This is a genomic window from Campylobacter sp. CNRCH_2015_0814 (genome assembly GCF_025772765.1).
Lineage (GTDB): Bacteria > Campylobacterota > Campylobacteria > Campylobacterales > Campylobacteraceae > Campylobacter_D.
In genome coordinates this window covers 57,672-115,342 of record NZ_JAKMSR010000001.1, presented here as the reverse complement: position 1 = coordinate 115,342, position 57,671 = coordinate 57,672, and the positions used below count along the sequence as shown (strand labels likewise).

Annotated in this window: 60 protein-coding genes and 1 riboswitch (2 of these 61 cut by a window edge); of the genes, 16 read left to right on the top strand and 44 right to left on the bottom strand. The window is 29.7% G+C overall.

All coding sequences use genetic code 11. The features are described from left to right. The 6 genes in view from L8X24_RS00585 to glmU are tightly spaced (at most 1 nt apart) and all read right to left on the bottom strand, a layout consistent with a single transcriptional unit that may run on beyond the window. Positions 1-927: the 5' portion of an LptF/LptG family permease gene (locus tag L8X24_RS00585; RefSeq protein ID WP_115645724.1), read on the bottom strand. 99 nt of this gene lie to the left of the window's left edge; the window shows 927 of its 1,026 coding nt (coding positions 1-927); the start codon lies at positions 925-927; its stop codon lies beyond the left edge, outside the window. Then, positions 924-1,673 (bottom strand): prepilin peptidase, encoded by a 750-nt coding sequence (locus L8X24_RS00580; RefSeq protein ID WP_263663150.1) that lies wholly within the window; start codon positions 1,671-1,673, stop codon positions 924-926. Before L8X24_RS00580 ends, L8X24_RS00585 begins: the two co-directional genes overlap by 4 nt. Then, positions 1,670-2,338, bottom strand: a complete 669-nt coding sequence (gene uppS, locus L8X24_RS00575) for a polyprenyl diphosphate synthase (protein ID WP_039668518.1) — start codon at positions 2,336-2,338, stop codon at positions 1,670-1,672. Before uppS ends, L8X24_RS00580 begins: the two co-directional genes overlap by 4 nt. A gap of 1 nt (position 2,339) precedes the next feature. Further along, positions 2,340-2,960, bottom strand: a complete 621-nt coding sequence (locus L8X24_RS00570) for a hypothetical protein (protein ID WP_039626453.1) — start codon at positions 2,958-2,960, stop codon at positions 2,340-2,342. Further along, positions 2,957-4,120 (bottom strand): bifunctional phosphopantothenoylcysteine decarboxylase/phosphopantothenate--cysteine ligase CoaBC, encoded by a 1,164-nt coding sequence (coaBC, locus tag L8X24_RS00565; protein ID WP_263663149.1) that lies wholly within the window; start codon positions 4,118-4,120, stop codon positions 2,957-2,959. Before coaBC ends, L8X24_RS00570 begins: the two co-directional genes overlap by 4 nt. Continuing rightward, positions 4,117-5,409 (bottom strand): bifunctional UDP-N-acetylglucosamine diphosphorylase/glucosamine-1-phosphate N-acetyltransferase GlmU, encoded by a 1,293-nt coding sequence (gene glmU, locus L8X24_RS00560; RefSeq protein WP_257938473.1) that lies wholly within the window; start codon positions 5,407-5,409, stop codon positions 4,117-4,119. Before glmU ends, coaBC begins: the two co-directional genes overlap by 4 nt. Before the next feature lie 164 nt (positions 5,410-5,573). Here glmU and L8X24_RS00555 point away from each other — a divergent pair, with 164 nt between their 5' ends. The 8 genes from L8X24_RS00555 (at position 5,574) to L8X24_RS00520 (ending at position 17,096) form a co-directional block, all read left to right on the top strand. Then, a complete protein-coding gene (locus L8X24_RS00555) occupies positions 5,574-7,928 on the top strand; it encodes an autotransporter outer membrane beta-barrel domain-containing protein (RefSeq protein ID WP_263663148.1) in 2,355 nt (784 codons plus the stop codon). Positions 7,929-8,068: 140 nt separating this feature from the next. Then, positions 8,069-8,803 carry a flagellar type III secretion system pore protein FliP gene (gene fliP, locus L8X24_RS00550; protein ID WP_263663147.1) on the top strand — a complete coding sequence of 245 codons (735 nt, stop codon included), beginning with the start codon at positions 8,069-8,071 and terminating at the stop codon, positions 8,801-8,803. 9 nt (positions 8,804-8,812) lie between these two features. Then, on the top strand, positions 8,813-9,724 hold the full coding sequence (locus L8X24_RS00545) for an AEC family transporter (RefSeq protein WP_263663146.1): 912 nt from the start codon (positions 8,813-8,815) through the stop codon (positions 9,722-9,724). Between the two features lie 8 nt (positions 9,725-9,732). Further along, positions 9,733-11,481 (top strand): bifunctional chorismate-binding protein/class IV aminotransferase, encoded by a 1,749-nt coding sequence (locus L8X24_RS00540; protein ID WP_263663145.1) that lies wholly within the window; start codon positions 9,733-9,735, stop codon positions 11,479-11,481. Then, positions 11,478-12,041 carry an anthranilate synthase component II gene (locus L8X24_RS00535; RefSeq protein ID WP_263663144.1) on the top strand — a complete coding sequence of 188 codons (564 nt, stop codon included), beginning with the start codon at positions 11,478-11,480 and terminating at the stop codon, positions 12,039-12,041. Before L8X24_RS00540 ends, L8X24_RS00535 begins: the two co-directional genes overlap by 4 nt. Before the next feature lie 44 nt (positions 12,042-12,085). Next, positions 12,086-13,342, top strand: coding sequence for a TolC family protein (locus L8X24_RS00530; RefSeq protein ID WP_263663143.1), 1,257 nt, complete (start codon positions 12,086-12,088; stop codon positions 13,340-13,342). Further along, entirely contained in the window at positions 13,339-14,079 is a 741-nt protein-coding gene (locus tag L8X24_RS00525; RefSeq protein WP_263663142.1) for an efflux RND transporter periplasmic adaptor subunit, read from the top strand. The genes L8X24_RS00530 and L8X24_RS00525 overlap by 4 nt, the downstream gene beginning before the upstream one ends. A gap of 2 nt (positions 14,080-14,081) precedes the next feature. Then, the gene (locus tag L8X24_RS00520; protein WP_263663141.1) at positions 14,082-17,096 is read left to right on the top strand and encodes an efflux RND transporter permease subunit; all 3,015 of its coding nucleotides are present in this window, start codon (positions 14,082-14,084) and stop codon (positions 17,094-17,096) included. On the opposite strand, the gene L8X24_RS00515 is transcribed toward L8X24_RS00520, so the two are convergent. The 18 genes from L8X24_RS00515 to L8X24_RS00430 form a co-directional block, all read right to left on the bottom strand. Next, positions 17,097-17,426 carry a Spx/MgsR family RNA polymerase-binding regulatory protein gene (locus tag L8X24_RS00515; protein WP_263663140.1) on the bottom strand — a complete coding sequence of 110 codons (330 nt, stop codon included), beginning with the start codon at positions 17,424-17,426 and terminating at the stop codon, positions 17,097-17,099. After that, positions 17,420-18,760 carry a class II 3-deoxy-7-phosphoheptulonate synthase gene (locus L8X24_RS00510; protein WP_263663139.1) on the bottom strand — a complete coding sequence of 447 codons (1,341 nt, stop codon included), beginning with the start codon at positions 18,758-18,760 and terminating at the stop codon, positions 17,420-17,422. Before L8X24_RS00510 ends, L8X24_RS00515 begins: the two co-directional genes overlap by 7 nt. 52 nt (positions 18,761-18,812) lie before the next feature. Continuing rightward, the gene (locus L8X24_RS00505; protein WP_263663138.1) at positions 18,813-19,166 is read right to left on the bottom strand and encodes a cupin domain-containing protein; all 354 of its coding nucleotides are present in this window, start codon (positions 19,164-19,166) and stop codon (positions 18,813-18,815) included. A 2-nt stretch (positions 19,167-19,168) separates the two neighbouring features. Beyond that, complete coding sequence (gene rplS / locus L8X24_RS00500; protein ID WP_012661698.1) at positions 19,169-19,525, bottom strand: 50S ribosomal protein L19; 357 nt, start codon at positions 19,523-19,525, stop codon at positions 19,169-19,171. Between the two features lie 11 nt (positions 19,526-19,536). Continuing rightward, positions 19,537-20,241 (bottom strand): tRNA (guanosine(37)-N1)-methyltransferase TrmD, encoded by a 705-nt coding sequence (gene trmD, locus L8X24_RS00495; protein WP_263663137.1) that lies wholly within the window; start codon positions 20,239-20,241, stop codon positions 19,537-19,539. Next, a complete protein-coding gene (gene rimM, locus L8X24_RS00490) occupies positions 20,238-20,762 on the bottom strand; it encodes a ribosome maturation factor RimM (RefSeq protein ID WP_263663136.1) in 525 nt (174 codons plus the stop codon). Before rimM ends, trmD begins: the two co-directional genes overlap by 4 nt. Further along, positions 20,752-20,997 (bottom strand): KH domain-containing protein, encoded by a 246-nt coding sequence (locus L8X24_RS00485; RefSeq protein ID WP_012661701.1) that lies wholly within the window; start codon positions 20,995-20,997, stop codon positions 20,752-20,754. Before L8X24_RS00485 ends, rimM begins: the two co-directional genes overlap by 11 nt. A 2-nt stretch (positions 20,998-20,999) precedes the next feature. Continuing rightward, complete coding sequence (gene rpsP / locus L8X24_RS00480) at positions 21,000-21,227, bottom strand: 30S ribosomal protein S16 (protein WP_012661702.1); 228 nt, start codon at positions 21,225-21,227, stop codon at positions 21,000-21,002. 71 nt (positions 21,228-21,298) lie between these two features. Further along, entirely contained in the window at positions 21,299-22,636 is a 1,338-nt protein-coding gene (ffh, locus tag L8X24_RS00475; RefSeq protein ID WP_263663135.1) for a signal recognition particle protein, read from the bottom strand. A 64-nt stretch (positions 22,637-22,700) separates the two neighbouring features. Then, positions 22,701-23,453, bottom strand: a complete 753-nt coding sequence (locus L8X24_RS00470; RefSeq protein ID WP_263663134.1) for a pseudouridine synthase family protein — start codon at positions 23,451-23,453, stop codon at positions 22,701-22,703. Continuing rightward, on the bottom strand, positions 23,434-24,618 hold the full coding sequence (gene waaA / locus L8X24_RS00465; RefSeq protein ID WP_263663133.1) for a lipid IV(A) 3-deoxy-D-manno-octulosonic acid transferase: 1,185 nt from the start codon (positions 24,616-24,618) through the stop codon (positions 23,434-23,436). Before waaA ends, L8X24_RS00470 begins: the two co-directional genes overlap by 20 nt. Next, positions 24,615-25,334 carry a zinc ribbon domain-containing protein gene (locus L8X24_RS00460; protein ID WP_149062431.1) on the bottom strand — a complete coding sequence of 240 codons (720 nt, stop codon included), beginning with the start codon at positions 25,332-25,334 and terminating at the stop codon, positions 24,615-24,617. Before L8X24_RS00460 ends, waaA begins: the two co-directional genes overlap by 4 nt. A gap of 11 nt (positions 25,335-25,345) precedes the next feature. Next, a complete protein-coding gene (locus L8X24_RS00455) occupies positions 25,346-26,071 on the bottom strand; it encodes a Nif3-like dinuclear metal center hexameric protein (RefSeq protein WP_263663132.1) in 726 nt (241 codons plus the stop codon). Further along, a complete protein-coding gene (gene glyQ / locus L8X24_RS00450) occupies positions 26,061-26,921 on the bottom strand; it encodes a glycine--tRNA ligase subunit alpha (protein WP_263663131.1) in 861 nt (286 codons plus the stop codon). Before glyQ ends, L8X24_RS00455 begins: the two co-directional genes overlap by 11 nt. Further along, positions 26,918-27,424, bottom strand: coding sequence for a DUF3972 domain-containing protein (locus L8X24_RS00445; protein ID WP_039668539.1), 507 nt, complete (start codon positions 27,422-27,424; stop codon positions 26,918-26,920). The genes glyQ and L8X24_RS00445 overlap by 4 nt, the downstream gene beginning before the upstream one ends. 9 nt (positions 27,425-27,433) lie before the next feature. Beyond that, entirely contained in the window at positions 27,434-27,928 is a 495-nt protein-coding gene (gene purE, locus L8X24_RS00440) for a 5-(carboxyamino)imidazole ribonucleotide mutase (protein WP_263663130.1), read from the bottom strand. Continuing rightward, positions 27,925-29,181 carry a peptidase U32 family protein gene (locus L8X24_RS00435; protein WP_257396754.1) on the bottom strand — a complete coding sequence of 419 codons (1,257 nt, stop codon included), beginning with the start codon at positions 29,179-29,181 and terminating at the stop codon, positions 27,925-27,927. Before L8X24_RS00435 ends, purE begins: the two co-directional genes overlap by 4 nt. Next, the gene (locus tag L8X24_RS00430; protein ID WP_240379224.1) at positions 29,178-29,885 is read right to left on the bottom strand and encodes a protein phosphatase CheZ; all 708 of its coding nucleotides are present in this window, start codon (positions 29,883-29,885) and stop codon (positions 29,178-29,180) included. Before L8X24_RS00430 ends, L8X24_RS00435 begins: the two co-directional genes overlap by 4 nt. Positions 29,886-30,086: 201 nt before the next feature. Here L8X24_RS00430 and glnA point away from each other — a divergent pair, with 201 nt between their 5' ends. Next, on the top strand, positions 30,087-31,517 hold the full coding sequence (gene glnA / locus L8X24_RS00425; protein WP_263663129.1) for a type I glutamate--ammonia ligase: 1,431 nt from the start codon (positions 30,087-30,089) through the stop codon (positions 31,515-31,517). A gap of 28 nt (positions 31,518-31,545) precedes the next feature. On the opposite strand, the gene purU is transcribed toward glnA, so the two are convergent. The 14 genes from purU to L8X24_RS00355 form a co-directional block, all read right to left on the bottom strand. Continuing rightward, the gene (purU, locus tag L8X24_RS00420; RefSeq protein WP_263663128.1) at positions 31,546-32,373 is read right to left on the bottom strand and encodes a formyltetrahydrofolate deformylase; all 828 of its coding nucleotides are present in this window, start codon (positions 32,371-32,373) and stop codon (positions 31,546-31,548) included. Positions 32,374-32,375: 2 nt separating this feature from the next. Further along, positions 32,376-33,479: a CCA tRNA nucleotidyltransferase gene (locus tag L8X24_RS00415; protein WP_263663127.1), complete on the bottom strand. Its 1,104-nt coding sequence runs from the start codon at positions 33,477-33,479 to the stop codon at positions 32,376-32,378. Then, entirely contained in the window at positions 33,448-33,885 is a 438-nt protein-coding gene (ciaD, locus tag L8X24_RS00410; RefSeq protein WP_263663126.1) for an effector protein CiaD, read from the bottom strand. The genes L8X24_RS00415 and ciaD overlap by 32 nt, the downstream gene beginning before the upstream one ends. Next, on the bottom strand, positions 33,882-34,130 hold the full coding sequence (locus tag L8X24_RS00405; protein ID WP_087699331.1) for a hypothetical protein: 249 nt from the start codon (positions 34,128-34,130) through the stop codon (positions 33,882-33,884). The genes ciaD and L8X24_RS00405 overlap by 4 nt, the downstream gene beginning before the upstream one ends. Positions 34,131-34,191: 61 nt before the next feature. Beyond that, on the bottom strand, positions 34,192-35,364 hold the full coding sequence (locus tag L8X24_RS00400; protein ID WP_263663125.1) for an MFS transporter: 1,173 nt from the start codon (positions 35,362-35,364) through the stop codon (positions 34,192-34,194). Positions 35,365-35,366: 2 nt separating this feature from the next. Continuing rightward, on the bottom strand, positions 35,367-35,534 hold the full coding sequence (locus tag L8X24_RS00395) for a hypothetical protein (RefSeq protein ID WP_257396760.1): 168 nt from the start codon (positions 35,532-35,534) through the stop codon (positions 35,367-35,369). A gap of 2 nt (positions 35,535-35,536) precedes the next feature. Then, positions 35,537-35,872 carry a chaperone NapD gene (locus L8X24_RS00390; protein WP_263663124.1) on the bottom strand — a complete coding sequence of 112 codons (336 nt, stop codon included), beginning with the start codon at positions 35,870-35,872 and terminating at the stop codon, positions 35,537-35,539. Further along, on the bottom strand, positions 35,859-36,785 hold the full coding sequence (locus tag L8X24_RS00385; RefSeq protein ID WP_263663123.1) for a WD40 repeat domain-containing protein: 927 nt from the start codon (positions 36,783-36,785) through the stop codon (positions 35,859-35,861). The genes L8X24_RS00390 and L8X24_RS00385 overlap by 14 nt, the downstream gene beginning before the upstream one ends. A 4-nt stretch (positions 36,786-36,789) precedes the next feature. Further along, positions 36,790-37,308, bottom strand: a complete 519-nt coding sequence (locus tag L8X24_RS00380; protein ID WP_263663122.1) for a nitrate reductase cytochrome c-type subunit — start codon at positions 37,306-37,308, stop codon at positions 36,790-36,792. After that, positions 37,298-38,089 (bottom strand): quinol dehydrogenase ferredoxin subunit NapH, encoded by a 792-nt coding sequence (gene napH, locus L8X24_RS00375; RefSeq protein WP_263663121.1) that lies wholly within the window; start codon positions 38,087-38,089, stop codon positions 37,298-37,300. The genes L8X24_RS00380 and napH overlap by 11 nt, the downstream gene beginning before the upstream one ends. Next, on the bottom strand, positions 38,086-38,835 hold the full coding sequence (gene napG, locus L8X24_RS00370; protein WP_263663120.1) for a ferredoxin-type protein NapG: 750 nt from the start codon (positions 38,833-38,835) through the stop codon (positions 38,086-38,088). Before napG ends, napH begins: the two co-directional genes overlap by 4 nt. Positions 38,836-38,837: 2 nt before the next feature. Next, on the bottom strand, positions 38,838-41,612 hold the full coding sequence (gene napA, locus L8X24_RS00365) for a periplasmic nitrate reductase subunit alpha (RefSeq protein ID WP_263663119.1): 2,775 nt from the start codon (positions 41,610-41,612) through the stop codon (positions 38,838-38,840). Between the two features lie 170 nt (positions 41,613-41,782). Beyond that, positions 41,783-42,577, bottom strand: coding sequence for a flagellar basal-body rod protein FlgG (flgG, locus tag L8X24_RS00360; protein WP_039626513.1), 795 nt, complete (start codon positions 42,575-42,577; stop codon positions 41,783-41,785). A gap of 17 nt (positions 42,578-42,594) precedes the next feature. Continuing rightward, positions 42,595-43,407 (bottom strand): flagellar hook-basal body protein, encoded by an 813-nt coding sequence (locus L8X24_RS00355; RefSeq protein WP_039668554.1) that lies wholly within the window; start codon positions 43,405-43,407, stop codon positions 42,595-42,597. Between the two features lie 135 nt (positions 43,408-43,542). On the opposite strand from L8X24_RS00355, the gene rpoD reads away from it, so the two are divergent. Further along, positions 43,543-45,420 carry an RNA polymerase sigma factor RpoD gene (gene rpoD / locus L8X24_RS00350; protein WP_263663118.1) on the top strand — a complete coding sequence of 626 codons (1,878 nt, stop codon included), beginning with the start codon at positions 43,543-43,545 and terminating at the stop codon, positions 45,418-45,420. 21 nt (positions 45,421-45,441) lie between these two features. On the opposite strand, the gene L8X24_RS00345 is transcribed toward rpoD, so the two are convergent. Next, the gene (locus L8X24_RS00345; RefSeq protein ID WP_263663117.1) at positions 45,442-47,535 is read right to left on the bottom strand and encodes an RNA degradosome polyphosphate kinase; all 2,094 of its coding nucleotides are present in this window, start codon (positions 47,533-47,535) and stop codon (positions 45,442-45,444) included. Between the two features lie 227 nt (positions 47,536-47,762). Between L8X24_RS00345 and nrfH the strand changes: the two genes are divergently transcribed. After that, positions 47,763-48,257 (top strand): cytochrome c nitrite reductase small subunit, encoded by a 495-nt coding sequence (gene nrfH / locus L8X24_RS00340; protein WP_263663116.1) that lies wholly within the window; start codon positions 47,763-47,765, stop codon positions 48,255-48,257. A 16-nt stretch (positions 48,258-48,273) separates the two neighbouring features. Continuing rightward, positions 48,274-50,091 carry an ammonia-forming cytochrome c nitrite reductase subunit c552 gene (locus L8X24_RS00335; RefSeq protein WP_263663115.1) on the top strand — a complete coding sequence of 606 codons (1,818 nt, stop codon included), beginning with the start codon at positions 48,274-48,276 and terminating at the stop codon, positions 50,089-50,091. 27 nt (positions 50,092-50,118) lie between these two features. Here L8X24_RS00335 and thiC read toward each other — a convergent pair whose 3' ends face one another. The 3 genes from thiC to rpe all read right to left on the bottom strand — a co-directional run bounded on the left by thiC (position 50,119) and on the right by rpe (position 53,007). Next, a complete protein-coding gene (gene thiC / locus L8X24_RS00330) occupies positions 50,119-51,417 on the bottom strand; it encodes a phosphomethylpyrimidine synthase ThiC (RefSeq protein ID WP_258107586.1) in 1,299 nt (432 codons plus the stop codon). Positions 51,418-51,461: 44 nt separating this feature from the next. Next, positions 51,462-51,566, bottom strand: a riboswitch (TPP riboswitch). 32 nt (positions 51,567-51,598) lie between these two features. Then, complete coding sequence (locus tag L8X24_RS00325; protein ID WP_263663114.1) at positions 51,599-52,363, bottom strand: 3'-5' exonuclease; 765 nt, start codon at positions 52,361-52,363, stop codon at positions 51,599-51,601. Continuing rightward, entirely contained in the window at positions 52,360-53,007 is a 648-nt protein-coding gene (gene rpe / locus L8X24_RS00320) for a ribulose-phosphate 3-epimerase (RefSeq protein ID WP_263663113.1), read from the bottom strand. The genes L8X24_RS00325 and rpe overlap by 4 nt, the downstream gene beginning before the upstream one ends. 142 nt (positions 53,008-53,149) lie before the next feature. Here rpe and rpmB point away from each other — a divergent pair, with 142 nt between their 5' ends. From rpmB to L8X24_RS00300, 4 genes are read left to right on the top strand one after another with little or no spacing between them, the layout of a single operon-like run. Continuing rightward, entirely contained in the window at positions 53,150-53,344 is a 195-nt protein-coding gene (gene rpmB, locus L8X24_RS00315) for a 50S ribosomal protein L28 (RefSeq protein WP_012661734.1), read from the top strand. A 25-nt stretch (positions 53,345-53,369) separates the two neighbouring features. Next, entirely contained in the window at positions 53,370-54,497 is a 1,128-nt protein-coding gene (locus L8X24_RS00310) for a potassium channel family protein (RefSeq protein ID WP_263663112.1), read from the top strand. A 47-nt stretch (positions 54,498-54,544) separates the two neighbouring features. Then, positions 54,545-54,760 carry a YdcH family protein gene (locus L8X24_RS00305; RefSeq protein ID WP_263663111.1) on the top strand — a complete coding sequence of 72 codons (216 nt, stop codon included), beginning with the start codon at positions 54,545-54,547 and terminating at the stop codon, positions 54,758-54,760. Between the two features lie 33 nt (positions 54,761-54,793). Further along, complete coding sequence (locus L8X24_RS00300) at positions 54,794-55,921, top strand: methyl-accepting chemotaxis protein (RefSeq protein ID WP_263663110.1); 1,128 nt, start codon at positions 54,794-54,796, stop codon at positions 55,919-55,921. Positions 55,922-55,930: 9 nt separating this feature from the next. On the opposite strand, the gene L8X24_RS00295 is transcribed toward L8X24_RS00300, so the two are convergent. Continuing rightward, a complete protein-coding gene (locus L8X24_RS00295) occupies positions 55,931-56,500 on the bottom strand; it encodes an NUDIX domain-containing protein (RefSeq protein WP_263663109.1) in 570 nt (189 codons plus the stop codon). 117 nt (positions 56,501-56,617) lie between these two features. Beyond that, positions 56,618-57,671: the 3' portion of a chaperonin GroEL gene (gene groL / locus L8X24_RS00290; RefSeq protein WP_070256698.1), read on the bottom strand. The gene runs 584 nt beyond the window's last position; 1,054 of the gene's 1,638 nt are visible here — the last part of the coding sequence; its start codon lies beyond the right edge, outside the window; the stop codon is at positions 56,618-56,620.

Genomic DNA, 57,671 nt, shown 5'->3' with positions numbered 1-57,671 from the left:
ACTAATCAAAAGCGTAAAATAAGCAAAAATAATCACAAAAATTCCAAAATAAGCAAAACCTTTTTCATAACGATAAGTTACTATACCAAAAGAGAGTGCAAAAAGCACGCTAGCTAAAGGAAATAAAGCTATAAGAATATAAATAACAAATTCTTTTGCTTTTTCTTTATTGCTTGTTACATCAGACCAATACCCATAAAAACTTTGAGTATTTAATTCTTTAGAAGAAAGCTTGCTTTTAATTAATAAATTTTTAAAACTAGAAATATGCCAATCTTCTTCTTTAATCTCATAAGCCTTTCCCTCATCTAGCTTAAAAGTAATAACCCCATCATTTGTTTCTAACTTTCCTTCTTTGGCTAAAATCACTTGTTCTTTATCTTGTAGATTTTTCTTTGGATGATACATTATGATATTTTTATAAGTTTCATCAGAATTTTTAGCATCAATAAAAACAAGCCATTCCCCATATCTTTGTCCAAATTCTCCTGTTTTTATGCTTACTTTAGCGCTAATTTTTTTATAATCTACAAAATTATCAAAAAGTTCAAAAGATATAGGTATAAAAACCAAAACCACCACAAGCATAAAAGCACTTACCAAAGCTGCAATTTTTGCAAAAAAACTTGCTATCATGCTTGGAGCTATACTCAAAGCAAACAACACCGTGCTTTCATTTTCCCTAGAAAGCCTATAAAAGGCCAAAGTCAAAGCTATGAAAAAAGATATGGGTAAAGTAAAAATCAATATCTTTGGTAAAAGAAAAATATATAATTTGATTAATTCAAAAAAAGTAATTTCAATATAAGCAGTAATTTTAGCAAGTTGTATAAAAAATATAATCGAAACAATAATAAATAAGGTGAAAAATAAAGACAACATTGTGCTTAAAAACTGATTAAGCAAATACTTATAAACTAGTTTCATAATATACTTTCTACACTTAGATTAATCAAAATTCCGCAAAATAAAAAAGGAATCATAGGCATTTGATAATCTTTCTTGGCTATTTTTATAAACATCAAAAGACTTAAAAAACTTGCAATAAATAAAATCAAAAAGCCTTTTTCATAGCCAAAAATTCCAAAAATCAAAGCTATTATTATAACATCACCTTCCCCTAAACTTTCTAAAATTTCATCTCTTTTTTTAAAATTTTTAATAAAATTAATCACACTTTTTAGTATGAAAATTAACCCCGTCCCAAAACACACTCTAAATAAAAAGCTATCTTGAAAATCCTCTAAATTTAAGCCATTTTGTAAAAAATCAAAACAAAAAGCTAAAATAAATAAAATCCAAAGCCAAAGCTCACTCACTGCTTTTAAATAATAATCCATCCAAGAAAGCGCTAATAATATAGCTAGCATACAAGCAAAAATTAAAATTTGAAAAAGATCTTCGATTAAATAAAAAGCAAAGACAAACAAACACGCACAAATAAATTCATTAAAAGGATAAATCAAAGAAATTCTTTCTTTGCAAAAAGCACATTTGCCTTTTAAAAATACAAAAGATAACAAAGGAAAAAGATGATAAAATTTCAAAGTTTTAAGACACTTAGGACATTTTGATCTTGGACTTATTATACTTTCTTTATTAATCGTCCTTAAAATCAAAGCATTGACAAAAGAACCCATACAAAGCCCTAGTAATAAAAAGAAAAATATCATTTACCAAAGGTTCTTTTGCGTTTTTTAAACTCAGTAATAATATTTGCGATTTCTTTTTTAGTAAGTGCAGGAAATAAGGTTTGACTAAAATAAATTTCTGCATAACTTGATTGCCATAATAAAAAATTTGAAATTCTTTTAGCACTCCCTACCCTTAAAAACAAATCCACATCCTCGCTTAAGTCAAGATTTGCTTGTATATTTGCTTCGTTAATTTCAAGATTTTTTTCAATCACCTTTTTAACCGCTCTAACTATTTCATCCTTACCTCCGTAAGAAATAGCTAAATTTACGCATAATTTTGTGTAATTTTTAGTTTGTTCTTGAAAATTTTGTATTTTTTTTAAGGTTAATTCATCTAAAAGATTTAAATTTCCTATGGCTTTAAAACGCACTTCATTGGCTACAAATTTATTTAAAGACTCATCAAGATATTTATTTAATAGTTTAAAAAGAAACTCCACTTCTTCTTTTGGTCTTTGCCAATTTTCTGTACTAAAAGCATAAAGGGTTAAATTTTGAATTTTTTCATCTATACATACTTCTATGATTTTTTCAACAACCTTAGCACCTTGACTATAGCCAATTTTTTCTAAAAGTCCATTTTTTCTAGCCCATCTTCTATTGCCATCCATTACTACAGCAAGATGTTTTAACTCATTCATTCTATCCCTTTATATCCATCAATCTTTTAAAAACAAACATAGGATTAAGCGTATTAACTACTTCAAATTTAAAATACTCATTTAAAAAATGCGCTACTTTGGCAAAAGGTGTTTGTATGCGTGTGATTTTACCATTATCAATTATAATTTTTAAAGCACCAAAAATTTCAAAATACAAATACACTTCTAAAATATTTCCATTTTTCTTAGCTTCAAACAAAGCCCTATTTCCCTCATAAACAAAAGGTATATGATAAATTCCTTCAAAAAATGCAAAAAACATTTCCTTATAAATTTCAAACTCATATGCGCTTTTGCTTTCCATAAGTCTTTGGATAATGAATTTTTTATACCAAGCTTTTTCATCACCTTCTTGCAAAAGCTTTTCTATAAGTTCGGCTCCTTCTTCAAAAAGTCTAATTTTAGGCTTTTTCAAAAGATTTTTAAAAGAAATCACGCCTTTATCTTCATAAACTTCAGCTAAATATTCCTCCCCTACTTCAAGCTCTATCATACTTTTTGTTTCAAGCTTTTTAGTGTTTAAAAGCAATACATAGCGATTATATGCGCGTTTTTCTAAAATTTGCATTCTTACAGGTAAGGTTGAATTGATAATATTCACCAAAGTTTCCTTAATTCTTGCGCTAAAATAAAACCAAGTTTTTCTTTGCTTTGTTTAGAACTTTGAGAGATACCATCTTTAGTGATAAAACAAATGCTATTTTCATCACTTCCAAAGTTCATTTGCTCATTTAAGACATTTAAACACACCATATCTAAATTTTTACTAACTAAAGATTTTTTAGCATTTTCTAAAGCATTTTGCGCGTCAAATTCCATTTTAAAGCCTATTTTTTTGCCTTTAAAATCTAAATTTTTTAAGATGTCTTCATTCAGTTTTAATTTTAAATCAAGTCCGTTTAAATGCTCATTTTTCTTAATCTTACCCTTATAAGCCTCAAGAGTAAAATCACTCACAGCAGCAGCCATAATTAAAGCATCAAAATCTTTGTATTTTTGCAATTTTTCTTTTAGTTCTAAAGAAGATTTAAATTTTTCTAATTTATAAGGTGTTTTAAACTCTACTGAGCTAACTAGCACCACCTTAGCACCTAAAAAATATAAAGCATCAGCAACCGCCTTTGCCATTTTTCCACTTGAAAAATTACTAATACATCTTACATTATCAATTTTTTCTTTAGTTCCACCGCCACTTATAACAAAACTTTTATCTTTAAAAAAATCTTCTTGCATTAGACTTTTTTTTAAAGCATTTATAATGCTATCAAGCTCAGCCAAAGCCCCCAAACCCTCATCTTTGCAAGCTAGAGTTTTAACTATAGGATCAATGATAATATAACCTTGTTCTTTTAAATTTTTTAAAGAATTTTGAGTACTAAAATGTAAATACATGTTTGTATTTGCAGCGGGTGCGATTAAAAATGGTTTATTTTTATCTACTGCTATTAAAGTTTGAATGAATAAATTATCTGCTATACCATAATTTAGCTTATTAATAGAATTTATACTAGCAGGCGCAAAAAGCACACAATCACAAGTCTTGCTAAAGGCTATATGATTATTAGTATTTTGCCAACTTTCATTATCTTCACATAAAATTTCATCTGCTAAAGCTTCAAAGCTAAGCTTAGTTCCAAATTTTAAAACTCCCTGACTTAGCAAAACTTTAACCCTAAAACCTTCTTTTTTTAATAAAGAAATCAACTCATAAGCTTTATAAAAGGCTATGCTTCCACTTACTGCTAGTAAGATTGTTTTCATTTTTTACCTAGTTTTTTATAGTAAAAATCTTCTATGATTTGCACTTTTGCTCTATTAATATGTAAAGAACCTTTTTCTACATCCTTACACACAGTGCTTCCTGCTGCGATGATTACCTCATCTTTTATCTCTACTGGAGCGATAAATTGTGTATCTGAACCCACAAAAACATTTTTACCTATTTTAGTTTTATGTTTTTTAACCCCATCATAATTACAAGTGATAGTACCACAACCTATATTAGTTCCCTCATCTATCTCACAATCTCCTAAATAACTCAAATGCCCTGCTTTAACTCCATTCAATAAAGCATTTTTACATTCTACGAAATTTCCTATATGGGTATTTTTAAGCTGACATTTTGGACGCAAATGCGCTAAAGGACCTACATCACTATTTTCTACTATACTATCTTCAATCACACTTGAACTTTTAATGATAGAATTAATGATTTTTGATTTTCCTTCTATGCGCACATTTTCATACACTTCACACTCGCCTACAAACTCAACTTCATCTGAAATAAAAGTCGTCGCAGGCATATGAAAAATCACTCCTTGCTTCATCCATTCTTTTTTAATCGCTTCTTGCATAAGATCTTGAGCTAGGCAAAGCTCTACTTTATCATTTACCCCCATAAAATCTTGCTCATTTACAAACACCGCATCGATTTCATAGCCCTTTTCTTTTGCTAAATAAACCGCATCGGTTAAATAATACTCTTTAGCCTTATTATCATTTTTTATCAAAGGCAATACTTCTTTTAAAATTTGTGCTTTTATAGCATAAACACCGCTATTGCAGGTGTTTATAGCAAGTTCTTCTTTGCTTGCATCTTTTGTTTCTACTATTTTTTGAATTTTATTTTCTTTTAATACTATTCTTCCATAACTTTTTGGATCTTTTGCCTCAAAAACTGCCACATTAAAATCACTCTCATTTAAAGCTATTTTTTCTAAATCATCTGCTTTAACCAAAGGCATATCGCCACATAAAATCAAAACTTTTTCATGCTTACTCTCATAACCCCTTAAAGCCCCTGCAGTACCTGGAAAATTTTGCAAGTCTTGTTCTAAAAAACGTGTATTTGGAAAATGCTCTAAAACAACTTGTTCAACCTTTTCTTTTTGATGAGAAAGCACCACACATACATCATCACTAATTTTATATGCTTGTTTTAAAATATGTAAAATCATTGCTTTTGAGCAAATTTTTTGAAGTACTTTTGGATTTTGTGATTTCATACGCGTGCCAAGTCCAGCAGCCAAAATAAGCACAGAAATTTTCATAATTTACCTTTGTTTTAAAAATTATTGCTTATTTTAACAAGCTAAAGTAAAAATTCTTACTAGTTGCTATTTGTTTTTTACAGATTTTCATTTACTTTAAACTTAAATTTATGGGGGGGGGTATAATGCTTTTTTCAAAGTTAAATTTATTAAGGAGTAATCAAATGAAACTTTCTTATCACACAAGTAAAGTTTTAATGGGAGTTAGTATTAGTGCTTTATTAAGTAGCACTGCTTTAGCCCAAGAGGTAAATTCTGGAAATTTATCTGATTTTTTTAACTATAAAGATGGAATTTGGAGTTTAGATTCTAAAGAAAATATAGAATTAAAAATAAGTCCGAATATACTCCAACTATATCCTATCCAAGAAGGTATAAATGGGGCTGGAAAAACAATAAAAGAAATTAATATCAAAACAAGTGGTATTTTAACCATAGGATCCGATTCAGATTGGGTAGATCTAGGCGAAACTCCAACTAATGAAGCACGATATGATTTATATAGCGTTAATTTAGAAGCAAAAGAAATTATTTTAAATAAAGATCAAACTTCTTTAAAAGCAAATAAGGCTTTTAATATAAAAGGAAATCTTACACTTAATGGAAGCTCACCTATAACAAATGATAATATAAACAACGAAGAACTTGATAGACCTAGTTTAGATGTATGGAGTGGATATGGCGAAAAAGATGGCTATATGAGCATACAAGGAAATTTAAATGTAAATAATTCTTTTGTTGGTATATATGATGCAAATAAAAAAGGTGGTTTAATCTCTGTAGATGGAGATGTAAATATAAAAGACTCAGCTATAGGCATAAGCACAAATAGTGTTTCAAATTTAGGTATAAACAACTATGTAGCTATAAAAACTACAGGTAATTTCAACCAAGATATTGACAAAAACATAGTAACAGCACTATACACTAAAGATATAACAAGCATGCTTGAAACAAGTAATTTACTTCCAAAAAATGTATTTTTTGAAGATACTGATTTAGCTCAATTTACAGATTATAAACTTAGTGTTTCTAATGATGGCAAAAGTCTTTTAATCAACGGTGGTGCTAATGGTAATGTAAGAAATTTAGCAATGATATTAGAATCTGAAATTGATATTAGAAAAGAAGCTTTAGATAGCTTTAATAATATAAAAGAAGATATCAAAAGAAATGAAAATTTAGAAAATTCTGGATTTGGAACTTATCAAAAACCAGGATATATTGGCGATGATGCTATGCTTGAAGCCATAGCACAAGCAGAAAAAGAACTACAAGAACAAATTAAAAAATTAGAACAGCAGATCCAGGATATACAAGCTAATGGTGGAAAATTTGATGGTGGTGATTTGGTTGAAAATATGAAAGATATTAGCTTAGAAAATAAAAATTTAGCTGTAAATATGCTAAATAGTATTTTAGATTCTAAACTTAGTAATGATGCTGTTGCAGCACTCACTCTAGATACCACAGGAAAAAACCTAAACACACTTACAACAAATACAAAAGCAAGTGCAAAAGCTATAGTAAATAATGCTCAAAATTCTTCTGTTAATTCATCGATAGGTGTAGCAAATGACCTAGCCATTGGAACAAGAATAGCAAAACTTTCAAATCCTTATCAAGATAAAGCTTTGGTGGAAAAATTTGCTACAACCCATATAGCAGCACTAGCAAGTGATGTTTATAATTATTATGGAAATTCTTCATTTAATAATAGCTTTTGGGGTAATGTTTTTGGTGGTGCAAATATCATAGATGGAGATAGTGGTGCTTTATATGGATTTACACTAGGTACTGATAGAAAAATCAATGATAATGCTTTGCTTGGTTTTTACTTTACTTATGCTGATTCAACTATCAAAGATGGAGTTATGGAACAAAAATCAGATAACTACCAATTTGGTATTTATTCTTTGATTAATCCAAATGATCAATGGGAAATTAATCTAAAAGCTTATGGACAAATTTCTCCAACAGATCAAAGCATAGCGATGTTAAGTGATTCTAGTAATGCTGATTTTGATAGTAAATTTTTTGGTTTAAGCGCTAATGCTGGTAGAATTTTTAATCCAAATTCATCATCATTATTCATCAAGCCTTTTGCTGGTATAAATTACTACTACGCACACACCCCAAGTTATAAAGAAAGTGGTATGTTTGCAAAAGAAGTTCAAAGTATGACAAATAATTCTATTAGTTTAGAACTTGGTGCTGAACTTAGAAAATACATGAGCGAAACATCATATTTATTTATCACTCCAAAAATAGAACAATATGTAATGAATAATGGAGATGATTATGTAGCTGGATTTGTTGGTTCAAGTTCAAATTTTATCATCAAAGGAAATGACAAGAAAAAAACCTATGGACAAATCATTATAGGTGGTAATGTAGATATTAACGAACAATTTAGCTTAAATGCAGGTGTTGGAGCTAAACAAATACTAGCTGGAAAAACAGATGGTAAAAATGAAACTTATGTAAGTGGTCAAGTAGGTTTTAAATATAAATTCTAAAAATCTTTCGAGAAACTCCTTAAATGCTAGAGCAAAAACTCTAGCATTTTAAAAATAAACTGTTAATTCAATCATATAAATTGCATTTTTAAGAGTAAAATTGCTAAAATAACGCTTTTAATTTTAACCAAGGAAATATTTTGAGGGTTTTACTAGCTTTATTTTTATCAAGCTTGGCTCTTTTAGGCGCTGAAGCAACCATACCAACTGTAAATTTAAGTCTTAGTGCTCCAAATAACCCACAACAACTCGTAACAACCCTAAATATAGTCATAGTTTTAACCATACTAGCTCTTGCGCCTACCATTGTTTTTGTAATGACTTCGTTTTTAAGACTTGTTGTAGTGTTTTCTTTTTTAAGAACAGCTCTTGGCACTCAAACTATGCCACCAAATACTATCTTGGTTACCTTAGCTTTGATTTTAACTTTTTTCATTATGGAGCCTGTGGCTACAAAATCATACAATGAAGGTATAAAGCCCTATATCGCTGAACAAATAGGTTATGAAGAAGCTTTTGCTAAAAGCGTTAAGCCTTTTAAAGATTTTATGCTAAAAAACACTAGGGAAAAAGACTTAGCGCTTTTTTATAGGATTAGAAATTTAGAAAATCCAAAAACCATAGATGATGTGCCTTTAACAGTTTTAGTGCCAGCCTTTATGATAAGCGAGCTTAAAACTGCTTTTGAAATAGGCTTTTTACTTTTCTTGCCATTTTTGGTTATTGATATGGTGGTAAGCTCGGTATTAATGGCTATGGGTATGATGATGCTACCTCCTGTTATGATTTCTATGCCTTTTAAACTTTTGATATTTGTGCTTGTAGATGGATGGAATTTACTCATACAAAATTTAGTCAAAAGCTTTTTAACTTAGCAGAATAAAATGTATATTTTTTCTTCCTTATTTAGTATATTTTGTTTGCTTTTTGGTGGATATTTTGCTAAAAAAATCAAAATTTTAAAACAAAAACAAGCGCGTGCTTTTTTAGATTTTGCTATTATTTTTGCCTTGCCTTGCTTGATTTTTGAGCGTGCTTATCATTTAAATTTTGATTTTTCTTTGATTGTTATTATATTGCTTGGGTTGGGTTGTGCTATTGTTTCAGCATTATGTTGTGTATTTTTAGCTCTTTGTTTTAAATTTAGCAAAAGCACCCTTGTAAGTATTTTTTTACTTTCTAGCTTTGGAAATACTTTATTTGTAGGTATACCTATCATTAGTGGAATTTATCAAGATCCTCATTTTTTGGGAGAGATTATCCTTTATGATGCTCTTGCTACTTCTTTGCCAGTGGCACTGCTTGCTCCCTTTATCATATCTTTAGCTAGTGAGCAAAAGGTAAGCTTTTTACAAAATCTTAAAAAAGTTTTTACTTTTCCACCTTTTGTTGCTTTGATTTTAGGACTTTGTTTTAAGTTTGCTACACTTCCTGATTTTATCTTTGAACCTTTGCGTATGCTTGGAGCTAGTGCCACACCTATAGCGCTTTTTGCCATAGGTTTAAATTTAGGCTTTTTAAGTATAAAAACTTCCTATAAAGCAACTATAATAGTCATTTTTGGCAAAATGATACTCACACCTTTAATCTTTTTAGTGCTTTTAAAGCTTTTAAATTTCAAATTAAATCCTAGCTCTATCATCGCTTTACTTGAATCAGCTATGCCTACTATGACAATGGTTGCAGCTATGATTATGAAAGCAAAACTTGATACGAATTTAGCGGTTAGTTCTGTAGCTTTTGGTATAGTTTTTGCCTTTATTTCTTTACCTATTTGGGTATATTTTCTAAGCTAAGGATATCAATGGCATTTGCTATCTTTGGAAAATATCTTTATAATGATCTTGCCTTTACCCTTAAAGCCTATACTCAAAAAGAAAGTAAAAAAGCTTTTAAAGCTATAGAAAAATATAAAAATCAATATTATTTTTTAGGTTATATTCAATATGAATTTTATAAATATCTAGAAGATAAAAATTATAAAAGCAAAGAGCCTTTTTTATATTTTTTTGCTTTTAAATCAAAAAAAATCTTTACAAGTGAAGAAAAAAAATTAGACTTTTATCCAAGCTTTTCATATAATTTAAACCAAGAAAAGTATTTTGAAAACTTTGACAAAGTTAAAGATGCTATAGCTAAAGGTCAAAGTTATCAAGTTAATTTTACCCAAGAATTACATTTACAATCAAATCTTAATGTGTATGAGAGTTTTTTAAGCCTTTATCCTAAGCAAAATACCCCTTATAAAGCTTATATGAAAAATGAATTTTTAGAGCTAGCTTCATTTTCACCTGAGCTTTTTTTTAAAATCAAAAATAAAAAAATTATCACAAAACCCATGAAAGGCACAATCAAACGCTCAAATAATCCAAAAGAAGATGAAAATCTAAAAAACTTTTTAAAATGTGACGAAAAAACCATTAGCGAAAATGTAATGATAGTTGATTTATTACGCAATGATATTTCAAAACTCATCAAAAAACATTCTTTAAAATGCGAACTTTTTAAGGTTAAAACCTATCCTACCTTACACCAACTCATTTCAAAAATAAGCGGAAAATTAAAGCAAAAAAATGATTATTTTAAAATTTTCAAAGCCCTTTTTCCATGTGGATCTATCACAGGCGCACCCAAAATAGAAACCATTAAACTCATAGAAAATTTAGAGAAAAGAAAACGCGGGGTTTATTGTGGAGCTATAGGTTTAATCTATAAAAACAAAGCAAAATTTAGCGTAGCCATACGCACTTTAGAGAAAAAAAATAATGATGATTTTTTAAGATATGGTGTGGGAAGTGGGCTTGTATGGGACTCACAAAAACAAGATGAATTTGAAGAATTAAAACTAAAAAGCAAAATTTTAGAACCTAACTTTTACTTGTTTGAAACAATGTATTATAAAAATCATTCTATTTTATTTTTCAAAGAACATTTACAAAGAATTTTAAACTCAGCTAAATTTTTTGGCTTTGATACTCAAAGATTAATACATGATTTTAAAAATATACTAGAGAGTAAAGATAAAAAATCTCATTTTAAATCTTTACAAAATTTTAATAATTTTGTTTTCAATCATCATCATTTTTTTACAAAAAGTAATTTTACTCAAAAAGGCTCAAAAGCTATTAAATTAAAACTTTTCAAAAATGGCCTTTATGAGTTTGATTTTAGCAATATACAAGAAAATTCAAGCAAAAAACTACTCATAAGTAAAGATATCGTAAAAGTAAATCTTTTAACACACCATAAAACTTCTCTGCGTAGTTTATATGAAGCAAATTCTCATCTATGGAAAGAAAATATTTGCTATGACATAGTTTTTTTTAATAAGCAAGGCATACTTTGTGAGGGTTCAAGAACTAATATTATCATAAATTTAAATGATGAGTATTTTACTCCTTATGCCAAAAACTGCCTCAATGGCATTTATAGACAAGCACTCTTAAAACACAAGCTCATCAAAGAAAAAGATATCACTAAAGATGCGCTTTTAAATGCTAAAGAAATTTATGCTATTAATTCTTTAAGAGGCTTAAAAAGGGTGTTTTTGTGAGAGTTTTGATTATAGATAATTATGACTCTTTTACCTACACTATAGCCTTTTATTTAAAAGAATTAAATATTACTTATAAAATCATCAAAAACGATAAATTTAAAAACCCAAAAAAGCTTAAAAAATATGATTTTACTCATCTTTTAATCTCCCCTGGACCAAATTCTCCAAAAGAATCAAAGCTAAGCTTAAAAGCTATAAAATATTTTAAAAAAGATAAAAAAATTCTTGGAATTTGTCTAGGACACCAATGTATAGCACATATTTTTGGTGGTAAAATTTCTAAACTTCCAAATCCAACTCATGGTAAAGTAAAAACTATAAAATTTAAACCAAACCCACTTTTTAAAAATCTTAATCAAAATTTTAAAATTTGTTTATATCACTCTCTTTATGTTAGCCATATAGGTAAAAAATGTGAAATTTTAGCCCAAAGTGAAGATAATGTCATCATGGCTTTAAAACATAAAAAATACGACATTTATGGAATCCAATTTCACCCAGAAGCCATACTAAGTCAAAATGGTAAAAAGCTACTTAAAAATTTTCTTGCTTTATAATTACTTTAAGTTATATTTTCTATAATAAAACAAAAAGTTTAAAAATGAAAATTTTATATTTACTTTTCTTGCCTTTATTTTTGCTAGCTAATAATCTTAAAGAATTTATAGATTTAAGTTTAAACAATGAAAATTACTTACAAAAGCAACTTCAATTTTCAAAAAGTATTTTAGAACAAGAAAGTGTGCAAAATGCTTATTTACCAAGTTTACATTTAGGTGTTTCTTATCTTGGCTCAAACAAAGATCGCTTTATCATAGAACCCCAAGAAAGTCTAATGAGTACTCTTTCGCTTAAATTTTTACTTTTTGATGGGGGTAATAGAGAAGCAAAAATCGCTAGCATGCAAAGTCTAAAACAACTTGCTCATCTTGAAAAAGAAAACATGGCAAATTATATGGCGCTTAGTGCTAGTGTTTTGTATTTTAATTATCTTAGTTTAGAAAGTATTATAGCAAGTGATAAACAAAAAGAAATCACTCTGCAAAATCAACTCAAGCGCTTAGAAAATTTTTACCAAGCTGGACTTGCTAGCCAAAGTGAGCTTGAGAGCATAAGAGCAAAATTTGAGTTAAGCTCTTATGAATTGGCTCAAAATGAATTAAAACTATATGAATTAAAAAATGAAATTTATAATCTTAGTAAAACGCATTTTACGCCTTCTTTTCAAAATATTTTACAAGAACCAAGTGTAGAAAAAAACAAAAGCTATGAAATAGCCCTTATGCAAGAAAAATTAAATTTAGAAAATTTAAAAATAGACTCTGCTAGAGCTGAGTTGTTTCCAAAAATATTTTTACAAAATAGTTTTAGTTTTTATGATATGAACTACAATCCTAAATTACCGCATGAGCTAAAATCAACAAGCGAAAGCTTTCTAAAAGAACATGGACAAAGCAATCGTTTTATTTTAGCTTTTGAGTGGAAAATTTTTGATTTTGGTGCTAATCAAAAAGCCTTAGAAGCTCAAAAATATACAAGTAAAATCACTCAATTAGAGCTTGAAAAAACTAAAAGAAAAGTAAATATAGAACTAGATAATCTTTTACAAGAAATTGAAATTTCTAAAGTTAAAATAAAAGCATTAAATGCAAGTTTCAAAGCAGCTAATTTAGCTTTTGAGGCCATTGAGAAAAAATACACCGCAGGACTTTGCTCATATGTAGAATACCTAAATGCATTAGAATTAAAATACAAAAGTCAAAGTCAGCTTGAACTAGCTAAAAATGAATATGAAATCACGAAAGCAAGGTATTATTTTACAGCTGGAATTGATATAAAAACAAAGGTTTTAGAATGAAATTAGTATTTTTAATTTTATTTTCTCTACTCACTTTAAAAGCTGAAGAAATTTATGCTAGTTTTGATGTGCTTGCACAAAATCAATCAAAATTATCCTTGCAAAGTGCTGGTATAGTTAAGGCAATTTATGTGAATGTTAATGATAAGGTAAAAAAAGATCAAGTTTTACTTAAACTTGAAGATTCTAGCGAACAAATAGCCTTAAAATTAGCACAAAATGAATACAAACTTGCCACTCTTGCACTAGAACATGCTAAAAGTTCTTTAGAAAAATTTAAAAAGGTACAAGAAGTTATAGATAAGCAAAGTTATGAAAATGTTTTATTTGAGTTTCAAAAAGCACAAAGCTTGCAACAAAAAGCCTTTTTAAATATACAACACTATAAAGACTTAATCGATAAAAAAACTCTAAAAGCACCTTATGATGGGATTATTTCTAACAAATATATCGACATAGGTGATGGAGCTAGGGGAATTTCTCATGTTTTATTTGATTTTTTTTCTTATCCAAAAGTAAAATTGCTTTTAAGTTTTGATGAGAAATTTAAAGATAAGATAAAAATCAATGATATTTTTATTTATAAAATAGACTCAAATGAAAAAGAATATCAAGGCAAAATCACACTTATTTATCCAAGTATAGACATAAAAACACGAAAAATTTATGCAGAAGTTGAGGCCTTAAACTTTACTCCAGGTTCTTTTGGAGAAGGAAAAATCATCACCAAGGATTAATCTTGTATCGTTTTGCTATTAATAATCCTATTGCTGTTTTGATGTTTTTTATCGCTTTGGTGATTTTTGGTACTTTTTCTATTTTTAGTATGCCCATTAATCTTTATCCAAAAGTAGATATTCCTTTGATTAAAATTACCACAACCGCCAATGGAGATTTAAAATTCATAGAATCTAAAATAACCAAAGAAATAGAAAATGTAATTTCAGATGTACAAGGGATAAAAAATATCAATTCTACAAGTTATAATAATTTTTCTATTTCTGTTGTTGAATTTGAATTAGGCAAAAACTTAGAAGTAGCTGCAAATGATATTAGAGATAAACTTAATACTATTAATCTTCCAGCAAAGCCAACCTTAGAAAAAATATCCCCTGATGCAGGATCTGTTGTATCATTATTTTTAAGCTCCAAAGATCATTTAAAACTTATGCGTAAGATTGACAATGATATAAAACCATTTTTACAAAAAATTTCAGGAGTTGGAACGATCAATGATATAGCCTTTTTAAAACCACAAGTTCAAATCAAACTCCTGCCTAATGCCTTGCAAAAATACCACATTAATGCACTTGATGTAGCTAAAATCATCCAAAGTCATAATTTTAAACAATATCTAGGTGAGTTTGAAAATTCAAAAGATAATTTCACCATCAAAGGATATTTTGAAGCACAAAATTTAAAAGAGTTAGAAAATATACGCATTTTTAGTGGAATATTTTTAAAAGACATAGCAAATATTAGCTATGGCTTAGAAGATCAAAAGCAGTTTGCAATGCTTGATACAAAAGATGGGGTATTGCTTGAGCTTAATAAAATTTCTGGTTATAACTCCTTAAAAGTTATAGAAAATATCAAAAATTCTTTAAAAACATTACAAACAATAGCAGGCAATGAGGTAGAAATTAAAATAGTTTATGATAAAAGCCAAAACATCTTAAAACATATCAATCAGGTTATTTTTGATATGGTTTTTGGCGTGATTTTGACACTTTTAATAGTGTATGTATTTTTAAGAAATATCAGTGCGACTATTTTAGCTTTTATTGTTTTACCAACTTCAATTATTTCTAGTTTTTTTCTCATTAATCTTTTAGGTTATGATATTAATCGCTTAACCATCATAGCTCTTACTTTAAGTATAGGAATTTTTATAGATGATGCTATAGTCATCATTGAAAGTATAGCCAAAAAAGCAAAAACACTCCCTCCTTTACAAGCTTCATTTGAAGGAATCAAAGAAATAGGCTTTAGCGTTTTAAGCATTAGTGCGGTTTTATTGTGTGTGTTTATACCTATTGCTTATATGAATTCAGTTCCTGGTTTATTTTTTAATGTATTAGCTACTAGCGTTGCTTCTGGTGTTATTATAAGCTATCTTGTAAGTGTATTTTTAATACCTACCTTAAGTGCTAGATTTTTAAATACTAGCGAAAGCACATTTTATAAAAAAAGTGAATTTTTATTTATAAAACTTGACTTATTTTATGAAAAGCTACTTTATAAAGTTTTAGCTAATAAAATTAAATTTATCCTATCAACGCTTGTTGTAATTATTTTATGTTTTTCTTTAGCTCCTAAAATAGGTTTAGATTTTCTACCTATAGAAGAAGATAGTGAAATACAAGTTTTATTAGAAAGCAAAAACGACTTATCCTTAGAAGCTATGAAAGAAAAAAGTTTAAAAGTATATGAAAATATAAAGCAAGATCCAAGTGTTGCTTATGCATATTTACTTATAGGATATAATGACGCAAAAGAAATTAAAAAAGCAAAAATTTATGTAAAATTAAAACCTTTAAATGAAAGAAAATTCAGACAACCTAAGCTTATTAGCCTTTTTCAAGAAAAATTAAACTCCTATGAAGACTTAAAGATAAAAGTTTTAGAACTCCCTAAAATAGAAGGAGCAGGCATTGAAGATCCAGTTCAAATTCAAATTTTAGGTGATGATTTAAAGCTAATAAAAGAAGCTATTAATAGAATGAAAGAAGTGTTTTCAAAACACGAAGGCTTTGTTGCTATAGATGATAATGAAGGGGATTTAAAAGAAGAAATTGCTATTAATATCAATAGAGAAAAAGCTGCCAAACTTGGTATTAACCCTCAAGAACTTGCTTATGTCTTGGCTTATTCCTTTGGAAATTTAAGCGTTGGAAATATGGATTATAAAAATTTTAAAGATGAAATTATCCTTAGCTTTGATGAAGCTTTTAAGCAAAATCCAACTAGTTTAGAGCTAATAGAACTTAAAAATCATAACAATGAAAGTATAAAACTTGCTAGTATTGCTAGCTTTTCTTATAAAAAAGATCTTTCTTTAATTAACAGACACAATAAAACTACTAGTATAAAACTCACTTCAAGCATAGAAAACATTTCTTTGGGTGAAGTAAGAAAAATTTTTGAGTCCAATTTAGCTTATATTTTAGGAAAAAATAACCTATCTTTTGCTTATTCTGGTTTTTTGGACTTTTTAGATGATACCATTAGTGGATTTTTGTTTTCTATATCTTTGGGAATGATTTTGATTTATTTAATCCTTGCTTCTTTATATTCAAGTTTAATACTTCCTTTAATCATCATGATAAGCATGCCTTTGGCTTTTGGTGGAGCTTGTTTTGGAATTTTTATCACAGGAAATCACTTTTCTTTATTCGTGCTTGTGGCTATTATTTTGCTTTTTGGAATGGTAGGAAAAAATGCTATATTATTAGTAGATGTAGCTAATAAAAAATGCGATGAAGGTATGGAAGTAGAAAAAGCACTAATTTATGCAGGAAAAAGTCGTTTAAGAGCCATTTTAATGACAACTTTTGCGATGATTTTCTCCATGCTTCCACTAGCACTTTCAAGGGGTTCTGGTTTTGAAGGAAATTCTCCTATGGCCATTGCTATTATATTTGGTCTTATTAGTTCAACCTTACTTACACTTTTAGTAGTGCCAGCTTTATTCAAATTTGCTCATAATTTAGATGTGAAAATTAAAAAAATCTACCAAAGAGAGAAAATTTAATTAAAAACTCTCATATTCTTTAGCTATAAAAACTTCATCATCTTTTACAATTAATGGGCGTTTTATGAGTGTTGGGTTTTCTAAAATCATTGCTTTAATTTCATCTTGGCTTAAATTTTGAAGTTTTTCTTTATTTAAGCCTAATTTTCTAGCACTCATACCCGCTGTATTTACAAACTCCAAAACATTTCTTTTACTAAGCCAAAAATCTAAAGTTTCTTCATCTAGCTTTTTAATGTCTAAAAATTCAAATTCAATTTGCTTAGAATTTAAATAATCCATAGCTTTTTTCACACTATTACAATTTTTAATACCATAAAATTTTAACATTTTCTTGCCTTTTTAACTAAGTCTGCTATGATAAATGCTAATTCTAATGCTTGATCAGCATTTAATCTTGGATCACATTGTGTTTCATAACGTTTAGAAAGTTCTTCTTGAGTGATATTTAAAGAGCCTCCCACACATTCTGTTACATTTTGCCCTGTCATTTCCAAATGCACCCCACCAGGATATACTCCCTCACTCATAGCTATTTCAAAAAATGCACGCACTTCTTGGATGATTTTATCAAATTCTCTTGTTTTAAAATTACCTGATTTAACTGTGTTTGCATGCATAGGATCTATGCTATAAAGTATATTAAATCCTTCTTGTTTTAACTCTTTAAATAATTTTGGCAAGGCATTTTCTATCTTATCACATCCCATACGGATGATGAAATTTAATCTTCCTGCTTCATTATGCGGATTTAAAATACTTACTAGCTTTTTAATCTCATCTAAACCATAATTAGCACTAAGTTTAACACCAAGTGGATTTTTCACCCCACTTAAAAAATGCACATGTGCTTCATCTGCCTTTCTAGTACGCTCACCTATCCAAAGCATATGCGCTGAACAATCATAAATTTCCCCGCTTAAACTATCTACCCTAGTTAAAGCTTCTTCATAAGGCAAAAGCAAGGCTTCATGAGAAGTATAAAAGGCTGTTTGAGAAAGATTTGGAGTATCGGTGATACCACAAGCTTGCATAAAAGCTAAAGCTTGAGTGATTTTTTCGCTAAGTTCATCATATTTTCTCCCAAGTTCTGCCTTTTTTAAAAAACCCAAATTCCACTTATGCACTACTCTTAAATCCGCTAAACCACCTCTTGAAAAAGCTCTTAATAAATTTAAAGTTGTAGCACTTTGATAATATGCTTCTAGCATTCTTTTAGGATCAGCTATTCTTGATTTTTCATTAAATTCAAAACCATTAATAATATCCCCGCGATAACTTGGAAGCTTTACTCCTTCAATTTCTTCAAAATCACTACTTCTTGGCTTTGCAAATTGTCCTGCAACGCGCCCTACTTTAACGATGGGACAAGATCCTGCAAAAGTAAGCACTATAGCCATTTGAAGCATAACTTTGAACATATCTCTTATATTATCAGCGCCAAAATTTACAAAACTCTCCGCACAATCTCCTCCTTGGAGTAAAAATGCTTGAGAATTTACAACCTTAGCAAGGGATTTTTTTAATTTATCCACCTCGCCTGCAAAAACAAGCGGTGGTAATTTTTCTAATTTTTTAACAACTTCTTGTAATTCATTTTCATCAGGATATTGTGGTTGTTGCTGAATTTTATAATTTTTCCAAGAATCTTTAGTCCATTTCATAGCTTAACTTCCTAATTTTAGTAAGCTAAAATTATACAAAATGAGGCTTAAATTAAGATTTTAAAACACTTTTAATGCGTTCAAGACTATCTTGCTTATATAAAGTTAAGCGCACTATAGAATCTTCTAACGCTAAAAGATTATGGATTTCATGAGCTTTTAAACTTACACTATCCAGTGTTTTAAGTAGAATTTTTTGGTTTAAAACTCCAAAATCAATGGAGCCTTTTAATACTTGTATGGTAATATCAAAAGGCGCTTTATGATCTTTCATAAAGCTATCTTTTGACATAGTTATGCAGATTTCTTTAGCATAAGCATTTTCTATTTTCTTAGATATATTTATGCTGTTTTGAATTTCTTGTTCCCAGGAAATTACTTCATATATTTGAGTTCTAAATTTCACTTTTATTTTTTAAGTTCTTTAATACGAGCAGCCTTACCTCTTCTATCTCTTAGGTAGAATAATCTAGCACGGCGTACACGACCTCTTCTTAATACTGTAATACTTTCTAAACTTTCACTATAAATAGGAAAAATTCTTTCAACGCCTACATTGTTAGCACCGATTTTACGTACGATGAAAGTTTCATCTACACCATTTCCTCTACGTGCTATACAAATACCTTCAAAATTTTGAATTCTTGTTTTATCGCCTTCTTTAATGCGAATAGCAAGTCTTAAAGTATCTCCAGCACGAAATTCTGGAACATTTTTACCTTCAATTTGTTTTTGCTCAAATTGCTCAATGTATTTATTTTTCATAACGATATTCCTTAAAATTTGCGTTCATGCTTTTGATACAAATCAGGACGAAAATATTTCGTTTTGCAAGACGCCAAAGTAGTTTTTAAAGCTGTGATTTTAGCGTGATTTCCCTTTAAAAACTCTGAAGGCACATAAAATTTTTTATTTTCCTTTTCAAAAACAAATGGCTTAGAAAATGATGGGGCTTCCAATAAGTCATTTTCAAAACTTTCTTCACTTAAGCTTTCGCTATTTCCAAGAACATCTTGAATATTTCTGCTAATAGCATCACACATCACCAAAGACGCTAACTCTCCACCTGTAAGTATAAAATCACCTATAGAAAATACCTCATTAGCAAATTCTTCCACAATGCGCTCATCCAAACCCTCATATCTACTACTTACAAAACAAATATGATCTTTCTTACTTAATCTTTTAGCATCAGCTTGTTTAAAAGTCTTAGCGCAAGGCAAAAGAAAAACAAAATGAACATTTTTATCTTGCTTTTTAATATGTCTTAAGCAATCATACAAAGGCTGAGCTTGCAACAAAAGCCCTGCACCTCCTCCTATTTTATAATCATCTACTTTAAAGTGCCTGTTTGTGGTAAATTTTCTAGGATTAACAAAAGCAAATTCTAATATTCCCTTTTCTTTTGCCCTTGCTAAAATAGAAGTTTGAAAATAAGGTTCAATAAGCTCTGGGAATAAACTTACAAAAGTATATTTCATGAATTTTCTAAAATATCTAAAGCAGATTGCGTGAATATTTTTTTATTTTCTACATCAACTTTTTGAATATATTTATCAACATAAGGAATATAAAAGTTTTTAACCTTTGTCTGTAGTTTTTCATCACATTTTATACAAAATAAAAATCCTGCTCCATTTTCTAAAATGTCTTCAACTACACCTAATTTTTGCTCATTTTCAATAATATCACATCCAATTATATCAAAATAAAAATATTCATCTTTTTTTAATTTACAAGTTTCTTTTGTGGCTTCAATAGTTTGAAAAAGAGTAATATTAGTTAAGGTTTTAGCAGTCTCAACACTCTGAAAGCCTTCAAATAAAACTAAAGATCTAGTTTTATCAAAAGCCTTTATGGTGTAAATTTTTTGATTAATATCAAAAAATTTAGCACCTATTTTAAACTGCTCATAAAAATCACTAAGATTATGTAGTTTTACATAACCTTTTAAACCAACACTTTTCCCAAGTTTAGCAACTTGGACTAAATCATTCTTCAATGGCTTTTACCGTTATACGATATGAAGTTGCATCTTTAACTTTATAAGCCATAATGACTGTTTTTATTGCGTTGATTAATTTTCCATTTTTTCCGATCAACTTACCAGTATCAGATGGATCGACATAAATGATAATTTCAGCAAAATTATTTTCTAAATTTTGTCTTTGTATATCAACTTTTTCAGGAAAATCAACAATTAATTTTGCGTATTCTCTTAAAAAATTTTCAACCATTTTTATTTGCTTGTAATAGCTGCTACTCTATCGCTTAATTTAGCACCTACGCTTTTCCAATAAGCTAAACGCTCAGCATCAAATTTTACCACTTCAGGTTCAACCATAGGATTGTAATATCCAATGCTTTCTATCCAGCTACCATCGCGTCTTTTTCTACTATCAGTTACAACTATACGATAAAATGGTCTTTTTTTACGTCCCATTTTTGTAAGTCTGATTACTGTCATTTTAATACTCCTAAAAAAATTAAAATTTTGTTATAGATATTTTAACTCATATATCCATAAAAAAGCTTTAATTATTGCGGTCTTTTAGCTTGCTGCAACATATTCATAAAGTTTTCCATTCCTTTTTTGTTTGAAAATTTCTTTGCCAACTTAGCTGCATTACTAAATTGTTTTAAAAAGCGATTTACTTCCATTTGAGATAAACCAGCACCCTCTGCAATACGACGCTTTCTTGCGTTATTTAACAAATCAGGATTTTCTCTTTCTTTTGGTGTCATTGATGAAATCATTGCCTTAATATGAATAATTTCTTTAGAATTGTCCAAATCAATATCTTTAATATTTGCTGCCATAGATGATAAACCAGGTATCATGCCAATGATTGATTTCATACTACCAAGTTTTTTAACGCTTTCCATTTGATTTAAAAAGTCATTAAAATTAAATTCACCTTTTTTGATTTTTTTATTAAGTTTTTTTGCTTCTTTTTCATCTATAATAGCTGCGGTTTTTTCAGCCAAAGTCGCTAAATCACCCTCGCCCATGATACGATTAACAATTCTATCAGGGATAAATACTTCTAAATCAGCTACTTTCTCACCAACACCAATAAATCTTAAAGGTACACCAATTTGTTTTGCTATGCCTAGCGCAACACCACCTTTAGTATCTGCATCAAATTTACTTAAAATAACCCCTGTAATTTCTAAAGCCTCATTAAAACTACTTGCTGTTTTAACTCCATCTTGACCACTCATAGCATCAGCTACATAAAATACTTCATCAGGATTTAAAATAGCTTTTACATCTTTAAGCTCATTCATCAAAGCCGTATCAATTGCTAAACGGCCGGCAGTATCTACAAGCAAAACATCATACATAGAATTTTTTGCTTTTTCCAAAGCTTGTTTAGCAACATTTAAAGGATTGCTTTCATTTTCTATGAAAAATAAATCAAGCTCATTAGCTTGAGTGAGTTGTCTTAGCTGTTCTACCGCAGCTAATCTTTGCAAATCACATGCAGCAATTAGTACTTTTTTATTTCTTAACTTTAAATAATTAGCAATTTTTACCGTAGTAGTAGTTTTACCACCACCTTGTAAACCACACATCAAAACAACCGTAGGCGGCTTACTAGCAAATACAAAACCTTGATTTTTACCTTTAACACTAAGAATTTCTTCTAAATTTTTCTTAATTGAGTCTAGAAATTGTTTTTGACCTATACCATTAATTTTTACATCATTTTCTACTAAAGTAAGTAATTCTTTAGTAACTTTATGATGTACATCTGCTTTTAAAAGGGCTTTTTTTAAAGTGTCAAGAGCATTTTTTAAAGCTTTTTCATCATCAACAAAACGAAGTTTATTAACTGCGGATTTAAATGACTCACTAACTATTTCAAACACTTTATTTTCCCTTTATTAAAATTTTAAAAAGCTAAATTATAAACCCTTTTAGCTTTAAACGCCTTTAAAAATTTAAATTTTTTATTTCAAAACCATAAGCATTGAAGCTCTCATCAAGTAAGGCTTTAAATTGATAATCAAAAATATGTGTTTCATATGAATGTAAATACATTCTAGAAGAGCTAATTTTTGCATATTTTTCATCACCTATAATACCATGTTTTATATGATTTAAATGCACTCTAATTTGATGTGTTCTACCTGTTTTAATGACTGCTTTTATTAAGGTTTTTTTAGCATTTACCATTAAAGGTATAACCTGACTATGAGCTTCTAAGCCAAATTTATCGATTTTGCTAAAGGCTCCAGATTTATTTTTTATAGTAGTTATTTTTTCACAAATTTCAAGCTCTTCAGCAATCACCCCATCAACAATAGCCAAATAACTTTTATAAACATTTTGTTTTTTGTATTCTTGAATACATTTTAGTCTAAATTCCTCATCTTTGCTTAAAAGTAAAACTCCACTTGTTTCCTTATCAAGTCTATTGATTAATTTAGCATTATAAACACTTTCTAAATTCTCGCTAATCTCTCCATAAGGCTTATTTAAAGCTATGATTTTATCATCTTCAAAAAGTATTTTTGCTTTTTTTATTTTTTGCACAACAAATCTTGTTTTAGAACTCATCAAAGCTCTAGCTATAACAACCTTTTTGCCCATAGCAAAAACACAGCCTTTGTCAATCAAATCTTTTGCTGCATTATTAGAAATTTTTTCTTGCATTGCAAGCAATTTATAAGCTTTTTCTTGCATCTAAACCTTCTTTTATACTTAATATAACTTCACTTAAATCACTTTGTTCTTTAAGTTGTGCTTGTGATAATTTTTGCTTTAAAAAAACATTTATATCTTTTGCACTCTCACAAATATACAAATCATCAACTTCTTGATATAAACTTTCTTGATTAAAAAAATATTTCCCTGAGATAATAACATTATTCCATCTAGCTGCCTCTATAGGATTATGCCCACCTATATTATCTACAAAAGAGCCGCATAAAAAAACCACATCACTAATCTTATAAAAACTTTCTAGCTCACCTAAAGTATCTAGCAATAAACATTTGGCATTAAAAAAATTTGCAAAATTATTTTCGCTTAAAGTAAAGTCTGAAAATTTTTGCATATTATAGTGGTTTTTTTGACAAAAATCTTTTAAAATTCCCTCAACCTCGCCAAAACGCTCTGGATGTCTTGGGGCGATAATCAATTTATCGTTTTCTTCTAAATTAATTTCATTAAGTAATAATCGTTCTTCATTTTCATGTGTACTAGCAAATATAATAATCCTAGCTTTGGGCTTGGAATAGTTTTTCACTTGTTCTTGTTTTATATTAGCTTTGATATTTTTATATGCTATAACATTTTTAGCGCCCAAGCATTCTAATCTTTCTTTGTCTTTTTGACTTTGTGCAAATACAACATCAATATATTTAAAAATCAAACGATAAAAAAAGCTAAAACGCTTATAGTTTTTTAAAGATCTATCGCTAATTCTAGCATTTAATAAAACAACTTTTGCATTATAAAATTTAGCCATAAACACAAGCATAAGCCAAAGCTCTGCTTCAAAAATAACCAAAACTTTACAAGGTCTCATCCAAAAAGGTACAAAAATCTCAAAAGGGAAAAAATTTACTTTTTTAGAATATTTTAAAGCTTCACTAAAACCAGTTTGAGTTATGGTTGAAATTTTACAAGCTGGAAAAAGTTTTATTAAAGGAATAAGGCTTTTAATTTCACCAAAAGAACAAGCATGAAAATACACGTCACCTTGTTTTTGCCTTAAATTTTTGTAAAGAAAGAATCTTGATTTTAATGATATTTTATACTTTTCCTTACAAAAACTTAAAATCAATAAAAAAGGAGCTGCAATTATATATATAATCACAGCAAAAATATAATACAAAAAAATCAATTTTGATTTTCTTCTTTTTCTTTGTATAAAATTCTTCCACAATGTGGGCAAGTTATGATTTCATCACCTTTTAAAACAGCCAAATAAGTTTTATCATAAATTCTCATAAAACAGCCATAACAAGCATGTTTTTTTACAGGAACCACTGCAGTATTTCCCGCCCATTTTCTAATTTTTTCATAAAAAGTTAAAACTTTTTGATTTATTTCACCTACTAATTTTACCTTTTTATCATAAATTTGTAATCTTTCTTTTTCAATATCCACTAAAACAGTTTTAGTTTGAGCATCGATTTGATCCACTTCATTTTCAAGTTCGCTTCTTTTAGCTTGCAATTCTTGTATAAACTTTTCTTTATTTTCTAAAATTTTATCCAATCTTTCAATTTCTTCATTTGCTGCATCAAGTTGTTCTTTGGCTATATCCTCTTCAATTTTTAAAGCATTTGCTTCTTTTTCGGTTTTTACCGCTGCACTTTTTTTGGCTATTTCTTTTATTTTTACACCGAATTCTGCAATATGATTGTTGTTTTGAATTTTTTGATTTTCTATATCTTTAATATCTTTCTCAAAACCTGCAATTTCTTCTTCTGTTTTATCAAGTAAATTGCGTTTTTCTTTTAAATCTTTTGTAGCATCTTCTACTTTATTTGCAAAACCATCAAGTTCTTTATCAATTTGCGATAAAGCTATAAGTTGTTCTAAATATTTACTCATTGAAATTTTCCTTAAAAATATTGAAATGGATTTTTTGAAACTGATATTATAACTTCTAAATGAAATTTTTGCAAATCTTTTGCTAAAATTTTACCAAAACAAGATTCGCTTTCATAGTGTCCTATATCAATCAAACTAAGTTTATTATGATAACTTTCCAAAGCTTGATGATATTTAAAATCTCCGCTTAAAAAGCAATCTGCCTTAACACTAGAAATTAAATCTCCCCCACTGCCTGTGCATATTGCTAAAGTTTTAATTTTCTCATTACCTGTATTTACAACTCTTATACAATCAAGCTTTAAACTTTTTTTTACATGATTGATTAAATCACTAAATTTAAAATCAACATCACAATAGATTAAAAACTCATTTTGTTCTTTGATCTTAAAACCTAAAACTTCATTAGTAAAATAAGCATTTAAATGACTTAAATCAAAATTCGTATGCATAGCGATTAAGGCTATATTTTTTTGTATCATTTTAGTAAGAATATTTTGCGGATACAACACTCCGCTTAAGTTTTTTAAGCCTTTAAAAATTAAAGGATGATGGACTATAAAAAGTGAATTTTCGCTTGCATTTTCAATTAAATGCATATCTACATCAAGCGCAAGATAAATCTTATTTATGTCTTGATCGAAATTTCCAAGCAATAAACCACTATTGTCCCATGAACTTTGCGTATTAAATGGACTAATAGTATCTAAATAATCATAAATTTCTTTAATTTTCATCTAAACTTTCTTTATATACTAAAGCACAATTTTTAGATAATTCTCTAATTTTAAGCATAAAATCTTGTCTTTGAGTTACTGAAATAGCTCCTCTTGCATCAAGCAAGTTAAAAGTATGTGCTGCTAACATACAATAATCATATGCCGGTAAAGCAAGTTTTGCATCTAATGCATTTTTACACTCATTGTAAGCATTTTCAAATTGCATATTTAAAGTTTTTACATCACTTACTTCAAAATTATATTTACTAAATTCAAACTCACCTTGCTTATGAACATCTTTATAGGTAATTTTTTCGCCGTTAAATTCATTCCAAACTATGTCATATACATTATCTACATCTTGTAAATACATTGCAAGTCTTTCCAAGCCATAAGTAATTTCAGCACTAACTAAATCTACGCTTATACCACCAACTTGTTGAAAATAAGTAAATTGTGTAACTTCCATACCATCAAGCCAAACTTCCCAGCCCAAACCCCAAGCACCTAAACTTGGACTTTCCCAATTATCTTCAACAAAACGAATATCATGTGATTTCAAATCAAAGCCTAAATTTTCTAAACTTTTTAAATATAATTCTTGGATATTATCAGGACTTGGTTTAATTAAAACTTGAAATTGATAATAAGCACCCAACCTATTAGGATTTTCACCATATCTTCCATCAGTTGGTCTTCTACTTGGTGCTACATAAGCAGCCGCCCAAGGTTTTTTACCTAAACTTCTTAAAAAAGTTGCCGGGTGAAATGTCCCTGCACCTGCTGGAAAATCATAAGGTTGCATAATAGCACAACCTTGTTTTTGCCAAAATTCTTGTAAGTTTAATATCATTTGAGAAAAAGTCATTTTTCTTCCTTTATTTCTTCTGGCTTTTCAGGTGAATTTGCATATAACTCTACTGTTTTATTCCACATCATTTTGTATTTTCTTTTTAGAAATTCCACTTCATTGCGCGCATATTTGAGTTGCTCGTTAAGATTTTCTATGGTTTTTCTATCTTCATCATAAAGTTCTTGCATAGAATAAAGAGCATCTTTTAAAAATTTATTCTCACCCTTTAAAGCTTCTAAGGTCTCATCTTTAGCATCAAGAACTTTTTCGTGTAAGTTTAAAATAGTTCCTATGGTTTTTTCTACAAAACTTTCTCCTGCTAAAGTCATAGAATTTACCATAGCAGGTTGCTTTGAGCTTGTTGGAACCACACTAAATGTTCCTTGATTAGCCTCAATATAAATTTCACCCTCTTCTTCTTTGAAATTTAAAGCACCATTTGCCATCATTCCTTTTACAACATCTTCAGATAAATGCACTAATTGACAAAATTCTTTTAACTTCAAGTAAGTTTGCATAAATACTCCTTAAAGAAAAACTTCAATTGTACTAGAATCTTGAATTAATTTTTCTTGTTGTTTTTTTCTATCTTCTAATAATTTTTGCGCTAAAGATTCATCCTCTATAGCTAAAATTTGTACAGCTAAATAAGCTGCATTAATAGCCCCTGCTTTGCCTATAGCCAAAGTTGCGACAGGAATTCCACTTGGCATTTGCACAGTAGAAAATAAAGAGTCCATACTTGCTAAATTACTTCCTGGCATAGGTATGCCTAAAACAGGTTTTGTTGTATGTGCTGCAACAGCTCCTGCTAAATGCGCCGCCATACCTGCTGCTGCAATAAATACTTTTGCACCTTTTTCTTCGGCATTTTTGATGTATTCTTGGGTTCTTTGAGGACTTCTGTGTGCTGAAGTGATTAAAATTTCATATTTAACATCAAATTTTTCCAAAATTCCCAAAGCTTCTTTCACTACATCATAATCACTCTTACTTCCCATCAATATAGAAACAAATTTCATTCAACACTCCTTCTTAAAAAGCTAAATTCTGGAAGCTTAAACGGTAAAGTAATTTCATTTTCATTACCACTATGAATTTCACTAAATTCTTTATTATTTTTGGCCAATAATTGCTTAAAAACTATAAATTTCTTACCATCATTTTCATAGATTAAACCTAGTTTATTTTCTCCTAATTCTATATTAGAATTAACCGGAGCTAAAATTTCATATTCTTTGTTTAATTCTATCTTGCCTTTACATTTAAAAAACTCACCATCTTCACTAATAGCATGCACTTGATGAGTTCCTTCTTCTATGCTTGTATTGTGATTAATAGAATCGGTTTTTTCATAGGCTCTTGAGACTAAATATCCATCCGTAAAACCTCTGTGTTTTAAAGTATGGATTTCTTTTTCATATTTAGCAGCATCAAAAGTGTCTTCCAATACATCTTGCACTGCCATTTTATATGTTCTTGTAGTTAAAGCTACATAATACTCACTTTTTGTTCTTCCTTCTATTTTAAAAGCATGAATACAATTTTCTTGCATGATCTTTTGAATATATGAGCTTAAATTTAAATCTTTAGAATTAAATACATGTGTGCCATTTTCATCTTCTTCTAATCTAAAAAGTGTATTTGTCTCTGGATTTTTCGCATAAAGCTCATAATTAAATCTACAATCATTTGCGCAAGAACCACGATTACTCATGCGTCCACTTTGTACTGAGCTTATTAAACATCTACCAGAATATGCAAAGCACATAGAGCCATGCACAAAACTTTCAAGCTCGATATCACAATTGTTTTTCAAATCTTTTGCATCTTTTAAACCAAGTTCCCTTGCTATAACAACACGCTTAGCTCCCATGTCTTTATAGACTTGAGCGTCTAAATAGTTTAAAATATTAGCTTGAGTGGATACATGAAGATTGATTTCAGGTGCAAGTTCTTTAACTAAACGCATAGCACCTACAGAAGCTACTATAAAAGCATCAGGTTTCATTTCTTTTAATTTTAAAATATGCCTTTTTAAACCCTCAATTTGTGAGCTAAAATGAAAACCATTAATGGTTACATAAATTTTTTTTCCTCTTGTGTGAGTATAATCAATAGCTTCTTTAAAAGTTTCATAATTGAAATCCCTAGCAGTTCTTGCTCTTAATGAAAAATTACTCACTCCCGCATAAACAGCATCAGCTCCATAAGCTAACGCTATTTTTAATTTTGTAAAATTTCCCGCAGGAGCTACTATTTCAGGAATAATCATTTTTTGCCTAAACTTGCGATTAATGCCTCAATATCATCATTGCTTACAACATCTGTAGTTGTATCACCTTCAATATGCACAGCCGATCCTACGCGTTTTTCATCATCAATTTTACCTTCAAATAAACTACTCATATATCTACTTAAAGCTCTCATAACATTAATAACACGTTCGATTTTTTGACGGTGAATATCTTGGTATTGCATAGCATCCATTGCCATCATAACTTCATCTTGTCCAGTTTGCAAACAACCTGTAATCTCATCTATAATATTTTTAGCATTATTGTTAGTTTCTATAGCTTCTTTAAAGCTTACAACATTAGGAAATTTTGCATTTAGCTTTTCAAAAATTTCTATATTTTTATTCAGAGCATCACTAATTACACAAAGCTCATTTTCTGAATTTGCAAAGAAATCATTAATAATTTCTAACTTTTCCATCATTTCAGTAGCTTTGATTTCACTATCTCTTGTAACATCATCAAGCTGATGCACAACTTTATGTTCTTTACTAGGTGGTGGTGGTGGCCATGCCATATCTGCTCTTGCTTTATAATCACCATTAATCATTGCATCAACAATTTGTTTATTTTTTTCCTCATCTTCATACTCTGTTTCAGGCTTTGTTTCTGTTTCTTCTACAGAATCAAGATCTAAATCTTCAGTGCTATTCATTAAAGCATCTAATTCTTCTTGAGTCATTTTTACACCTTTTTAATATAAAAAACTAATGTGAAATTATATTATAAAAAAATATAAACCAATATTAATTTTGTTAATTAATTATATAAATTAATATTTTTTTGTATTTGACCATAAAAAAAATATTAATTTAAACTTAATTTAATAAAAATATACTACAATCTTAAAAAATAAATTAATACCTATTAAAAAGGAGAGAAAATGGGTAAGTTTGTAAATAACATTGGTGAGTTTTTTAGTTATTGTCAAGAACATGAAGTTTTATTTGTTGATTTTAGATTTACTGATATGATAGGTACTTGGCACCATATTACTTACAATATAAAAGCAATTGATGATAAAACTTTTGAAAATGGAATTCCTTTTGATGCAAGCTCTTTACACGGTTGGCAACCTATAGAAAAATCGGATATGATTTTAAAACCTGATGTAGAAAGTGCATTCTTAGATCCATTTACAGCAGATCCTACTATCATAGTAATTTGTGATGTATATGATATTTATAAAGATCAAATGTATGAAAAATGTCCAAGAAGTATTGCCAAAAAAGCAATGCAACACTTAAGTACAAGCAATATCGCCGATACAGCTTATTTTGGTCCTGAAAATGAATTTTTTATTTTTGATAATGTAAAAATAGTTGATTCTTCTCATTGTGCAAAATATGAAGTAGATACTGAAGAAGGTGAATGGAATGATAATAAAGATTTCACAGATAGTTACAATAGCGGACATCGCCCAAGAAATAAAGGTGGGTATTTTCCTGTAAGCCCTATTGATTCTAGTGTAGATATTAGAGCTGAAATGGTGCAAGTTTTAGAAAGAGTGGGTTTAAAAACTTTCGTACATCACCATGAAGTAGCACAAGGACAAGCTGAGATTGGTGTAGAATTTGGAAATTTAGTTGAAGCTGCTGATAATGTACAAATTTACAAATATGTAGTAAAAATGGTAGCACATTTAAATGGAAAAACAGCAACTTTTATGCCAAAACCACTCTATGGAGATAATGGAAGTGGTATGCATGTACATATGAGTCTTTGGAAAGATGGAGTAAATTTATTCTATGATAAAGAAGGCTATGGAAAATTAAGCGAATGTGCGATTAATTACATTGGTGGAATTTTAGCTAATGCAAGAAGTGTTGCCGCATTTACCAATCCTAGCTCAAATTCCTATAAAAGAATAGTTCCAGGTTTTGAAGCACCTTGTATATTAACTTATTCTTGTCAAAATCGCTCTGCAAGTTGTCGTGTTCCTTATGGTATTAACGAAAAAAGTGCAAGAGTAGAAATAAGATTTCCTGATAGCACTTCTAATCCTTACCTAGCTTTTACAAGCTTGCTTATGGCAGGACTTGATGGTATTAAAAACAAAACCATACCGGTTGGCCCTATGGATGAAAATTTATTTGCACTAACCCTAGATGAGATTAGAGAAAAAGGTATAGAGCAATTACCTCACACTTTAAGAGGATCTTTAGAAGCACTCATTAGAAAAAATGCTTTCTTAAAACCTGTTATGAGTGATGTGTTTATTGATGATTATCAACATATGAAATTTGAAACCCAAGTATGGCCTGTAGAAGCTAGACCAACTGCATATGAGTTTAAAACTTGTTATTCTTGCTAATTTTTGATGCCTTTTTGGCATCAAAAATTTAAAACACTATCGTTTTATTTTCGTGTATAAAAATCCTATCATCAAAGACCAAATCCAAAGCCTTAGAAAAAACATTTTTTTCCACATTACGTCCTGCTTGTTGCATAGCCTGCCAAGAATATTCATGAGTAACTGGTATAACATCTTGAGTAATAATTGGTCCCTCATCTAAGTTATTATTTACAAAATGTGCTGTTGCGCCTATAATCTTCACTCCTCTTTCATAAGCTTGCTTATAAGGATTAGCTCCTATAAATGCAGGTAAAAAAGAATGGTGGATATTAATAATCTTTCCTTCAAAATGCTCCACAAAAGATGGAGATAATATTCTCATATATTTTGCTAAAACAATATAATCAAACTCGTATTGTTTTAAACACTCTAGTAATTTTTCTTCATGCTCTTGCCTACTTAAATCCTGCGCTAAAATAGTATGAAAAGGTATGTTAAATTTATCCACTAAAGGTTTTAACACCTCATAATTTGCAATAACTGCTTTAATATTTGCGTTAAATTCCCCACTAAATTGGCGAATAAGTAATTCACCCAAACAATGAGTTTCTTTGGTAGCTAAAACAATAATATCTTTTTTCCTCTTTGGTGTAATTTCAATTTGTGCATTATCAGGAAGCATAGCCTCAAGCGTTCCTTTAAAAGCTTTTATATCAAGCTCACCTTCTAAATGCGCCCTAAAGAAAAAACGATTTTCTCCAACAAATTCATCATTTTTTATAATGTTGATTCTATATTTCAAAATAACATCTGAAATTCTATAAATCAATCCTTTTTCATCACTACTTGAAATTTTTAAAATATATTCATTCATTTTTACTCCTTTATATAGTTTTTTAATTCTTGTAATCTTCTTTTTTCAAGCTCAACCCCAAGCTCTTTCCCACTAAATCCTTCCTTTAGTAAATCATTTGCACTAATTTTACTTTCAAAAGCATGATGATATAAATTTAATTTCTTTGCTTGTGTTATACGCTCATTATCCCAAAGCCCAAGCCATTTACAAAGTGGCATTTTCAAAGCAATTTTAGCTAAATTAAAATCATCAATTTTACCTAAAATAAACTCTTGTTCACATTTTTTTAATAGTTCTTTTTTTAATTTTGTTTTTTTAAAAAAAATCTCTTTATTTATATGAAAAAAATTCAAATACAAATATAAATACAAAGCCTCATCATAAATTAATTTTTGACTTTGTTCTAAAAGTTTTTCAAATTCTTCATTACAGCTTTGATAAAAAAAGATTTTTTCTTCTAAATTTAAAATTTTTAAATACTCATAAGCTTTATTTAGCCTTGAAGTTTTAAAAATTTTGTAAAGTTCGTTATTAATGCGTTCTTTAGATAAATCACTTATATCCATAGTTTGCATTAATTTTAAACTTTCTTTTGCAATTGTTAAATCAAACCTGCATGCAAAAGAAATTCCACGAAGCACTCTTAAGCTATCTTCAACAAAACTTATATCATCAATATGTCTTATAATCTTTGCTTGTAAATCTTGCAAACCATTAAAAAAATCTAAAAACTTAAAATCAAAAATATTTACCATCAATGCATTAATGGTAAAATCCCTTCTTTTAGCTCCTTCTTGTTCATCATTACAAACTTTAACCTCAAAACCTCTATGGCCTGTAGAAATTTTATTTTCATAACGCGCTAGAGCTAAATCAAATTTTTTGTATTTATATACAAAAAAACTTTTTCCTACTCCATTTGCACCAAGTTTTTGCATAAGCTCATCAAAAAGCTTAGGCTCAATATCATAAATTTCTATATCATAATCATCACTAGATAAATCTAAAAAAGAATTCCTTACACAACCACCTACCAAATAAGCTCTTTGTGTGTAAGGTTTAAGTATATTTTTAATTCTTAAAAAATCATGATCATTTTTTAAGTCTATCTTCAATCTTTGCAAGTAAAAACTCTAAAAAAGTAATTGTAATATCTAGTCTTTTTTCTATATGCTCATCTTTAGTATTTTTTAATCCTTCAAATAAAACCAAAATACGCTCTCTGAGATTTTTTAAGAAAAATTCTTCATTATTTATAATATTTTCTTCTTTTTCCTCTAAAGCTTCAACTTTAATAGCCATAGCTTGCTTATCTTCTTTAACTTTTACTTCTAAATCATCTAATTCTTGGATCAATTCTTGTGCAACTTGATTAATCTCTTTTTTTATTTTATCTTCTTGGATGTTAGTATTTTTTTCTTGAGTAATTTCCTCTACCATAGGAGTAAATTCATCATTTTTACTTTTTTTATTATCTAACTCTGAATTAACTTCACTTATGGCCATTTTTGCTAAATCTTCTATATTCATAGTTTTATTAACCACCTTTTAAATTCATTAACTTCTTCTTCGCTTTTCATATTAACAAAAAAATCAAGCATATCATAATTTAAATCTTCATGATTAGAGCGCAAACCACTTAAACGCCTTATAGCATCAATAGCATTTTTATTTTGCGGATCTTGCTTTAATATATTTTTATAAATCTCCAAAGCTTCATCTTTTAAACCTTGTGCTTCATAAATAGAGGCTTCTGTTACTGTATATCGCATTATCAACTCACAAAAAATAAAATGTCAAAATTCTAACAAAAAAGACTTTAATTTATTTTAATTTTTACTTAATCACAGGAGCTTTATATGCTAAAAATACAAAAATATTAAGTATTATAGCTACCGTAATAAGCATGATAAAGCCTAAAGTAAAATTTCCAAAACTATCATGGAGCATACCTATAATCCAAGGTGCTTGAGCTGCTATTAAATACCCTATGCCTTGTGACATGGCAGAAAGTTTAGCTGCTATAAAAGAAGTTGAACTTTTTATAGCAATAAACAATAATGAAATTGTAAAAACCCCACTAGATGCAAAACCTAAGAAAATAGCTGCTAATAACAATACTAATTTTACATCACAAAAAAACACCAAAATAAAACTTAAAACATATAAAAAACCTAATATTATAATAACAAAACCCTTAGCATGAGCTCTTAGTTTTCCTAAAACAATAGGCAATAAAAACGCCACAGGCATGCCTATGATTTGAGAAAGTAACAAAACATTAGAACCAAAATCAATTCCAAAACCTTTTTCACTTATCATCACACTAAGCCAAGCAAAAAGACTATAAGATAAAAAACTTTGCAGTCCCATTACAATAGTAACTTTCCAAGCTGTTAAATTCAAAAAAAGATTTATTTTATTGATGTTTTTCTTCTTAGGACGTAATAATCTTTTGTTTTTCAAATGTGGAAAATAAAAAATCAAAGCAATCAAAGCTAAAACAACCCAAAAAAACATAGCTTGAGGCACCTCAAAAATTTTAAGCAAAGGAAGTGATAAGGCCACTCCAGCAATTGAAGATAAACCTATAATTGATCCATATAAGCCCATAATCTTATAAGCATTTTTTGCAAATTTTTCTTTTACAAAAGAAGGTAATAAAACATTAGCTATTGCAATGCCTGCCCCAATTAGAAAAACCCCAGAAAATAAACCTATATTACCCCCATAACTTCTAATAAACTCTCCAAAAACAATTAAACACAAAGCAAAAAACAAAGCTTTAATTTGCGAAAAATACGCCACGAAAAAAGATATAAGCCCAAAGGCTATCAAAGGTAAAGTTGTAAGCATACCTGCTAAAGCGGAATTTATCTTATAATATTCTTGAATGTATTCTATCATAGGACCTATAGAGGTTATAGGTGCTCTTAAATTTAAAGCAAGGGTAATTACAACTAAAATATTAATCCAAAAGAATTTTTTATATGAAATTTGTGTATACATGATTATTTTTGATTTAATATATTTTCAAGGTATTTTTGTTTATCTTGCTTAATATTTTTTTGTTCTATTTGCTTTTGTTGTTTTACTACTTCATTTTCCTTAGAAAAATAAAAATGATCAATAATAAAAACAGAAGAAATGATAAAAATCAAAGGAATCAAAAAAACCATAATCAATACTTTCTAAAGACATTGCCATAGTATTCTATATTATCTTTTTTTAAATTCTCATCAAAAACATTTGCCTCAAAATTTGCTTTTAAAATTTTTTCTCTTTCTTCGTCTAAATCCTGATAAGAAAAAACCATATTAATACTCACTACCCCATCAAGCTGTTCTAATTGTTTATATGCTTTTAACTCATCATCTAAATTTTCACTTTCTACTACTACTATAATTTTTTCATCCTGAGCTAATTCCACACTACAACAAGGTGTTTTTTGAATTTGCTCTTTGAGTTTTTCTACTTTTTCTTCTTTAGTTAAAATCAACACACTAGAAAGATTCATCTATACTCCAAAATATAATTTTATCTTCATAACCTGCACTAATAAGCTCATGTTCATTTAAAAATATAAGATATTCTAGCAAAAAATCTTTATTTTGGAATCTTTTTATTGTTTTTAAATTTTTAGTATCTATAAGTTCTATGATATTTTTTTCATTATCTCCAAAAGCCGCTATAGAACCATTTTCATTTAAAGCACAAGTATAAATCAAAAAATCTCTTTCTATATTTTTTTCTTGATCATTTTGCACTATGCCCAATTTTCTATCAGTACTACAGCTTGCAATAATTGTGTTTTTAAAATCAAGTTGATAAATATTATCCTTGTGAATATTCTTATAACTTTTTATTTTTTGCCATTTCTTCACATCAAAAAGCATTAGCTCGCCACTTTCAAAACCTGCCACTAATTGAGTTTTAGTTTCATTTAAAACCACATCACTTAAGCTTGAACTAGAAAAAGTAAAATTTTTTACAACGCTTTTTGTTTTTAGATCAAAAAGCTCTATATTAGAACCTAGCAAGGCTAATAAAACAGTATTATCATCTAAAAACAAAGCTTTTTTTGCTCCATCATTAGCTAAATCATAGCTTAAAAGTTGTTTATTTTTATAAACATATAATTTTTTACTTCCAAAATCACCTTCACTTAAAATCAAAATAGCCCCATTTAAGTAATCAATACTATAAATTCTGGAGCTAAGATTTTCTTCGTAAAAATTTTTAATCTTATCTAGCTGAGTGATTTTTTGCATTTTTTTATCTTTAAGGAAATATTGTTTTATCTCTCCATTATCAAGTCCTATAAGCAAACTATTATCAACAAGCTTTAAAGCGTTTAAATTTGAATCAAGCTTAAGCTCATAACTCAATGCATAAATACTCATTAGTAAGATTAAAAACATTTTTTTCATAATTTTATTTTACACCTTCATTTAAAACATCTAAAAGATTAGATTTTTTCTTTGATTCTTCGCTTTTAAATTTTGCTTCAAAGCTGTTTCCTACCAAAGGTTTAGCATCACTTTGTGGCACATGACATTGTGTACAATTAAATCTTGCATCGCTTATCATATCTTTAGTAGATTTGTTTTTTCTTAAATCAAAATAATGACTACTTGGAAGTGGTGTAGCTCCAACATCTTTAGCAATAGTCTTATCATGACAACTTAAGCAAATATTATTATCTTTAGTAATTGGAAGCATATCCTCTAAAGTGTGCGGGATTAATGGCGGAGCATTTTCAAACGATCTTTCAATCAAAACAGACTCACCAGCCACTGCTTGAGAATATTTTGCGTCCAATAATTCTACATTTTCACTTTCTAAACTTGTTTTTCTTAAACCTATATCTTTTGAATCAACACTTTTAACAGCAAGCCCACAAGCACTTATTAAAACAGCTGCTGCTAAGGATAAAAAGATTTTATTTTTCATTTTCTCTCCTTAAATTTATTATACTAAAACCTAAAGCATCATCACCGCAAATATCAATACATTTTCCACATCTTATACATTCACCTGATTTTACATCTTGATTTTCTTTACCTATCATCCAAAGCACTTGTTTTTCAGGGCACACTCCAAGACATTTATAACACTTAGTGCATTTTTGCAAGTTGTATCTTACTTTTAGCAATGAAAAATGCGAACTTAAAGCCCAAAAAGCCCCTAAAGGACAAAAATGCGAACAAGTAAATCTTGGACTAAAAAATGTATCTATACAAAAAATGATCAAAGCCATAAAAAGCCAAGAAACACCACCGAAAATAATCCCTCTTTGGATTATTCCTATATAAGAAAATTCCTCAAAAACAGGAAAAGAAAAAAGAAAAGAAAAAATCAAAACAAAAGCTAAAACATAATAACGCAAATTTTTATTTACATTAAAAACTCTTGCTTGATTAAAACCTAATTTATTTCTAATAAAATAAGCAAAATCAGTAATGATATTGACAGGACAAACCCAAGCACAAAACGCTCTTCCAGCAAAAATAGCATAAAACAAAAATACTATCAAAGCACCACTTAAAGCCATCAAATCTACTTGCAAACTTGCTAAAGCAAGTTGAATAAATGCAAAAGGATCACTTAGTGGCACCGAAGAAAATAAAACCGAAGAGCTTAAATTTCCTTTTAATATAAAATTAAATACACCAAAAGAAAAAAAAGTTAAAATAGACAATTGCACTATTCTTCTTAAAATAAGATACTTCATAGCAATTCTCCATCGTTAAGATAATCTTTAGCCTTATTTTTATTGAATTTTTTATCTGTGTTTACATCTTGTAAACGTTTTTCATCTTTTTCATCCCAACCTTTGATGTAATTATCCCCAGCTTTTCCTAAAACAAATTCTCTAGGTAAAACTTTAATGGCTGCTTTTTGTGTTATACAAGCTTTTTCACAAATCCCACATCCAACACACACTTCATGATCTACCACAGGTAGTAAAAATGCATGCTTTGCTGTTCTTTCGTTGCGTTTTGTTTCAAGTTTTAATGCTTTATCCATTAGAGGACAAGCTCTATAACAAGCATCACATTGAATTCCCCAATAAGCAACACAACTTGCACTATCAATTATAGCTATACCCATTTTTGTTTTATAAATTCCATTATTTTGCTCTAGATATTTATGATCTAGAGCATTTGTAGGACAATCCCTTATACAAGGTATATCCTCGCACAATCTGCAAGGATTTTCTCTTGCTACAAAAAAAGGTGTACCATTTTTAGCACTATTTTCTAAATTTGCTAACTTTAAAACATCATAAGGACAGGCTTTTACACAAAGTCCACATCGTATACATTTTGATAAAAATTCTTTTTCATCATCTGCCCCAGGAGGTCTTAAAAAATACTCCTGATTTGAGCTAAATGCTAAACTTGCTAAAAATGCACTTCCGCTTCCTATGCATAAAAGCTTAAAAGCAAAGGCTAAAAATTCTCTTCTATTTTTCATTTTTATGCTTTAGTAATTTTTACGGCACATTTTTTGAAATCTGTTTGATTAGACAACGGACAAGTTGCATCTAGTGTAACTTTGTTTATATATACATTCTCATCAAACCAAGGCACATACACAAGGCCTTTAGAAGGTTTATTTCTACCACGAAAATCTACTCTAGCTTTTACTTTACCACGACGTGATTCTACCCATACGATATCACCTTGATTAATTTTCATAGCCTTAGCATCATCTTCATTCATATAACAAAGTGCTTCAGGTACTGCACGGAAAAGCTCAGGAACTCTCATAGTCATAGTTCCACTATGCCAATGCTCTAAAACCCTACCAGTACATAGCCAGAATGGATATTCTTCGCTTGGTTTTTCAGGTGCTTTCATAAATGGTCTAAAGAAAATTTTTACTTTGTTTTTTAAACTGTATTTTTCTTTAGTTTGTGGAGCTAGTAAATCTCCTTTTGGTAATTCTTTAGCAAAATCACCATAGAACGCAAAGTCTGAATTTGGAGCAGCTTTTTTAGCATAATAGTCAAATTTAGTATTAAATCTCCATTGGGTTTCTTTACCATTTACCACAGGCCATCTTAAACCTCTTACTTTATGATAAGTATCAAAATCAGCTAAATCATGTCCATGACCTAAACCAAATTTGCGGTATTCTTCCCATAGATATTTTTGTACAAAAAATCCATAACCTTCAAATTCTTTACCATCACTACCTATAACTTTTCTCTCATCACCAAATACTTCAGAATTATCAAATCCTTTTGCAATATTATCTTTAGCTTTAAAAGATTTTGCTTCTTTATTAGCAAATAATACATCATATAAAGTATCATCTTCGCTATAACCCATAGCTTTAGCTTCTTCTAAAACACTTGGCAAGGTAAGCTTATCATTTACCTTAGTTTCGCCCCAAACTTCTTTTAATTTAAAGCGTTTTGCAAATTCCATGATTTGCCAAGTATCACTCATAGCTTCACCTACAGGCAGCACTTGTTGCTTCCAGTGTTGAGTTCTTCTTTCAGCATTACCATAAGCACCCCATTTTTCATAAATCATAGCACTTGGTAAAATTAAATCTGCCACCTTAGCACTAATTCCTGGGTAACAATCACTCACAACGATAAAATTATCCATTTCTCTAGCCGCTGCTATCCAGTGATTTGCATTGGCTGTATTTTGCCAAGGATTATTTACTTGCACCCAAGCAAATTTGATATTTCCATCTTCTAAATCTCTCATGATTTTTAAGTATGGAGCACCTGGTTTAGGATTGATTGTTTTTGCAGGAACTTTCCAAATTTTTTCACTAATTTCTCTGTGTTTAGGATTTGCAACCACCATATCAGCAGGTAAACGATGCGAAAAAGTCCCTACTTCTCTTGCAGTTCCACAAGCACTTGGTTGTCCTGTTAATGAAAACGCACCACTTCCTGGCTTAGCTTGTTTACCAAGTAAAAAATGCACCATATAAGCTTGCTCATTTACCCAAGTACCTCTTGTGTGTTGATTAAAGCCCATAGTCCAAAAGCTTACAACTTTTCTATTTTTTTCTATATATAAATTTGCTAATTCTTGAAGTTTTTTCTTAAATTCTTCTATGCTTTCATCTTCATTACCCTTAGCAACTTTAGCAACATAATCAAGTGTATAAGGCTCTAAAGCTTTTTTGAAATCTTCAAATGAAATTTCCCAATGCGCATCAGGAGCATTTTGGTGTTTCATTTCAAATTTATCGCCTGCTTTTACACCCAAATAAGCCAAAGATACTGCTTCTTCTTCATCTACAATAATAGCATTTTGTTTTGCTACGGTATCTTTTTCACTTGCTTTAAATTTAGGATGGTTTGGATTATTTCTCATTCCATAACCAATATCAGCATAACCTGTTGTAAAAATACAATGTTTTTCAATAAATTCTTTATCCATAGCTTCAGGATGATTATAAACAATCTCTCTAGCGATATAATTCCAAATAGCTAAATCAGTATTTGGTTTGAAAATGATTTCAGTATCTGCTATATGAGAAGTTCTATTAGAAAAAGTAGATAAATTTACGATTTTAACTTTATCTAAATTACTTAATTTTCTATCACTTACCCTTGACCATAAAATCGGATGCATTTCTGCCATATTTGCACCCCAAGTAATAATAGTATCAGTAAGCTCTATATCATCATAACAACCAGAAGGCTCATCAACCCCAAAAGTTTGCATAAAACCAACAACAGCACTAGCCATACAATGACGTGCATTTGGGTCTATATTATTTGATCTAAAACCAGCTTTTACTAATTTTGCAGCAGCATATCCTTCTTGTATAGTATATTGACCACTTGCAAAAATTCCAATCCCCTCAACACCTTTTTCTTTGTAGGCTTTTTTGAATTGTTTTTCCATTTCATCAAAAGCTCTTTGCCAAGAAACTTGTTGAAATTTTCCTTTTTTATCAAACTCACCTTTTGCATTTACACGAAGTAAAGGTGTTACTAAACGGTCTTCTCCATACATAATTTTTGCATTAAAATAACCTTTAATACAATTTAATCCACGATTTACCGGAGCTGCTGGGTCTCCTTTTACAGCGACAATTTTGCCATCTAAACTTGCAACTAAAATTCCACAGCCTGTACCACAAAATCTACAAACAGCTTTATCCCAACGCCATTTATTCTCAGTATTTGCAAGCACACTACTTGGAACACTAAGACCCGCAACACCACAAGCACTAGCAATAGCGGTATTTTTAATGAAGTCCCTTCTGTTCATTATATCCCTCGTTATTGTTTATTTATGTATATAAAGAATACATGAATATAATATTACTATGATTAGTTTAAATTTACATTATAATAAAGAATATTTTATAAGTATTTATAAATAGGAGTTTTTTAGTATTTTTTTAATATTTTTTGCATATTATAAAACGCTAGTTAATTCTAGCGTTTTAATTGATTTACAATTCCAAGCATATCATCACTTGTAGTGATTGCCTTTGAGCCAGCTTCATAAGCTCTTTGCCCTGTAATAAGATCAGTCATTTCTTCTACAAGCTGAACATTACTAAGTTCCACAAAGCCATGTTTGATAACAGAAAATCCATTCTCACCTGCTATACCTGCAATAGGTGCTCCACTTGCATCAGTTTCTACCAAAAGATTATCCCCTAAAGCATGTAAACCTGCAGGATTAATAAAATTTACAAGTTCAATTTGACCTATTTGAGTTTCAGCTGTATTTCCTGGCTGCATAACAGAAACCGTTCCATCACTTGCTACGTTAATAGCTGTAGCATCCTCAGGTATAGTCATTTCCGGCAAAAGTCTATAACCATCTGAATTTACAATATTTCCTTCAGCATCTTTGGTAAATTGACCATTTCTAGTATAAGCTATAGTTCCATCAGGCATTTGAATTTGGAAAAAGCCATTATTACCAGCAATTGCCATATCAAGACCTGAAGTTGATGTTTGTTTTAAACTACCTTCACTAAAAATTTTACTCACAGCTGTCACTCTTGAACCAAGACCCACTTCTATACCACTTGGGTGTTTTGTGGTACTTGAGGTTGAAGTACCTGCGTATTTCATCGTTTGATACATCAAATCTGCAAATTCCGCACGCGATTTTTTGTAACCTACTGTATTAACATTTGAAATATTATTTGAAGTTACATCAATTTGTGTTTGTTGTGATACCATCCCTGATGCTGCTGTGTACAATGATCTTAACATTTTATCTATCCTTAGTTTTATTTAGTACTTGCTAATTTATTAATAGCTTCTTGATTTAAATCATCCATATGAGATGTCATAACTTTTTGATACATCTCAACCATTCTATTTGCTTCGATTAATCCTACCATTTCTGTAACTGGATTAACATTTGAACCTTGAGTAAAACCTTGCTTAATGGCATTTGAATTTGGCAAATCTCTAATTTTGTTTAAATTATCGATTTTATACATATTATCGCCATCTTTTTGCAAATCTCTTAAATCATCAACTTGCGCTACGAATAATCTTGCTATATCTTGATTAGATGCACTGATGATTCCATTTTTATCCACATTAATAAAAGAAGTGGAATTTCCTATGCGTATACCATCGTTTTCAGGATTGTTAAAATAATCACTGCTTAAAACTCTATACCCTTGACGATTTACCAAATATCCCTCATCATCAAGCTGGAAATTTCCATCTTGACTCAATCTTACCTCACCATTATTTGTTTTAATTAAATAAAAAGTATCCTCACGAGTAAGAGCTAAATCCAAAGGATTATGCGTCATTTTCATAGAACCTACGCTAAAATTTGTATAGACGTGATTAACTTGTGGAACCCTATCTATAGTTGTATTTACAAATCTTGCAGCATCTCTTGTATGATTTTGTATAGGTAACTCATCTTGAGTTTCTTTAAAAATCCTTTTAAAATCTGCAATAACAACATTATCTCTTTTATAGCCACTTGTATTTACATTTGCTAGGTTATTAGTTACAACATCTAAGCGATTAAACTGCGTAACCATAGCACCAGTGGCTTGATAATACCCATTTTGCATTGTTTTTCCTAACTAAAATCTTAATTTTCTACACGATAAAGCAAAAGCTATTCCAAAATGTTTTTATTTGTTTTTAATTAATTTTTAGGCATAATATTTAGTTTTACACTCATTACTTAAATACAAGGGGTATCCATGGCTAATGAAACTAATGTTTTAGAAGAACTTTTCAAAGAAAATTCTAAAGATTATATCACATATGAAAAACTTGTCAAGTATTTTGCAAAGCTTCCAAATGCAACAAGTGCAAAAAAAATCCGCGATTTAATGGATAAACATAAAGTAGAATTAATTTCTTCAGCTGAAATTGCTAAAAAAAGAAATTTAGAAGAAGCAAAAAAACTACAAGAAGAAAAACAAAAATTACAAGATACAAGTTTAGAAAATGAATTTGATTTAGCCAATGAAAACGATTTGCTTGAATGGAGTAGATCAGACTCTCCTGTTAGAATGTATTTAAGAGAAATGGGACAAATTGCTCTTTTAAACAAGGACGAGGAAGTTGAAATTTCTAAAAAAATTGAGCTAGGTGAAGACATTATCATTGATGCTTTTTGCTCGGTTCCTTATTTGATAGATTTTATACTTGATTATAAAGAACCTTTAATCAATAGAGAAAGAAGAGTAAAAGAGCTTTTTAAAAGCTTTGAAGATGATGATAAAAGTGATGATGATAAAAGTGATGACGAAATAGACTCTGAAGAAGAAAATGAAAACGAGGAAAATGAAAGCTCAAGCGAAAAAAAACCCAAAAAAGTAAGCAAAAAAGAAGACGAAAGAACCTTAAAAGTTATAGAAAGTTTTAAGGCCTTAGAAAAAGCAAAAAAAGAATGGTTAAAAACCATATCTACTATTAATGCAGAAAAAAACGATGATGAATTATTGGATAAACTCATAATTGCTTTTAAGAAAAATATATTAAAAGAAAAACTAATGGATCTAGGTCCAACTTCAAAACTTATCTCTGAAATCGTAAAATCCATGGAAACAGCTTTAAAAAGCGATGAAGAATTTGACAAAGAATTAAAACGCTTAGAATATCGCTTACCAATGTTTTCAGAAGAATTAAAACAAAGACACCAAGATATCTTAAAAGATATTACCAAACTTAGCAAAGAAGAAATCGCTGAACGCGCACTAGAAACTACCATGGTAAGCACTTATATGGAGATAAAAAAACTCATTCAAACCAAAGAGGCTAGTCAAAATTCTTTTGATTTAGAAAAAGATCAACTAAAAGAAATTCTAGAGCAAATCAAACGTGGTAAAAAAATCTCAGATGAAGCTAAAACTAGAATGGCAAAATCAAATTTACGCTTGGTTGTAAGTATTGCTAAAAGATACACTAATCGTGGATTGCCATTTTTAGATTTGATCCAAGAGGGCAATATAGGCTTAATGAAAGCGGTAGATAAATTTGAATACAAACGCGGTTATAAGTTTTCAACCTATGCAACTTGGTGGATTAGACAAGCTATTTCAAGAGCAATTGCCGATCAAGCAAGAACGATTAGAATTCCTATTCATATGATAGAAACTATTAATCAAATCAATAAAATCATTCGTGAATACTTACAAAAAGAAGGTAAAGAACCTGATGTAAGTATTATTGCTAAAGAAGTGGGACTTAGCATAGATAAAGTAAAACAAGTGATTAAAATCACTAAAGAACCAATTTCTCTAGAAGCGCCTATTAGCAATGAAGATGATGGTAAATTTGGAGACTTTGTAGAAGATAGAACTTCAATTTCACCTATGGATCACATCTTAAAAGATGATTTAAAAGAACAAATTGATGAAGTTTTAGATCAGCTTAATGATAGAGAAAAAGCTGTTATTAGAATGCGTTTTGGCTTAATGGATGATGAGAGTGATAGAACCTTAGAAGAAATCGGTAAAGAACTAAATGTCACAAGAGAAAGAGTAAGACAAATAGAAAGCTCAGCTATAAAAAAACTCAAACACCCAAAAGTTGGTAGAAAACTTAAAAATTACATAGAAGGTTGGAAATAATCCTTGCTAAAAAAGCAAGGATTAGCTATCCCTAAAAAGCTTCGTTGCTAAGTGTGTTGCTCTACTATGATCAGTATCTTTTTTCAAGGTATTAAAAATTCTACTAATATATTCTTCTAAGATTTGCTGAGAATTATTAATTTTTTCTGCTTCATTTAAAGTAACCTTACGATATCTTCCTTCACTATCTAACTCATAAGCTAAATCATTATCACTTAATTGCAGTTTTAAAATTTGGGCTAATTTTGCACGTGAATGCTCATCAAAAATAGGAGTCATTAATTCCAGTCTTCTTTCTAAATTTCTTGGCATCCAATCAGCACTTGAAATAAAATAATTTGGCTCAGTGTGTTTAAAATATAAAATTCTAGCATGCTCTAAATATTTTCCCACTATACTTCTAACTTTTATATTTTCACTATATCCTTTTACTCCAGGTCTTAAACAACAAATTCCACGCACAATAAGATCTATTTTAACACCCTTATTTGAAGCCTCATATAAAGCTTTAATCACATCACCATCTACTAAAGCATTCATTTTGGCTATGATTACCCCATCTTTTCCATGACTTGCTTCTGTAGCTATCATATCTAAAATTCGTTCTTTGATTTGCTTTGGACTCATTGATAAAGTCTTTAATCGACGGCTTTTGCTATATCCTGAAAGTATATGAAAAAAAGTTGTAGTATCTTGAGAGTATTCTTCTTTAGAAGTAAAATAACTCACATCAGTATAAATTTTAGCTGAACTTGCATTATAATTGCCTGTACTTAAATGATTATAAATTTTTAATTTATCCCCTTCTTTTCTAATCACTTGAGCTACTTTTGCATGCACTTTAAAACCAGTGATTCCATACACCACATGAGCCCCTGCATTTTCTAATGATTTTGCCCAGTGCAAATTATTTTCCTCATCAAAGCGTGCTTTTAATTCCACCATTACTGTAACTTGCTTGCCATCACTGGCTGCATCAATTAAAGCTTGGACTATGTTTGAATTTTTTTCTACCCTATAAAGAGTCATTCTTATAGAAACAACCTTAGGATCTTTACTTGCTTCTTTGATAAATTGATATACAGGCTCAAAACTTTCATAAGGCTGTATAGCCAATATATCTTGTTTATCAATTGCACTAAAAATAGATACATTATCTCCAAAAGGTGGTAAAATCTTTGGTGTATACACAGGGTTTAGTAAGTGTGTAAATTCTTTATTAGAAATGATTTGCCACAGTGATGGTAAATTTAAAAGTATGCTGTATTCATAAATGTCTTTATGAAAAATATTCATATGAGAACTTAAAAATTCAATCAACTGCTCATCTGCGCCTTTTTCTATTTGCAAGCGTATAAAAGCACCTTTTCTACGAAGCTTTAAACCCTGCTCTAAAATCAACATAAAATCATCAGCCTCTTCTTCTTCTATTTCCATATCTGCATTTCTAGTTACCCTAAAAGCAGCAGATGATAAAAGCTTATAACCAGGAAAAATATGTTCAGTATGATGGCGTACTATACTTTCTATAGGCACATAAATATTCGAACTTACTTGATAAAATCTTGGTAAAACCCTAGGTATACGTATCATGCCAAATTTTAAAAGTTCAGGATGCATAGGATCACAAAGCTTTACCGCCAAAGAAAACGAAAGATTATTTAAATGCGGAAAAGGATGGGTTGCATCAACCGCAATAGGCACTATTACAGGAAAAATATTAGAGAAAAAATGCTCATTACATTGTTGTTTTAAATCCTCATCAAGTTCTTCATATAAACGAATAAACAAATTTTCTTTTTCTAAATCTTGAGTTATTTTAGTAAAATACTGCTCTACTACATATTTTTCTTCATGTAAATAATTTCTAATGGCTTTAAGTTGCGCAAGAGGAGTCATTTCATCATTACTTGCTGTGCTTATTCCTGCTATAAAAAGCTGTTTTAATCCAGCTACCCTTATCATATAAAACTCATCTAAATTTGTACAATATATAGCTATAAATTTAAGTTTTTCAAGCAAAGGAAGATCTTTAGAACATTGATCTAAAACACGGGAGTTAAATGCAAGCCAAGAAAGTTCTCTATTAATATACATTGATGGTTGAATTTGCATAATACACCTGCCTTATTTTCTAGTATTTAATATTTTAGTATTTCTTTTATTAAAATTTATTTTATTTTTATAATAGTAAATAAATTTATATAAAAAAATAATACTTTTTTTATCTTATTAAAAAAATTATAAATAAATAATAAATTTATATTTACTTTTTAAGATTTTATAGATAATATAATTATACTTAAGTTCTTGTAACTTAAACTTCATTCAAAGGAGAGACTTTGAAAAAAGCAAACTCAAAACTTTTTGCTGTTTTCCTCTTCTTGCTTGTAATTTTAGCAGGAGTTGGAATGTATACTTTCCATAATGCTAAAGGCACTTCTTATTTTAGCGATGCTAGTGAAAGCTGTAATAATTGTCATATTATGAACGAAGTTTATAATGATTATTTAAAAGCTTCACACTCTAAAGAAGTTGATGGTAAACCAAGAGCAACCTGTAATGATTGTCATTTACCACATAGCTTTTTTGAAAAATGGATTGCTAAAGCTCAAAGTGGTTTAGGACATGCTTATGCATTTACTTTTAAACTTGATTCTTTACCTACACATTTAAGTGCAAATACAAAAAGTAAAGAAATAGTCCAAAATAACTGCATAGAATGTCATAAAGAAATTGCGAGCAACACTATCAACCCTACTCTAGATCCACATAAAGATAATTCCTTAAGTTGTGTATCTTGTCACCAAGGTGTTGGTCATAAGAGAGGATTTTAAATGAAAGGAGTAATTAATGAATAATAAAGGCATTTTATATAGTGCTATAAGTGCTACTATAGTAGCTATTGCGGGCGTATTGTGGTTAAATCAAGATATCACAGCTAAAACAAATGATTCAGTAGGTGGAATCATTTCTCAAGAAATTGTAAAACTTGGCGATGAAAACCCTACTTTTGATTATTGGGGAAAGAATTTTCCTGATTATTTAGATATGCATACAGCAGTGGAAAAACAAGCACCTAATGCAACAGAATTTGGTGGAAATTTAGCTTATTCAAAACTAATCCGCTATCCACAACTAACTGTTCTTTGGGCGGGTTATCCATTTAGCATTGATGCTAATGAAGAAAGAGGACACTTTTGGGTTCAAGTAGATCAAATGGATACAGCTAGAAATAACAAAGATTTCTTAAATGCACATGGCTTTGCAGGATTTGGTGGTCAACCAACAGCTTGTATGAATTGCCATAGCGGATGGACTCCTTGGCTTTTAAACAACACCGCAAAAGGTGATTGGGTGGCATTTAACTCTGCAAAATATTGGACTATGATTAAAACAGTTCCTGCGGTAAATGGAGCTAAAGAAAACTCGCCTGAGCACAGTGGACCTCATGGTGGAAAAAGAATGGGTGTAACATGTGCAGATTGTCACAACCCAACAGACATGAGTTTAAGACTTACAAGACCAGCTTTAATTAATGCATTAATTTCAAGAGGCTATGAGGCAGATGAAAAACAAGGCATTAAAGCTTCAAGAAGCGAGATGAGAACTTTAGTATGCTCTCAATGTCACGTTGAATATTATTTCAAACCAACAGGTACTAAAGTAAAAACTATCGGTGAAAGTATTGCTAATGATAGTTCTAAAAAATGGTGGAATGGTACACAAAAAACTTATGATGAATTTGACTCTTGGAGAGATGGAAATAAACCAATTGAAATTGAGGTTGATGGTATAGAGTTAACCTATCCATGGAGTGAGTGGAAAAAAGGTGAGCCATTTAGAATAGAAATGTTTGATGATTATTATGAAAAAAATAGAGAAAATTTCCCAAGTGATTGGGTTCATAAAATCACTAAAGCACCTATGCTAAAAATTCAACACCCAGAAAGCGAGCTTTATAGTGGTGGAGTACATGCTGCAAATGGTGTAAGTTGCGCAGATTGTCATATGCCTTATATTAGAAAAGGTGCAAAAAAAGTTACCAACCATAACATCACCTCGCCTTTAGTTGATATTAATTCAGCTTGTAAAACTTGCCATACTCAAAGCGAAAGCTATCTAGCTAAACAAGTAAAAGATATTCAAAATTCAGTAGCTCATGATTTAAGAACAGCTGAATATTCTTTAGTAAGCTTGATTAAAGATGTAGAAACTATTCGCGCAGAGCTTGGAAAAATGCCTAAATTCCAAACTAATGGCAAAGCAGATGATGCTAAAATTTCAGCTGAATTAAAAGAAGTATTAGAACTTCATAGAAAATCTCAAGTAAGAGCAGACTTTGTAGGTGCTGAAAACTCAACAGGATTCCACAATCCTAGAGAAGCTTCAAGAATGCTTTTACAATCAGTTGATATGTCAAGACAAGGACAAACTAAATTAGTAGAAATTGCGGCCAAAAATGGTATTAAAGATTTCAAAACTTCAAATTTAGGTTTTGAAGATATTCAAAAATTAAATCCAGGTGAAATTCACTATAAAGTAGATCTAAATGGCAACAAAGCAGGAGATCGCTACTATAAACACCAAGAAGTAAATGGTAATCCACCAGCAAAACTTCTTGAAGATGATAAAAATCTAAAACCTTATAATTATAAAGTAATAGATTAATCAAAATAAACCCTCATAATCGAGGGTTTATTCTTTTATCAAACTTACATCCTCGCCTTTTAAAATTTTATTCATAGTGTTCATAGCACACATTTTTCCACACATTGAACAAGAATTAAGCTCTTCAGGCTTTCTTTCATTAAACATTTTCTTAGCCTTTTCTCCATCAATTGCCAATTTAAACATTTTTTCCCAATCAATATCTTGTCTAGCTTTACTCATTTCATCATCTATTTTTCTTTCTTTAGGAAGTTTGGCTATATCTCCTGCATGAGCTGCTATTTTAGTCGCTACTATACCATCTCTTACATCTTCTAAATTTGGAAGTCTTAAATGCTCAGCAGGGGTTACATAGCAAAGTATATCAGCACCAGCTGCTGCTGCAACTGCTCCGCCGATTGCTCCACTTATATGATCATATCCTGCGCCTATATCAGTAACCAAAGGCCCTAAGACATAAAAAGGCGCGCCGTTGCAAATTCTTTTTTCAAGTTGCATATTAGCTTCTATTTCGTTAATAGCCATATGGCCAGGTCCTTCTATCATTACTTGCACATCTTGAGCCCATGCTCTTTTAGTTAATAACGAAAGTTCGATAAGTTCAGCAATTTGAGCTCCATCACTTGCATCATGAGTACAACCAGGTCTTAGCGCATCGCCCAAAGAAAGTGTCACATCAAATTCCTTACATATAGCGAGTAAATCATCATAATATTCATAGAAGGGATTTTCAGCATCATTCATTTGCATCCAAGCATAAAGAACTGAACCTCCTCTTGAAACTATATTAGTAATCCTATCACACTCTTTAAAAACTCTAGCAGCACGAGAATTTATCCCTGCATGAATTGTCATAAAATCCACTCCACTTTTAGCATGATGATACACTACATCTAAAAAATCTTTTGCCTTAATATCTTTTAAATCTTTTTCTAAAAATCCAACCGCATCATAAACAGGCACCGTGCCTATCATAGCTTTTGAAGTGGCAATTAGCTCATCTCTAAAACGACTGGTTTTACCATAATTACTAAGATCCATAATAGCTTCTATATTAAATTTATGAGCCAACTCTACCTTTTTCATTTCTTCGCTATAATCTACACAATCATTTGAAACACCTAAATTTACATTTACTTTTGTTTTAAGTCCATAGCCAATACCATTTGGGTCTAGTGCTTTATGGTTGATATTTGCAGGAATGATAATTTTTCCACATGCTATATTTTCAAGCAAAAAATCTTCACTTACTTGCTCTTTTTGTGCAACAATTTGCATTTGTTTTGTAAAAATTCCTTCTTTTGCATAAGACATTTGAGTTTTCATTTAAATTTATCCTTAAAATAAAATTTGGATAAATGAAGGGTATGTGAGTAGTTGATAAATTATCCCAACGCTAGCATTACCTAGTTCTGGTGCGGTCTAAGCTTTTAGCTTACTCTCAGCCTGTATCACAAGCTCCCGTCATTTATGCAAAGCAAGTATAGCAATAAATACAAAACAAAGTTTATTTTTTTATTTGATTTTTAGCTTGCTTGCTAAAATGTAACAATTCTTCGGTAGTTTTTATATAAAAAGGAATTTTTTTAAGACAGTATTTTAAAATTTCACTTGCAGCCAAAGCATCACTTAAGGCTCTATGATGCTTACTTTCAATACACAAAAACTCTTTTAGCGCATCAAGACCGTATTTTGGACTTTCAATACACTTTTTAGCTAAATCAATAGTACATAATCTTCTATTTAAAAGCACCCCAAAATCATTTTCATACATAGCTTTAGATATAAAATGATAATCAAAACGCACATTGTGTGCTACAAAAATACTATCTTTTAAAAATAATTTAAAATCATTTAACACAGTTTTTAAAGAAGGTGCATTTTCTACCATATCCAAACTAATCCCGGTTAATTCTGTAATATTTTCAGGTATGCTTTCTACTTTTATAAAACTCTCAAATCTATCAATTTCTTTATAATTTTGAATTTTCACCGCACCTATTTCTAAAATTTGACCACTTTTTATCCCACCAGTGCTTTCAATATCTACTACACAAAAAATCTCATCTTTTATTTTTGTATTTTTACTTTTTAAGCACAAGCAATTTTGCGCATTAAGCTCCACTCCTAGTCCTAAAAGCTCAAAAATATATAAATCAAACTCATAATGATTTAATTCTTCTATTTTTGCAAGTTCTTTTAAAACCCAAGGAAAAGGTTTGTTTTCTTTACTTAGCTTGATGATTAACTCATCGATTTGTTGTTGGCTCAAAATTCAAGCTTTAAAGAATTGATTGCTGTTTTTTTATCTTGCGAGGAAAAGATATAACTACCTGCGACTAAAATATCAGCTCCTGCTTCATCCAAATCAGGTGCGTTTAAGCCATTTACCCCACCATCTACTTCTATAAAAACTTTAAGATTTTTCCTATCTATCATTTCTCTTAACTGTCTAATTTTATCATACACTAAAGGTAAAAAACTTTGCCCACCAAAGCCTGGATTAACACTCATTAAAAGCACCATATCTACAAATTCTAAAATATGCTCTATACTTGAAACTGGAGTATGTGGATTTAAAACAATAGCAGGATGAATACTATTTTTTCTTATATACTCACACACCCTAATAGGATGATTTTCAGCTTCCAAATGAAAACTGATAAATTTTGGCTTTATTGGGATAAATAAATCTACAAAACTACTAACATTATGCACCATTAAATGCACATCTAAAGGCACTGAAGTAATTTTTGAAATATTTTCAATCACACAAGGACCAAAAGTAAGATTTGGTACAAAATGTCCATCCATCACATCAATGTGCAACAAATCAGCCCCTGCTTCACACACATCTTTAATCTCATTTTCCAAATTTAAAAAATTTGCAGACAATAAACTTGGCGCTACATACATTTTATATCTCCAATAAAAGTAAAAAATAATTTTATCATACTTATTATCAAATTTTCTTTATGTATTTTTGATAATATTTGATTTTTTTAAGCTTGTTTTAGATACAATGCTAAAAATTATTTTTATTTCATAAGGAAAATTTATGTCAAGAATTTGCCAAATTACAGGAAAAGGACCTATGGTAGGTAACAATGTTAGCCATGCTAACAATAAAACAAAAAGACGCTTTTTGCCAAATTTAAGAACAGTTCGTATTACTTTAGAAGATGGAACTACTAGAAAAGTTAGAGTTGCTGCTTCAACTTTAAGAACACTTAAAAAGCAAAGTAGTAAATAATCCTTAATGTAAATGAGGAATTACTATGTCTTTTTTAAAAAAGCTACAAAAATTCCTCAATTGGTCTCCCTCTCCAAAACCTTCAATTAATCTCAATGATGAGCTTTATGAGCAACTTAAATTTTTAAGAATTCCTCTTATTGCCGTTGTTGTTATGACATTAATTGGGGCTTTTGGTTATATGCTCACAAGTAATTACAACCTTAACGATGCTATTTATCAAGCCGGTATGACTTTTACCACTTTGGGTTATACTGAAGTTAATCCCATACCAACAGCAGGTAGAATTTTTACTGTTGTATATGTACTATTAACTTTTACAATATTTACTTTTTGTATGGGTTTAGTAATAGAAATAGTAAAAAAAGGTGTTTTGTCTAAAATCATCAAGGAAAGAAGAATGCTGCATAAAGTTGCAAGATTAAAAAATCATTTTGTAATATGTTACCATAATGATTTTACCATAGAATTAGCACAGCAATTTAGAGAAAATCATATTCCTTTTGTTGTGGTTGATGAAGTTGAAAATTTCAGCGAGATTGCCGAAAAATATAATTATCCTTATTATATAGAAAGCGCACCTCATACTAATATAGCCTTTTTAAAAACCAATCTTTCTAGCGCAAAAGGCGTAATAACCCTTAGTAATAACATAGCAGATAATATTGCTATCATTGCCTCAGTAAGATTATTTGAAAAAGAACTACAAAGAATTAATCCTTATTTTATACTAGCTAGCTCAAGCAACGAAGATGAAACAGAAAAACTTAAAAAACTTGGAGCAAATTCTATTGTTTCTGCTACAAAATTAGTTGCACAAAGACTTAGTGCGATGTCAGCAAGACCAGATATGGAAAATTTATTAGAAAATTATCTTTATAAAAAAAATAGCCCTATTGATTTAGAAGAGGTTAAAATTCCTGATGAATCATGGGTGAGATTTAAAAGATTAAAAGAAATTCATTTAAGAGATATGGCAAACGTAAGTATAGTAGGAATTTTAGAAAATAAAAAATTCACACCTATGCCAAGAGGTGATACTTTAATAGGTACTGGAGCAAAATTATTAATCGTAGGTACAGCAGATAGCATAAAAATAGCCAAAAAGATTATAAAAAACAAGCAAAAACCCGATGAGTTAAAATATATTTAACTTATTTTAAGCTATAATCAAATATTAATTTTAAAAAGGAGGCTTATATGCTACATGAATTTAGAGATTTAATCACTGAGCTAAAAGGTAAAGACATGCACTTTGATAAATTGTTTGAAGATCACAATGAACTTGATCACAAAATCAAAGACGCAGAAGAAGGTAGAATTCATCTAGATAGCTTGGAAATTGCAAATCTTAAAAAAGAAAAACTAAGATTAAAAGATGAGCTAAACACTTATTTATCAAATTATAAAAAATAATTTCTTTCTAATTTTAACTTTCAAGGAAAAACTATGTTTGGAAAAAAAAGTCAATCAAAACAAGACTTTGAAGATTTACAAAATAAAATCAAAGAACTAGAAGAAGAAAACAAAAAACTTCTTTTAGAAAAACAAGAATTAATCGAAAAATACGAAAAGCAACTTCAAGAAGATTGTGGGAAAACTGCACTTGAAACTCGTCTTTTGGAGATGTTATTAACTGGAGTGTTAAAAGGCATTTCAAATGTACAAGGCGATATGCAAGAAAATGTAAATAAAGCTGAAATGATTTCCCAGTATTCTGACTCATCATTAAAAGATATGCAAGAATTAAATGCAATTACGCATTCAATTATATCTTCACTTCAAAGCATTATTGAATCAGCTAACCGTTCAAGAGATACAGCAGGTAATTTACACCGTAGCGTTGATGAAATCACTAATGTTATTAACTTAATCAAAGATGTATCTGATCAAACTAATCTTTTAGCACTAAATGCCGCAATTGAAGCTGCTAGAGCAGGAGAACACGGCAGAGGCTTTGCTGTTGTTGCTGATGAAGTTAGAAAACTTGCCGAAAAAACACAAAAAGCAACCTCTGAAGTAGAATTAAATATTAATTTATTAAAGCAAAATGCAGATGAAATGTATGGACAAAGTGAGCAAGTAGAAAAAGTATCATTAGAATCAAATGAACATATTATAAAATTCTCTAGTAATTTTGCTCAATTAATCTCTAATGCAAATTCAACTAGCTCACACGCTAAACGTATTGCTTCTGAAATTTTTGTTTCCTTAGCAAAATTAGATCATGTTGCTTTTAAATTAAATGGTTATAATGAAATCATTCATGCTTCAGGTAAAGCACTTTCTGATCATTTAAGTTGTAGACTTGCAAAATGGATTGCAGGTGTGGGCAAAGAAAGATTTTCTAGTGGAAGAGCTTTTGGTAAGTTAAATTTACCACACCAAAAGGTGCATGAAAATATCAACCAAGCTGTTGCCTTGGCACATAATGAAAATACAGGCAATGAATTAGTTCAAAATCAAATTCTAGATAAATGCTCAAATGCTGAAAAAGCCTCTGAAGATTTATTTGTAATCTTTAAAGAAATGCTTGATGAAAAAGACCCAAACATTGAAAATAAAGAAGAAAAATAAAAGGTAAGATTAATTCTTACCTTTAAACCACAAATACGCATATTCAAGTAAAGGGGTTTTGATGGGATTTTCTTTAGAAAATTTTTCAAAGTCTTTTCTTTTTATCCATACTGCTTGAATATCCTCTCCATCAATTCCACCGCCATGACCAGTTTTATCATCTTCGGTAATTTCAGCATAAAATAAAAACTGTCTACTTACACCTGAACCAAAACCTGTATAAAACTCTCCTATTTTTTCTACAACCCTAGGAGCATAACCTAGCTCTTCAATACATTCTTCTTTAGCTATTTCGTCTAAACTCAAATTTTTATCAACAAGTCCCGAACAAAGCTCTATACTAAATCCCATCTCATCTAATTTTAAATCATTACGTTTTTGATAATCCCATAAAGGAATTCTAAATTGTTTTACAAAGACAAAAGAATCTTTTTGAGTATGATATAAAAAAACAGAAACACTATCTAATGCTTCTATAAAATCCCAAGTATATTTTTTATTATCTTTGCCTATATAAGTATATCTTTTAGGTTTAATGTATTTTGAGTTGGAAAATTGTTCTTCTTGTAAGTTTTTCATGTAAAATCCTTATAATTTTACATCTATTATAACAAAAATAAAAATCGGTGTAGAAAAATAAAAAAAGAGTGAGTTGCTTTATATAAAAAGCAACTCAAAAGCAACAAAAAGATGGTATTACATCATACCACCCATGCCTCCCATACCGCCCATGCCACTCATATCAGGCATAGCAGGTTTATCCTCTTTGATTTCACTAATTGTAGCTTCAGTTGTTAAAAGCATACTAGCTACTGAAACTGCATTAAGTAAAGCCACTCTTTCTACTTTAACAGGATCAATAATACCGCTTTCAAGCATATTTACATATTCACCTTTTGCAGCATCAAAACCGGTATTTTCTTCTTTACTATTTTCTACTGTATTAACAACTACACCAGCATCAAATCCAGCATTTTCAGCAATTTGTCTTAAAGGTGCTCTTAAAGCTCTTTCTACAATAGCAGCACCAATAGCCTCATCACCTTGCAAATTCAAGCTGATTTTTGATTTTGCTTTGATTAATGCAGCACCACCGCCTATTACTATACCTTCTTCAACAGCAGCTTTTGTAGCGCTTAATGCATCATCAACTCTATCTTTTTTCTCTTTCATTTCAGTTTCCGTAGCAGCACCAACTTTAATTACAGCTACACCACCACTTAATTTAGCAAGTCTTTCTTGTAGTTTTTCTCTATCATAATCTGAGCTTGTTTCAGCAATTTGAGCTTTAATTTGGTTGATTCTTGCATCAATATTTGCTTTCTCACCTGCTCCATTTACAATAGTTGTATTATCTTTGTCAATAATCACGCTTGAAGCCTGACCTAAATCTTGGATACTAGCACTTTCTAAAGTTCTTCCAAGCTCTTCAGAAATCACTTCACCACCTGTTAAAATAGCAATATCTTCAAGCATAGCTTTTCTTCTATCGCCAAATCCAGGAGCTTTAACTGCTGAAATATTTAAAACACCTCTTAATTTATTTACAACTAAAGTTGCTAAAGCTTCACCTTCAATATCTTCAGCTATAATTAAAAGTGGTTTTCCTGTTTTTTGAATTTGCTCTAAAATTGGTAATAAATCTTTTAAATTAGCAATTTTTTTATCAAATAACAAAATAAATGGATTTTGCAATTCAGCTGTCATTTTTTCAGTATTTGTAATGAAATATGGGCTTAAATAACCTCTA

What these genes read in the sequence shown, in the direction of transcription:
- L8X24_RS00580 (WP_263663150.1), bottom strand. Translation starts at nt 1,673, where the DNA reads ATGATATTTTTCTTTTTATTACTAGGGCTTTGTATGGGTTCTTTTGTC.
- uppS (WP_039668518.1), bottom strand. Translation starts at nt 2,338, where the DNA reads ATGAATGAGTTAAAACATCTTGCTGTAGTAATGGATGGCAATAGAAGA.
- coaBC (WP_263663149.1), bottom strand. Translation starts at nt 4,120, where the DNA reads ATGAAAACAATCTTACTAGCAGTAAGTGGAAGCATAGCCTTTTATAAA.
- glmU (WP_257938473.1), bottom strand. Translation starts at nt 5,409, where the DNA reads ATGAAAATTTCTGTGCTTATTTTGGCTGCTGGACTTGGCACGCGTATG.
- L8X24_RS00555 (WP_263663148.1), top strand. Translation starts at nt 5,574, where the DNA reads ATGAAACTTTCTTATCACACAAGTAAAGTTTTAATGGGAGTTAGTATT.
- L8X24_RS00545 (WP_263663146.1), top strand. Translation starts at nt 8,813, where the DNA reads ATGTATATTTTTTCTTCCTTATTTAGTATATTTTGTTTGCTTTTTGGT.
- L8X24_RS00540 (WP_263663145.1), top strand. Translation starts at nt 9,733, where the DNA reads ATGGCATTTGCTATCTTTGGAAAATATCTTTATAATGATCTTGCCTTT.
- L8X24_RS00530 (WP_263663143.1), top strand. Translation starts at nt 12,086, where the DNA reads ATGAAAATTTTATATTTACTTTTCTTGCCTTTATTTTTGCTAGCTAAT.
- L8X24_RS00525 (WP_263663142.1), top strand. Translation starts at nt 13,339, where the DNA reads ATGAAATTAGTATTTTTAATTTTATTTTCTCTACTCACTTTAAAAGCT.
- L8X24_RS00515 (WP_263663140.1), bottom strand. Translation starts at nt 17,426, where the DNA reads ATGTTAAAATTTTATGGTATTAAAAATTGTAATAGTGTGAAAAAAGCT.
- L8X24_RS00510 (WP_263663139.1), bottom strand. Translation starts at nt 18,760, where the DNA reads ATGAAATGGACTAAAGATTCTTGGAAAAATTATAAAATTCAGCAACAA.
- rplS (WP_012661698.1), bottom strand. Translation starts at nt 19,525, where the DNA reads ATGAAAAATAAATACATTGAGCAATTTGAGCAAAAACAAATTGAAGGT.
- trmD (WP_263663137.1), bottom strand. Translation starts at nt 20,241, where the DNA reads ATGAAATATACTTTTGTAAGTTTATTCCCAGAGCTTATTGAACCTTAT.
- L8X24_RS00485 (WP_012661701.1), bottom strand. Translation starts at nt 20,997, where the DNA reads ATGGTTGAAAATTTTTTAAGAGAATACGCAAAATTAATTGTTGATTTT.
- rpsP (WP_012661702.1), bottom strand. Translation starts at nt 21,227, where the DNA reads ATGACAGTAATCAGACTTACAAAAATGGGACGTAAAAAAAGACCATTT.
- L8X24_RS00470 (WP_263663134.1), bottom strand. Translation starts at nt 23,453, where the DNA reads ATGCAAGAAAAAGCTTATAAATTGCTTGCAATGCAAGAAAAAATTTCT.
- L8X24_RS00460 (WP_149062431.1), bottom strand. Translation starts at nt 25,334, where the DNA reads ATGAGTAAATATTTAGAACAACTTATAGCTTTATCGCAAATTGATAAA.
- L8X24_RS00455 (WP_263663132.1), bottom strand. Translation starts at nt 26,071, where the DNA reads ATGAAAATTAAAGAAATTTATGATTATTTAGATACTATTAGTCCATTT.
- glyQ (WP_263663131.1), bottom strand. Translation starts at nt 26,921, where the DNA reads ATGACTTTTTCTCAAATGATATTAAACTTACAAGAATTTTGGCAAAAA.
- L8X24_RS00445 (WP_039668539.1), bottom strand. Translation starts at nt 27,424, where the DNA reads ATGCAAACTTACTTGAAGTTAAAAGAATTTTGTCAATTAGTGCATTTA.
- purE (WP_263663130.1), bottom strand. Translation starts at nt 27,928, where the DNA reads ATGAAATTTGTTTCTATATTGATGGGAAGTAAGAGTGATTATGATGTA.
- L8X24_RS00435 (WP_257396754.1), bottom strand. Translation starts at nt 29,181, where the DNA reads ATGATTATTCCTGAAATAGTAGCTCCTGCGGGAAATTTTACAAAATTA.
- L8X24_RS00430 (WP_240379224.1), bottom strand. Translation starts at nt 29,885, where the DNA reads ATGACTCAAGAAGAATTAGATGCTTTAATGAATAGCACTGAAGATTTA.
- glnA (WP_263663129.1), top strand. Translation starts at nt 30,087, where the DNA reads ATGGGTAAGTTTGTAAATAACATTGGTGAGTTTTTTAGTTATTGTCAA.
- purU (WP_263663128.1), bottom strand. Translation starts at nt 32,373, where the DNA reads ATGAATGAATATATTTTAAAAATTTCAAGTAGTGATGAAAAAGGATTG.
- ciaD (WP_263663126.1), bottom strand. Translation starts at nt 33,885, where the DNA reads ATGAATATAGAAGATTTAGCAAAAATGGCCATAAGTGAAGTTAATTCA.
- L8X24_RS00400 (WP_263663125.1), bottom strand. Translation starts at nt 35,364, where the DNA reads ATGTATACACAAATTTCATATAAAAAATTCTTTTGGATTAATATTTTA.
- L8X24_RS00395 (WP_257396760.1), bottom strand. Translation starts at nt 35,534, where the DNA reads ATGGTTTTTTTGATTCCTTTGATTTTTATCATTTCTTCTGTTTTTATT.
- L8X24_RS00390 (WP_263663124.1), bottom strand. Translation starts at nt 35,872, where the DNA reads ATGAATCTTTCTAGTGTGTTGATTTTAACTAAAGAAGAAAAAGTAGAA.
- L8X24_RS00385 (WP_263663123.1), bottom strand. Translation starts at nt 36,785, where the DNA reads ATGAAAAAAATGTTTTTAATCTTACTAATGAGTATTTATGCATTGAGT.
- L8X24_RS00380 (WP_263663122.1), bottom strand. Translation starts at nt 37,308, where the DNA reads ATGAAAAATAAAATCTTTTTATCCTTAGCAGCAGCTGTTTTAATAAGT.
- napH (WP_263663121.1), bottom strand. Translation starts at nt 38,089, where the DNA reads ATGAAGTATCTTATTTTAAGAAGAATAGTGCAATTGTCTATTTTAACT.
- napG (WP_263663120.1), bottom strand. Translation starts at nt 38,835, where the DNA reads ATGAAAAATAGAAGAGAATTTTTAGCCTTTGCTTTTAAGCTTTTATGC.
- napA (WP_263663119.1), bottom strand. Translation starts at nt 41,612, where the DNA reads ATGAACAGAAGGGACTTCATTAAAAATACCGCTATTGCTAGTGCTTGT.
- flgG (WP_039626513.1), bottom strand. Translation starts at nt 42,577, where the DNA reads ATGTTAAGATCATTGTACACAGCAGCATCAGGGATGGTATCACAACAA.
- L8X24_RS00355 (WP_039668554.1), bottom strand. Translation starts at nt 43,407, where the DNA reads ATGCAAAATGGGTATTATCAAGCCACTGGTGCTATGGTTACGCAGTTT.
- rpoD (WP_263663118.1), top strand. Translation starts at nt 43,543, where the DNA reads ATGGCTAATGAAACTAATGTTTTAGAAGAACTTTTCAAAGAAAATTCT.
- L8X24_RS00345 (WP_263663117.1), bottom strand. Translation starts at nt 47,535, where the DNA reads ATGCAAATTCAACCATCAATGTATATTAATAGAGAACTTTCTTGGCTT.
- L8X24_RS00335 (WP_263663115.1), top strand. Translation starts at nt 48,274, where the DNA reads ATGAATAATAAAGGCATTTTATATAGTGCTATAAGTGCTACTATAGTA.
- thiC (WP_258107586.1), bottom strand. Translation starts at nt 51,417, where the DNA reads ATGAAAACTCAAATGTCTTATGCAAAAGAAGGAATTTTTACAAAACAA.
- rpe (WP_263663113.1), bottom strand. Translation starts at nt 53,007, where the DNA reads ATGTATGTAGCGCCAAGTTTATTGTCTGCAAATTTTTTAAATTTGGAA.
- rpmB (WP_012661734.1), top strand. Translation starts at nt 53,150, where the DNA reads ATGTCAAGAATTTGCCAAATTACAGGAAAAGGACCTATGGTAGGTAAC.
- L8X24_RS00310 (WP_263663112.1), top strand. Translation starts at nt 53,370, where the DNA reads ATGTCTTTTTTAAAAAAGCTACAAAAATTCCTCAATTGGTCTCCCTCT.
- L8X24_RS00305 (WP_263663111.1), top strand. Translation starts at nt 54,545, where the DNA reads ATGCTACATGAATTTAGAGATTTAATCACTGAGCTAAAAGGTAAAGAC.
- L8X24_RS00300 (WP_263663110.1), top strand. Translation starts at nt 54,794, where the DNA reads ATGTTTGGAAAAAAAAGTCAATCAAAACAAGACTTTGAAGATTTACAA.
- L8X24_RS00295 (WP_263663109.1), bottom strand. Translation starts at nt 56,500, where the DNA reads ATGAAAAACTTACAAGAAGAACAATTTTCCAACTCAAAATACATTAAA.